This is a genomic window from Alishewanella longhuensis (genome assembly GCF_014653435.1).
GTDB lineage: Bacteria > Pseudomonadota > Gammaproteobacteria > Enterobacterales > Alteromonadaceae > Alishewanella > Alishewanella longhuensis.
The window spans coordinates 289,643-331,783 of the sequence record NZ_BNAO01000003.1 but is presented as its reverse complement, the minus strand read 5'-3'; the positions used below and the strand labels follow the sequence as shown (position 1 = coordinate 331,783).

Annotated in this window: 36 protein-coding genes and 1 pseudogene; 29 read left to right on the top strand and 8 right to left on the bottom strand. The window is 46.5% G+C overall.

The window, feature by feature from the left end; translation table 11 throughout:
* The coding region (locus IE163_RS08570; RefSeq protein ID WP_444541872.1) for a VPS10 domain-containing protein at positions 1 to 2,976 on the top strand (2,976 nt) is incomplete at its 5' end.
* Positions 2,977 to 3,355: 379 nt separating this feature from the next.
* Here the strand turns inward: IE163_RS08570 and hepT are convergent.
* Positions 3,356 to 3,565, bottom strand: a pseudogene (gene hepT / locus IE163_RS17795) (type VII toxin-antitoxin system HepT family RNase toxin); the annotation flags it as partial.
* Between the two features lie 586 nt (positions 3,566 to 4,151).
* On the opposite strand from hepT, the gene IE163_RS08560 reads away from it, so the two are divergent.
* Positions 4,152 to 5,543 (top strand): MBL fold metallo-hydrolase RNA specificity domain-containing protein, encoded by a 1,392-nt coding sequence (locus IE163_RS08560; protein ID WP_189432240.1) that lies wholly within the window; start codon positions 4,152 to 4,154, stop codon positions 5,541 to 5,543.
* A gap of 78 nt (positions 5,544 to 5,621) precedes the next feature.
* Here the strand turns inward: IE163_RS08560 and IE163_RS08555 are convergent, their stop codons facing one another.
* Positions 5,622 to 7,505 (bottom strand): propionyl-CoA synthetase, encoded by a 1,884-nt coding sequence (locus IE163_RS08555; protein ID WP_189432238.1) that lies wholly within the window; start codon positions 7,503 to 7,505, stop codon positions 5,622 to 5,624.
* A gap of 243 nt (positions 7,506 to 7,748) precedes the next feature.
* Between IE163_RS08555 and IE163_RS08550 the strand changes: the two genes are divergently transcribed.
* The 25 genes from IE163_RS08550 to IE163_RS08430 all read left to right on the top strand — a co-directional run bounded on the left by IE163_RS08550 (position 7,749) and on the right by IE163_RS08430 (position 32,303).
* Entirely contained in the window at positions 7,749 to 8,699 is a 951-nt protein-coding gene (locus tag IE163_RS08550) for a hypothetical protein (protein ID WP_189432236.1), read from the top strand.
* Complete coding sequence (locus tag IE163_RS08545; protein WP_189432234.1) at positions 8,683 to 9,276, top strand: hypothetical protein; 594 nt, start codon at positions 8,683 to 8,685, stop codon at positions 9,274 to 9,276. Before IE163_RS08550 ends, IE163_RS08545 begins: the two co-directional genes overlap by 17 nt.
* A complete protein-coding gene (locus IE163_RS08540) occupies positions 9,273 to 9,923 on the top strand; it encodes a hypothetical protein (protein ID WP_189432231.1) in 651 nt (216 codons plus the stop codon). The genes IE163_RS08545 and IE163_RS08540 overlap by 4 nt, the downstream gene beginning before the upstream one ends.
* The gene (locus IE163_RS08535; RefSeq protein WP_189432229.1) at positions 9,901 to 10,239 is read left to right on the top strand and encodes a hypothetical protein; all 339 of its coding nucleotides are present in this window, start codon (positions 9,901 to 9,903) and stop codon (positions 10,237 to 10,239) included. The genes IE163_RS08540 and IE163_RS08535 overlap by 23 nt, the downstream gene beginning before the upstream one ends.
* A gap of 22 nt (positions 10,240 to 10,261) precedes the next feature.
* Positions 10,262 to 11,890, top strand: coding sequence for a pilus (MSHA type) biogenesis protein MshL (mshL, locus tag IE163_RS08530; RefSeq protein ID WP_229833491.1), 1,629 nt, complete (start codon positions 10,262 to 10,264; stop codon positions 11,888 to 11,890).
* Positions 11,891 to 11,893: 3 nt separating this feature from the next.
* Entirely contained in the window at positions 11,894 to 12,772 is an 879-nt protein-coding gene (locus IE163_RS08525) for an ExeA family protein (RefSeq protein ID WP_189432226.1), read from the top strand.
* Entirely contained in the window at positions 12,769 to 13,779 is a 1,011-nt protein-coding gene (locus IE163_RS08520) for a hypothetical protein (RefSeq protein ID WP_189432224.1), read from the top strand. The genes IE163_RS08525 and IE163_RS08520 overlap by 4 nt, the downstream gene beginning before the upstream one ends.
* 2 nt (positions 13,780 to 13,781) lie before the next feature.
* Positions 13,782 to 15,524, top strand: coding sequence for a GspE/PulE family protein (locus IE163_RS08515; RefSeq protein ID WP_189432222.1), 1,743 nt, complete (start codon positions 13,782 to 13,784; stop codon positions 15,522 to 15,524).
* A 3-nt stretch (positions 15,525 to 15,527) separates the two neighbouring features.
* Entirely contained in the window at positions 15,528 to 16,745 is a 1,218-nt protein-coding gene (locus IE163_RS08510; protein WP_189432220.1) for a type II secretion system F family protein, read from the top strand.
* Between the two features lie 73 nt (positions 16,746 to 16,818).
* Positions 16,819 to 17,361, top strand: a complete 543-nt coding sequence (locus IE163_RS17940; RefSeq protein ID WP_189432219.1) for a prepilin-type N-terminal cleavage/methylation domain-containing protein — start codon at positions 16,819 to 16,821, stop codon at positions 17,359 to 17,361.
* Positions 17,362 to 17,370: 9 nt separating this feature from the next.
* Positions 17,371 to 17,850: a prepilin-type N-terminal cleavage/methylation domain-containing protein gene (locus IE163_RS17935; RefSeq protein WP_189432217.1), complete on the top strand. Its 480-nt coding sequence runs from the start codon at positions 17,371 to 17,373 to the stop codon at positions 17,848 to 17,850.
* A 12-nt stretch (positions 17,851 to 17,862) separates the two neighbouring features.
* A complete protein-coding gene (locus tag IE163_RS08495; RefSeq protein WP_189432215.1) occupies positions 17,863 to 18,318 on the top strand; it encodes a type II secretion system protein in 456 nt (151 codons plus the stop codon).
* Positions 18,312 to 18,911 (top strand): type IV pilus modification PilV family protein, encoded by a 600-nt coding sequence (locus tag IE163_RS08490; protein ID WP_189432213.1) that lies wholly within the window; start codon positions 18,312 to 18,314, stop codon positions 18,909 to 18,911. The genes IE163_RS08495 and IE163_RS08490 overlap by 7 nt, the downstream gene beginning before the upstream one ends.
* A complete protein-coding gene (locus IE163_RS08485) occupies positions 18,908 to 19,699 on the top strand; it encodes a PilW family protein (RefSeq protein WP_229833490.1) in 792 nt (263 codons plus the stop codon). Before IE163_RS08490 ends, IE163_RS08485 begins: the two co-directional genes overlap by 4 nt.
* Entirely contained in the window at positions 19,689 to 20,102 is a 414-nt protein-coding gene (locus IE163_RS08480; RefSeq protein ID WP_189432211.1) for a type II secretory pathway component, read from the top strand. Before IE163_RS08485 ends, IE163_RS08480 begins: the two co-directional genes overlap by 11 nt.
* The gene (locus tag IE163_RS08475; RefSeq protein WP_189432209.1) at positions 20,099 to 23,500 is read left to right on the top strand and encodes a DUF6701 domain-containing protein; all 3,402 of its coding nucleotides are present in this window, start codon (positions 20,099 to 20,101) and stop codon (positions 23,498 to 23,500) included. Before IE163_RS08480 ends, IE163_RS08475 begins: the two co-directional genes overlap by 4 nt.
* Before the next feature lie 113 nt (positions 23,501 to 23,613).
* A complete protein-coding gene (locus IE163_RS08470; protein ID WP_229833489.1) occupies positions 23,614 to 25,479 on the top strand; it encodes a sensor domain-containing phosphodiesterase in 1,866 nt (621 codons plus the stop codon).
* Positions 25,480 to 25,586: 107 nt separating this feature from the next.
* Positions 25,587 to 26,117 carry a Na+/H+ antiporter subunit E gene (locus tag IE163_RS08465; protein ID WP_189432206.1) on the top strand — a complete coding sequence of 177 codons (531 nt, stop codon included), beginning with the start codon at positions 25,587 to 25,589 and terminating at the stop codon, positions 26,115 to 26,117.
* Positions 26,114 to 26,359 (top strand): MrpF/PhaF family protein, encoded by a 246-nt coding sequence (locus IE163_RS08460; protein ID WP_189432204.1) that lies wholly within the window; start codon positions 26,114 to 26,116, stop codon positions 26,357 to 26,359. The genes IE163_RS08465 and IE163_RS08460 overlap by 4 nt, the downstream gene beginning before the upstream one ends.
* Entirely contained in the window at positions 26,356 to 26,724 is a 369-nt protein-coding gene (locus tag IE163_RS08455) for a monovalent cation/H(+) antiporter subunit G (RefSeq protein ID WP_189432202.1), read from the top strand. Before IE163_RS08460 ends, IE163_RS08455 begins: the two co-directional genes overlap by 4 nt.
* A complete protein-coding gene (locus tag IE163_RS08450) occupies positions 26,724 to 27,635 on the top strand; it encodes an MnhB domain-containing protein (RefSeq protein WP_189432201.1) in 912 nt (303 codons plus the stop codon). The genes IE163_RS08455 and IE163_RS08450 overlap by 1 nt, the downstream gene beginning before the upstream one ends.
* On the top strand, positions 27,628 to 27,915 hold the full coding sequence (locus tag IE163_RS08445) for an NADH-quinone oxidoreductase subunit K (protein ID WP_189432199.1): 288 nt from the start codon (positions 27,628 to 27,630) through the stop codon (positions 27,913 to 27,915). Before IE163_RS08450 ends, IE163_RS08445 begins: the two co-directional genes overlap by 8 nt.
* Positions 27,912 to 29,333 carry a complex I subunit 5 family protein gene (locus tag IE163_RS08440; protein ID WP_189432197.1) on the top strand — a complete coding sequence of 474 codons (1,422 nt, stop codon included), beginning with the start codon at positions 27,912 to 27,914 and terminating at the stop codon, positions 29,331 to 29,333. Before IE163_RS08445 ends, IE163_RS08440 begins: the two co-directional genes overlap by 4 nt.
* The gene (locus IE163_RS08435) at positions 29,333 to 30,838 is read left to right on the top strand and encodes a complex I subunit 5 family protein (protein ID WP_189432196.1); all 1,506 of its coding nucleotides are present in this window, start codon (positions 29,333 to 29,335) and stop codon (positions 30,836 to 30,838) included. The genes IE163_RS08440 and IE163_RS08435 overlap by 1 nt, the downstream gene beginning before the upstream one ends.
* A complete protein-coding gene (locus tag IE163_RS08430) occupies positions 30,831 to 32,303 on the top strand; it encodes a complex I subunit 5 family protein (RefSeq protein WP_189432194.1) in 1,473 nt (490 codons plus the stop codon). The genes IE163_RS08435 and IE163_RS08430 overlap by 8 nt, the downstream gene beginning before the upstream one ends.
* A gap of 10 nt (positions 32,304 to 32,313) precedes the next feature.
* Here IE163_RS08430 and IE163_RS08425 read toward each other — a convergent pair whose 3' ends face one another.
* Positions 32,314 to 34,377, bottom strand: coding sequence for a tetratricopeptide repeat-containing diguanylate cyclase (locus tag IE163_RS08425; RefSeq protein WP_189432192.1), 2,064 nt, complete (start codon positions 34,375 to 34,377; stop codon positions 32,314 to 32,316).
* Between the two features lie 152 nt (positions 34,378 to 34,529).
* Between IE163_RS08425 and paeA the strand changes: the two genes are divergently transcribed.
* The gene (gene paeA, locus IE163_RS08420; protein ID WP_189432191.1) at positions 34,530 to 35,837 is read left to right on the top strand and encodes a polyamine export protein PaeA; all 1,308 of its coding nucleotides are present in this window, start codon (positions 34,530 to 34,532) and stop codon (positions 35,835 to 35,837) included.
* Positions 35,838 to 35,963: 126 nt separating this feature from the next.
* Here the strand turns inward: paeA and IE163_RS08415 are convergent, their stop codons facing one another.
* The 3 genes from IE163_RS08415 to IE163_RS08405 form a co-directional block, all read right to left on the bottom strand.
* On the bottom strand, positions 35,964 to 36,524 hold the full coding sequence (locus IE163_RS08415) for a DUF5610 domain-containing protein (protein ID WP_189432189.1): 561 nt from the start codon (positions 36,522 to 36,524) through the stop codon (positions 35,964 to 35,966).
* 152 nt (positions 36,525 to 36,676) lie between these two features.
* Complete coding sequence (locus IE163_RS08410; RefSeq protein ID WP_189432187.1) at positions 36,677 to 38,035, bottom strand: MFS transporter; 1,359 nt, start codon at positions 38,033 to 38,035, stop codon at positions 36,677 to 36,679.
* Positions 38,036 to 38,227: 192 nt separating this feature from the next.
* On the bottom strand, positions 38,228 to 39,319 hold the full coding sequence (locus IE163_RS08405; protein WP_189432185.1) for an alkene reductase: 1,092 nt from the start codon (positions 39,317 to 39,319) through the stop codon (positions 38,228 to 38,230).
* Positions 39,320 to 39,504: 185 nt separating this feature from the next.
* Here IE163_RS08405 and IE163_RS08400 point away from each other — a divergent pair, with 185 nt between their 5' ends.
* Positions 39,505 to 40,692 (top strand): MFS transporter, encoded by a 1,188-nt coding sequence (locus IE163_RS08400; protein ID WP_189432183.1) that lies wholly within the window; start codon positions 39,505 to 39,507, stop codon positions 40,690 to 40,692.
* On the opposite strand, the gene IE163_RS08395 is transcribed toward IE163_RS08400, so the two are convergent.
* Positions 40,648 to 41,394 carry a pseudouridine synthase gene (locus IE163_RS08395; protein ID WP_189432181.1) on the bottom strand — a complete coding sequence of 249 codons (747 nt, stop codon included), beginning with the start codon at positions 41,392 to 41,394 and terminating at the stop codon, positions 40,648 to 40,650. The genes IE163_RS08400 and IE163_RS08395 overlap by 45 nt on opposite strands.
* Before the next feature lie 147 nt (positions 41,395 to 41,541).
* The coding region (locus IE163_RS08390) for a DUF4136 domain-containing protein (protein ID WP_373297879.1) at positions 41,542 to 42,141 on the bottom strand (600 nt) is incomplete at its 5' end.

The following is a 42,141-nucleotide window of genomic DNA, read 5'->3' as shown; positions in this document are numbered from 1 at the left end:
GATAACACCTATACCACAGGGGCTATTACCAGTGCTTGTGGTGTGCAGGCCAGCTTTAGCCAAAATAGCTACAGCGTTACTGCCAGTGCTGGTATGGGAGGCAGTATAAGCCCTGGCAGTGTAACAGTGAACCATGGCAGCAGTGCCAGTTTTACTATAAGTGCCGATCATGGATACAGTATTGAAAGTGTGACTGGCTGTGATGGTAGTTTGGAAGGAACTATATACACTACCGGTGAGATTAAGTTTGATTGCGAGGTTAGAGCCTCTTTTACTAGGGAACTTGTAACTGTTACGGCAGAATGGCACGGCAATGGTACTGTTGAACCTGCTCAGCAGCAAGTGCCGGTAGGTAGTACTGCCACTTTTAAGGTTATTCCAATTCCAGGCAACAATGTCACCTTTTACGATACGTGTAGAGATAATGGTGACATTGTTGGCCAGATAAATGGTAATTCCTATACTACTGGTATTTTGACACAAAATTGCTTAATCGTTTTTCAATTTAGTGCCGCCAATTATGAAGTTCGAGCTTCAACGAGCATAGGTGGCACAACAATTCCATTCTTTGCGACTGCTGGCTATTTAGACCAGGTAGAATTTGAAATTAAGGCAGATGAATCTCATGAGGTTGAAAGCATTGAAGGATGCAAAGGTGAGCTGAAAGGGACCATTTTCAAAACTGAGCCCCTTACCGCTTCATGCGATATTTTTGTTAAATTTAGGGCGTTGCAATATGGTTTTGCGGATAAGTTAGTGTTAAATGAACCTAGAGGTCCGAGTATTTTACGTCATATATCAATTACAGACGAGAATACTTGGTATGCTGGTGCTGTCTCTATTAATGGTGCTCCCTTTAGTTTGGCGCGTTCTGATAATAAGGGGAAAAGTTGGCAGTATTTACCCGCTCATGGCGCTAAAGTTATTCCAGTGCCAAATTACCCCGGACGTTTAATTGCTACTATGGGGCCCGTGCCTCAGCAGTTAATGCAAATTAGCAAGGACTTCGGCGCGAGCTGGCAAGATCTTTATGCCAATTACCCAGATGGAGTGAGAGGAGATAAGTATTTTACTGACTACAGAGGTGAACGTGTAGTTTTTTCCAGATTCCCCAGTCAGCGACATACCTTGGTTACTAAACATGGGGTGATTTTTTCAAGTGTTAATATGGGGCGGGATTATTTATTACGTTCTGATGATGGTGGTGAAAACTTTTATGAAATCTCTAGCCCATTAGCTGGACAAGGCATCTTCATATTTGATTTTGCTGTAGTGCCAGAAGCGGATGATTATGTTATTTATGCAGCTGCAAGGCTTAACCAATCTCCTAAGCTTTTTGTAACGAGTGATAATGGTGAGTCATGGCAAGTGACAGGGGTTGAAAATTACCAGCCTATGCCGCATGAACTTCCATACGTTATTTTGACTCAGAGAGCTTATTCAGCAATAACGGGGTTTGGTGTTTTCGATCATCTCAACAGTAGTTTTACAGATTATTCAGCTGACTTGCCAAGAACTGAAATGTTTAGAATTTCTGTGAATCCATATAATACTGATGAAGTGTTTTTTTATTCTGGGCAAACTTTTATTTCCAATGAAGGTTCTCCAGGCCTTTATCAATCGTTCAATCGTGGGGCCACTTGGCAAATGGTTGCTGGCACGACTGAGAAGTATATTGGATCCGTTGCTGTTGAGCCTTCTGGTAAGTTGTTATATATAGCACTCAATGGTCGCTCTGGGTTGTATCGACAAGGTTCTGTCGCTGGAGAGTGGCAGTTGCAAAGTGCTGAGCTGAGTCTTATTGATGCAAGTCCATACAGGGAGGAGCAATTCTTCAATCCAAGATGGCCTGACATTATGTTTGTTGCCAACCAGGATACAATGCAGCGTTCCTTAGATAGCGGGCTTAACTGGGAGAGTGCTTCACAGGGCTTTGACTTTGGTAATTATGGCCCTGAAGCTGTTTTAATAAGTAGCTATCAATCTGGGCTTTTTCTTGCAGGCAGCACTGCCGGGTTGTTTATCAGTCGTGATGCAGGTACCACTTGGCAGCAAAAATCTGATCAACGTATTTATCAAATCATTGAAAGCCCAGCAGATCCAAAGGTGATCTATGCAAGAACATTTGAAGATAAAATGTTAAAAACAACCGATGGTGGCTCTAGTTGGGAATTTTATAATACGGTCTATTTTCCTCTTTTTCCGCCATCTTCGCCACTAGCGTTTCAGTTAGACGTTAAAAATCCAGATAAATTGTATTTCAGTAGTGGTTCTCAATTGTATATGTCTTTAGACGGAGGTAAGACTGCTGAACCGATAGGGCCATTATTTCCTCAAGGTGTTGAGCTTCGTGGTTATGATATGTCTAATGATAAGGTGCTCTTTGTTTTTGCAGGACGCAATATTGAAGCTATCGGCGGTATGATGATGTCTGAAGATGGTGGTTTCACTTGGCGAAAAATTAGCGGTAATTTGGCTACCAATTTTTGGCCGTCGATGTATCGAAGTCTTGTTGTGCAAGTTCATCCAGATAACCCACAAATACTTTTTGGACGTTCCCGAAATGAAGGTACTTTTTATGTGTCTGAAAATCGTGGAGAAAGCTGGTATAGACCGTTTCGTTGGGATACTTCCGCACCCCCAATACTGGGTGTACATTTTGATGTGAAAAGCGATAATTGGTATTTTATAACTAACAGTGGTTTGCATTCAGCTGAAAAGTATGAAAACACCTCTGAGCTATCTATTAAACTTGAAAAGGCCGACACTGACGTTGTTAGTTCAGTTCTAGCTGATAATTATGGCTTAAGTTGTGGTGAAAACTGCAAGTATCGCTTTAAAAATGGCAGTGCAGTAACACTGAGGATATTATCTGAAGCTCCTGCAGTTCTGCCGTCAATTTGTGAAGAGAAAACTGGTGGCATGTGTAGTTTCACCCTAGATAGAGATATTGAAGTTATTTTTGACTTCAAATAATCCTGTTGATGAATGTTATGTTAATAAAACTTCACTTTTAATAGAAAAGCTTAGCCAAAAATGTTATTCACACAATATCGGTGTAGTTACGAGCTAGAAACTGCACCGGTGTTGTGTATTACCTGTTAGGATAAGTCATGTTCTTTATTAAATTCTGCCAGTTCTGTTATCTTTGTCAGTTAATCGGAGCTAGCGAAGATTGAAAATGTTGTATTTCATCAATCCTCTCGGATAACTCGATTGATTTAAATGTAATAAAAAAACGTTAAATGCACTGGTCCATTTTGCCTTTGCTGACATTTAAATGCCGGTTTGTGGGAATTTACCATAAAAACCTAATAGCTTTTTCACAGAATTCAGCGAGCATGCTATAAAGGCCTTATGAGACGATTAAGCGTCCAATATTCAGGTAATCGTGGACTAGCCCGTTGCGCATACCAAGAATCTGACGCCACTCTGTAAGTTCATCTGCTGTTATCATGCGGTGCTGGTGTAGCTTTGAAAAAGTTTGATAGGCATCTACAGATGTTTGTTGCTGGTATTTTTTTAAACAATGTTTAGCTAAGCCAATGCTCAATTCCGTTAGAAGTTGTAATAAACGCTATATTGCCAAATAATCTCGTCGGCGTAGTTCTCCTTGCACTAGATCTGTACGAAGCTCATCAAGTTGCTGACAGTATTCTTGTACATGGTTTGCCGCTTCAGTTAAGTAGAGTAGCAAGTCATTTTCATTATTATTCATTGCTTTGATTCTCGCTGTTGGTATTCAAATAGGCTATTGATCCGAGTTATCTCCTTTCCGTGCCCGAGCGCTGCCATCACTATAAATTAGCTAACCGCTCTCAATTATTTGATACGCTAAATAAATGGGTGCTTGATTAATATCTACAATAGATAGCATTTCCTCTGGAAGACTTAATTCTGCTGCCCAATCAAGCGCTATGCATTGCGGCTGGGTATATACTTTATCAGAAAAGGCTTGGCTAATTGCCTAATTAGCTAAACCTCTACAACCTTACATGCTCAAAGCCATCGGGCATTGTTTCTAATAGGGCAATATGTTGATTCCTGAAGCTTTGGTGTAGCCATTTATAGTATTTCTTTATTTGCTATGTGTTGCAAATTCGTTTCTATTGCTAAAGTAGTGTTGTATCACCTATTGCTGGAGCAATCTGATGGTTAAACAACCTACATTTATTCACCATGGTGCAGTTGATGGCGTTACCGGCTCTTGCCATGAGTATCAGCTAGCGCCTGATTATGCGGTACTTATCGATTGTGGCTTATTTCAGGGCGATGAGCAGGGGAGTGGCCATAAAGAAGCCCTAGCGGTTAATTTTCCGATTGCGCATATTCGTGCTTTAATTGTTACCCATGTGCATATTGATCATGTTGGGCGCATTCCTTATTTATTGGCTGCAGGTTTTCGTGGGCCTATTTATTGCTCGGTGGCGTCCGCACATTTATTACCCTTGGTATTAGAAGATGCTTTAAAAATTGGGGTAACGCGTGATGAGCAGCTGATAGCCGGCTTTTTGCGCACTATTCAACAGCAAATTATCCCGTGTGAATTTAATCGCTGGTTACCCTTGCCAGATAACAAAGGGACTTTTCGACTGCAAAAAGCCGGACATATTTTAGGTTCGGCTTATGTTGAAATTAAACATCAGCAGGCAAATGGTAAACCCTTTATCACGGTATTTTCTGGTGATCTCGGCGCGCCATACTCGCCGTTGCTGCCTGCACCCAAGCCACCTTACCAAGCCGATATCGTGGTATTAGAAAGTACTTATGGTGATAAACAGCATGCTGAGCGGCGCTTACGAATTAAGCGCTTAGAGCAGGCTTTGCTTCATTCATTACAAGATAATGGAACTGTGCTATTTCCGGCTTTTAGTATTGGTCGTACTCAGGAGTTACTTTACGAATTAGAAACGCTGATTTATCGGTTACGCGGCAAAGCGATACACAGTAATTTGTGTTGGGATGAACTCACAATTATTGTCGATTCGCCCCTGGCGGCTAAGTTTAATGTGGCTTATAGCCAACTTACAGCTTGTTGGGATAACGAAGCACGCAAAAAGTTGCTTACTGGCCGGCACCCGCTTAATTTTAGTCAACTTCATACTATCGATAGCCATGCCGAGCATTTAGCGGCAGTAAACTTGCTTACAAGTACCCACAAACCTGCCATTGTGATTGCCGCCAGCGGCATGTGTGAAGGCGGCAGAATAGTAAACTATTTAAAAGCCATGTTGCCTGATCCGGTACATCAAGTCATTTTTATTGGTTATCAGGCGCTGGGTACCTTGGGTGCGGCCATTCAAAAATATGGCCCGCGAGGCGGCTATGTGCAAATTGCCGGAGAACGGTTAGATATTAAGGCAGAGGTACTTACTTTAAGTGGTTATTCGGCGCATGCTGATCAGCAAGGGTTATTGCGTTTTGTTACTGGTATGCGAAAAAAGCCAGCAGAAGTAAGGTTGGTGCACGGTGATGAAATTGCAAAACAACATTTAAAACAGGCATTTTTAGACTTAGCTATACAGGCAGTTATTGCAAACTAAACGTCAAACTTATCCACACAACTCCGGTACCGGTAAGAGCTCTGAGCTCAGACCGGTACCGGAGTTGGGTCGGACCAGTTAGGTGAGGCCGTGTTGTTTCATGAGTTGCGCCAGCTCAGGTAAGCTGGCGGGATCGTCGATAGTTGAGGGGATTTGGTAGTCTTGTCCTTCGCCTATTTGCCGTAACAATTTGCGTAGAATTTTTCCCGAGCGGGTTTTAGGTAAGCGTGGCACCACCAGCGCACGTTTAAAGCTGGCAACGGCGCCGATTTCTTGTCTTACCAAGGCAACAAGTTCTGCTTCAATGTCTTGTGTATTGGCAACGATGCCATTTTTTAGCAACACAAAACCAACGGGTTGTTGTCCTTTTAAGGCGTCGGGTAAGCCGATTACGCAGCATTCAGCCACGGCGGGATGTGAGGCAATGATTTCTTCCATTTCACCGGTGGATAAACGATGTCCCGCCACATTGATTACGTCGTCAGTTCTGCCCATCACGAATAGATAACCCTCTTCGTCCAAATATCCGCCATCACCTGTTGCATAGTATCCAGGGAACTGGTTTAGGTAACCTGAGGTAAAACGCTCTGGATTACCCCAGACCGTGGTTAAACAGCCAGGAGGCAGCGGCAGCTTGATAGCAATATTACCTTGTTGATTGGCAGCGACGGGTTTACCTTCATCATCTAGGATCTGTAGATTGTAGCCAGGCACAGCACAGGTTGCAGAGCCCGCTTTGGCCGGAAGTAATTCAATTCCGGCTAAGTTTGCGCAGATAGACCAGCCTGTTTCTGTTTGCCACCAATGGTCAATAACGGGTTTACCCGACACCTGACAAGCCCAGTGGTAAGTGGGGGGATCTAAACGCTCGCCCGCCATAAAAATACTTTCTAGTTTTCTAAGATCGTATTGCTGCATAAGAACGGCTTCAGGATCTTCTTTACGAATGGCTCTGAATGCCGTGGGGGCAGCAAATATTGCTTTTACACCATACTCAGCGCAAACCCGCCAAAATGCGCCAGCATCGGGGGTGAAAACCGGTTTGCCTTCATACAGTATGGTGGTGCAGCCAGCAAGCAATGGGCCATAAACGATGTAAGAATGCCCAACAACCCAGCCAACATCAGAGGCAGCCCAAAAAACGTCACCAAGATCCATGTTGTAGATGGCTTTCATGCTATAGCTCAGCGCTACGGCATGGCCACCATTATCTCGGACCACCCCTTTAGGTTTTCCGGTGGTACCAGAGGTGTAGAGAATGTACAGCGGATCTGTGCTATTAACCGCAACCGGTGCTGCAGGTTCAGCCGTTACCATTGCCTGCTGCCAGTCGAGATCGCGCTCGGCCAGTAAGGTTGCGGTATATTGCGGCCGCTGCAAAATAATACAGCGCTCGGGTTGATGGCTAGCTTTCTCCAGGGCACTATCAAGCAAGGGTTTGTAGGCAATTACCCGATTAATTTCGATGCCACAAGAAGCACTAATCACCACCTTTGGCGTGGCGTCATCGATTCGCACCGCGAGTTCGTGCGGCGCAAAACCACCAAAAACGACCGAGTGTACAGCACCAAGTCGTGCAGTGGCTAACATAGCAATAGCTGCCTCTGGGATCATTGGCATATAAATGACCACCCGATCACCTTTAGTGACACCATTTGCTTTTAATACGCCAGCAAAGCGGGCCACCGCATCTCGCAAAGCTAAATAGCTGTAGCGCTGTTTGGTACCGGTAACCGGTGAATCATAAATAAGGGCGCATTGTTCTCCGCGGCCTTGTTCAATATGATAATCCAACGCGAGATAGCTGGTATTTAGTTCGCCGTCGACAAACCATTGATACTGGCCATTTTGTTCATTGAGTATTTGAGAGGGTTTTTTAAACCAGGCAAGCTTTTCTGCTTTGGCTGCCCAAAAGGCGGCAGGATCAGTAACAGAAGCTTGATATTCTTGTAGGTAAGACATCACTTGTTGTCCTTATTAGTTTTATGGTTATTTGCTTACTGTACAAAATTTTTCACTGAATAAAACTTAGACCAATGGCTATTTCTTACGCTGTTAGTGAATGCCGGGGTTTAGCTACCACAGTATTTGTATGCAAGCGGGCGTTAGGCATGAATAGCCGATTAGCCGGTAAAAATTTATTGCTCAGTCAGATGCTTATCGCTATGCTTAAGTTATAAATTATAAGAAGAGAAAACGTAAAGTATGTTGCAGCAGTTTTTGCGAAAATGGTCGCGAGGCTCCACTGAAGGGCAATCTTTACTAGTGTTGCATGTATTTAATCAGCAAATAAAGTTGCTGCATGCCGAGCGAGCAAAGCAGGGCTGGCAGTTACGTACCGAGCAGCTGGTCGGCGAGACTAAAGTGTTTCCGGAAAATATGCTGCAAATTCTCTCATCTTTACCGCCAAGTGGCGAAGTGGCGGTGGTTTTATCCCCTGAGCTTTATCAAATTATTCCTTTAGATAAACCCAATTTACCAACTGAAACTGAGTTGCTGCAGGCGTTACCCTGGCTTTTAAAAGATTTATGTCCGTTAGCCCCTGAAGAAATGCAGCTAGATTATCTGGACTTAACGGCAACCGCCGGTGCGCCGGCAAAAATAAATGTGGTTGTTGCGGCAAAGAGTTCGCTTCAGCAGTTATGTGAGTATCTACAGCAAGCCAAGCTTGGAGTAACCCACATTTTTGCAGAGGAGCTGTTAAGTCGTGATTTAGTTCCCGTGCAGGGGCCCACCCGATTGGTATTACAGCAGCAACCTAATAATGACCTTATTTTACAAGTAATGCGTGATGGTCAGTTGTGTTTTAGTCGGCATCTACGTGGTTTTCAGCAGTTTTTAGCCACACCCGTTACCCAATTACAATTTGGATTATTTGACAATTTATTGCTGGAAGTACAACGGTCAATGGATTTTGTTGAAGGCCAGTTAAAATTGCCACCGGTACGAGAAGTTCTACTGTTAATGGCACATCCTGAGTTAGAGGCTTTACCGGCGCTGTTTCACCAAGCAGGTTTTAATCAGGTAAGGCTGATGCCACTGCCTGAGCCGTGGTCGTGGGCATCGCAAGTTGATTTGCAACTTTGGTGGCCAGCAATAGTGGCAATGGCGACATTGATGCAAACAGGAGAGCCTAGCCTTGAAGCAGCAGGTTAATTTATTTTCAGTAAGTTTATTACCGCTAAAACCAGTATTGCCACTGGCTGCATTGCTCAAGTTGGTATTGGTTATTTTCGTATTTGCCGCAGCGTTACTGGCAGCCTTGCATTTTTATACTAAACAACAGCAACAACAGCTGTTTACTTTGCAACAACAGCAGCAACAGCTGCAAACACAGGCCGAATTGTTACAGCAAGCGTTAATTCAGCGCGCTCCCGAGCAGGCGTTGTTGCAACAACAAGAGGCTTTACAGCGAGAGCTGCAGCAACAGCAGGTTTTATTACAGTTCTTGGGCCTGAGGCAACAAAGCGCGGCAAAGTTTAGCAAGGTGTTTAGTCATTTAGTCGTTATTGATCAGCCTCAACTTTGGTTAAGCCGCTTTGTGTTAGAACCTCATCAAAGCTTCTGGCAAGGGTTTACTTCATTACCCGGCAGTGTAGCGTTATGGTTGGAGCAGTTGGCTCAGCTTGAGCAACTACAGGGCCAGCAATTTCAGCAAATACAGTTACAACAATTGCAGAATAGTAGCACGGTGCAATTTAGTTTGCAGGCGCAGCAAGGAGCAGCACCATGAGTGCATGGCAGCAAGTTACCGAACGCTATACCAAGCTGCAATTGCGGGAAAAGCGCCTGGTGTTTTTTGGCTCATTAGCTCTGATGATATGGGTAAGTTTGATATTTTTGCTGGAGCCAGCTTATCTCAGGTGGCAAGCAGTTAAGCAGCAAACACTTTCGCTAGAGCGGGTTAATCAGGCGCTTTCACAGCAATTGACGCTTTTACAACAACAGTTAAGCCAAGATATTAATCAGCCAATTCAGCTTGATATTGTCAGTAAACAACAGCAACAGGCTGTATTGCTGAAAGAGCTTGGTGCTTATCGACAGCAGTTTATTACCGGTAGTCAAACGGTAAAAATGTTGCAAGATATACTGGGGCCGCTATCGGCACTGCAGTTAGTGTCTTTACGCAGCGAGCCGGCAGTGCCCATTCGTTTACCCGGTGAATCACCAGAGGCGCCGGTACAGCTATTTCAGCATGTCACAGTATTAAGCGTAACGGGAAATTATATGCAGCTTAAGTCGTTACTAGAACAGGTTGAAGTATTACCCTGGTTGTTCACTTGGCAGAAATTGGAATACCAGGTGTTAGAGTACCCTAAGGCACAAATGACGTTGTTTATTTCTACGGTAAGTGCAGATGAAAGCTATATTCAGTTTTAAATTACTGCTACTGTCGGGGTGTTTTGCTCTGTGCTCACCGGCCCAGGCAGATCCTACACGTCCGCCCAAAATGTCGTTGGACAATTTGGACACTGCGCCCGGTAATCAAGAGTATCCAGTAAAGTTACAACTTATTTTAAAAAACGCAGACGGCTACAAGGCCATGCTAAATGGGCAAATGCTGAAAGTAGGGGATATGCTGGCAGCATATAAAGTGCTTAGCATTACTGCTGATAAAGTCGTTTTGGTATCAGAGAACGGTCAAATGCAACTTACTATTAATAATAATTCGATAAAGACTTATGAACCTGAATAACCTTAGCATTACTGCACTTTGCATGAGCACCTTACTTTTACAGGGTTGTAAAATCACGGCCTCGGATCAGCAAACACAATTGGCCCGGGGGGCGTTACAACAAGCGGCCAGTACAGCACCAGCAGCTTCTGATCTAACTCCAAGCGCAGTCCCTCTGGCAGTGCAGCAAGAGTTGCTTGCTGAGAGCTTGCGACCAATACCGCCAGCAGAACCACGCTTTAATGTAAATGCGCAAGCGGTGCCGCTCGCTGACTTTTTGCGTTCTTTAGTGGTCGATACGCCCTATAGCTTGGTTGTGCATCCTGCCATTGACGGTACCGTTAGTTTGCAATTAAAGCAGGTAACCTTGCCAGAGACACTGGCACTAATTCAACAAATGTTTGCTGTGGAGGTGCGCCGTAACGGCACTATTTATCAGGTATTGCCACCCGAGCTGCGTACCGAAACCATTGCAGTAAATTACTTAATGTTACAGCGGCATGGCCTATCCTCTATTACGGTAAATTCTGGCGGCGTATCGCAAAATAGCAATAATCAAAATAATTTATCAAATCGTGGCGGTTTGAATAGTAATGGCTCACAAAACAACAATATAGGCAACCAGGGGCAACTGGGGAATCAGCAGCAATTTAGCGGCAGCAGTATCCAAACAGAAAACCGCACTGATTTTTGGAAAGATTTGGAGCAAACCTTAAAAGCCTTTTTACCTGATGGGCCGGAGCGGATGGTGGTGGTTAGTCCGCAAGCGGGGTTGGTGACAGTGCGGGCTATGCCGCAAGAGCTGGCCGCGATCCGCACGTTTTTAGGACAAACCGAAGCCCATTTGCAGCGACAGGTAGTACTCGAAGCCCGTATTATTGAAGTGACGTTAAGCGATGATTATCAGCAAGGTATTAACTGGCAAAATGCGTTAGCATCATTACGTAGTACAGAGTTTAATTTGTCTACCTCGGCCGGGTTGGCGTCTAATGTTATTAGTTCGCAACTTGGTGGCGTTACGTCTCTTACCTTCAGTAATGCTGACTTTAATGGTGTTATTACCTTATTGCAAACTCAGGGTAATGCGCAGGTCCTCTCCAGCCCACGAGTTACCGCGATGAACAATCAAAAGGCTGTGATTAAAGTAGGGCAAGACGAGTATTTCGTGACAGATGTTACCAACAATATTGCTGTGCCCAGTACCGGTAGCCCAATAAGCTCACCTAATATTAGTTTACAACCGTTTTTTTCTGGTATTGCGCTAGATGTTACGCCGCAAATTGATGAAAATGGGACTGTGATCTTACATATTAACCCCTCTGTTACCGAAACATCGGAGCAAAATAAGACCATTCGTTTTAGCGATGAAGTAATAGTATTACCGCTGGCGCAAAGTAATATTCGGCAATCGGATACATTAATTAGAGCACGCAGTGGCGAAATAGTGGTTATTGGCGGCTTAATGCAAACAGTAAAATCAGACTCGGTATCACGCACACCTTTATTGGGAGCCATTCCGGGACTGGGGCAGTTATTTACGAGTAAAAAGCAGGTTGAGCAAAAGAAAGAGTTGGTGATTTTACTGCGGCCAACGGTGATTGCCCCTGGGGTGTGGCAGCAGCAAATAGGTCAATCGGCTGAGCAGATCCAAAGCTGGACGCAAGGGCAGTAAAGCATGTATGCCGGCTTCTTTCAGCTAACGCAAACGCCTTTTAGCTTAACGCCGGACACCTCGTTTTACCTGAGTTTGCCGCAGCATGAGGCAGCGTTGGCGGTATTAAGGACGGCTTTAAACAGTGGTGAGGGCTTTATTAAAGTGACCGGTGAGGTTGGTACTGGCAAAACGCTATTGTGTCGCCTATTACTGACGCAAGCCCCAGCTGACTGGCAGTTAGCTTATATTCCCGATCCAACTTTAACGCCGCTTGAACTGCGCTGGGCGCTAGCGCAGGAGCTGGGCCTAAAGTTTTCAGCGAACATCGACGCACCACAATTATTGCAACTCTTGCAGCGGCAGCTCATTTTGCTGGCCGGTCAACAAAAACGCGTGGTGTTGGTGATTGATGAAGCGCAAGCTCTACCTGACGCTACCCTGGAAACTCTGCGTTTATTAACTAATTTGGAAACTGAACAGCAAAAATTGCTGCAGGTTGTTTTATTTGGTCAGCCTGAGTTAGATCAACGTTTAGCGGCCAACAGTTTGCGACAATTACGGCAACGTATTACTTTTTCGCATCAGTTAGAGGGTATGACGAGTTGGCAGGTAAAACACTATATTGCTCATCGTTTAAAAGTAGCAGGTTGTGAGCGGCCTGTGTTTTCTGAGGCGGCTTTAAGCTTACTGCACTTTTACAGTAAGGGTATCCCCAGATTGATAAACATTCTGGCACATAAATGCTTAATGTTAGCCTATGGTGAGGGGCAGCACAGCGTGACCTGGCGCCATATGCGTTATGCTGCCGCAGATACTGAGTCTGTTGCGCATTTTTGGCATCGCGTGCCGCTGCTCGGTAGCGTTATCCTGTGGCTGGGTGCGGTACGGAGCCGTTTATGAGTGTTATTAATAAGATGCTGCAGGATTTGCAACAACGCGAAGCGAGCCCGCCACTCAGCAACACTGTTGTGCAAAGTACTGCTACGATGTCTGAGAGCATACCTTGGCAACAGCCAAAGCGCCGGCGTAAGTTTTTAGCGTTAATGATGTTAGCAGTGGTTGTTGCTGCAGCTTTTTGGTATTGGCCAATATTGCCACCAACAGCCCAGCAGTTAACAGCACAACCGCTAACAGCAGAACAAACAGCAGCAGAACAAACAGCAGCAGAACAAACAGCAACACAACAGTCAACGGCTCTGCAACCAACAGCGCAGCAAGTACAGAATGCTCTGGTGAAGGTAACAGAAATCGCGACCAACGATAACGCCATAATTAAGCCTAATGCAGCGTCAGTACCGGACCTTTCTTACCAGGGCCAGCCTGTTGCACCTGAGCGCCCTGCGATCTTGCAAAGTACTAACTTAGCATATGGTGCCAATGGCGAGGCACAAGCAAAATTAAATGATAAGGCGGCTACTGTCATCAACGTGCCGTTATCCGAGGCGCGGCCCGAAGCGCCATCCGCGCAGACAGTTTCTGAGGTAGTATCACAGCAAGAATCTGCAATGCCTGAATCGAGATTAACGATAGAGCAAGCACCGGTGTCTGTGTTACAGCAACAATATGAATTAGCCGTAAGCGCGGCTTCAGCACAACAATGGCAGCAAGCGCTGGCGTATTTATCGGCCGCTGAACCTATCGCGACCTTTCCAGCGTATTTTGCGTTAAAAGCAGCGGTATTGCAGCAACAAGCCGAGTGGTCGGCAGCGCTAGAGCTTTATCAGCAATTGTTGCAGCTTGAACCGACACATGCTGGCTGGAATCTGGCTGCAGGTATTTCAGCACAGCAGCTTAGTGCCAATGAGTTAGCACAGCGTTTTTATGTGATAGCCTGGCAACATCGAACCCAGCTGCCAGCAGCAAGCCAGGCCTACTTACAACAGCAACTTAGCCAAATGAAGTTATGACTATGCAAAAACCTAAATTAAAAATGCGCCTGGGCGACTTGCTGGTTCATGAACATATTATTAGCGAGTTACAACTGGGGCAGGCACTAAAACGTCAACAAGAAACGGGGCGAAAGCTTGGGGCGACGCTAATTGAGTTAGCCTTTTTAAGCGAAACCCAATTGCTGCAGTTTTTAGCACAACAGTTACAACTACCTTTTTTAGATATCGCGCAGCAGCGCATAGAGCCCAAAGTGGCGCAGTTATTAAGCGAAGTGCAGGCACGTCGTTTTCGCGCTTTAGTGCTAGAGGCCGATGAACACTCCTTGCTGCTTGGTATGAGTGATCCAGCAGATCTAACGGCTTTAGATCAGTTAGCACAAATTTTAGCCCCCAGAGAAATCAGGTTGGCGGTGGTACGCGAAGGCCAATTAATGCAGGCTTTTGATACCTTATATCGCCGTACCAAGGATATTGAGAGCTTTGCCACTCAGTTAAAAGAAGAATATGGGGCTGCGCCAGAAGATGAGTTTAGCTTAGGGCAGGGACAGTCAGAAGCTGACAATACGATTTCTCGATTGTTGCAGTCTATTTTTGAAGATGCACTGCAAGTGCGCGCTTCGGATATTCATATAGAACCAGATGAAAAAGTGCTACGGATCCGGCAGCGGGTGGATGGTGTTTTACAGGAAAATATTTTGAACGAGGTGAGTATCGCCTCGGCGCTGGTACTGCGTTTAAAGTTAATGGCCAGTCTAGATATTTCCGAAAAACGCTTGCCGCAAGACGGTCGTTTTCAAATCACCGTTAAACACCATAAAATTGATATTCGGATGTCGACCATGCCGGTGCAATATGGTGAATCGGTCGTAATGCGCCTATTAGATCAATCTGCCGGGATGCTGACATTGAATGACACCGGTATGCCAGCGGCGATGTTAAGTCGGATCCGCCGTATTATCAAAAGTCCACATGGTATGGTGTTAGTAACGGGCCCAACAGGCTCAGGTAAAACAACTACGCTATACGGTATGCTGAGCGAGCTCAATCAGCCTGGCAGTAAAATTATTACGGTAGAAGATCCGGTGGAGTACCGGTTGCCGCGGATTAATCAGGTGCAAATTAATCCAAAAATTGATTTGAATTTTAGTAAGGTGCTGCGAACCACGTTACGCCAGGATCCTGATATTATTATGGTGGGCGAGATGCGTGATCAAGAAACCGCCGAAATGGGATTGCGCGGTGCTTTAACGGGACACTTGGTGCTATCGACCCTACACACCAACGATGCGGTTACCAGTACCTTACGCTTAGTGGATATGGGGGCTGCACCTTATTTAGTCGCCAGTGCACTAAGAGCCATAGTAGCACAACGTTTGATTCGCAAGCTGTGCGAATATTGTAAAACGCCTTATCAACCCGATGAGCTGGAACAAAATTGGTTGAAATACCACCATATTCCTGAAGGTACCGTTTTTTGGCATGGTCCTGGTTGTCAATCCTGTAATAACACCGGTTACAAAGGGCGCTTGGGGGTTTTTGAATTGTTGGTAATGAGTAAGCCTCTGGCTGATGCGCTGCGCCGAAATGACGCAGAAAACTTTGCAGCACAGGCTTATCAGAGTGAAGGGTTTACTAGCCTTGGGCTGATGGCTCTGGATTATGCGCAGCAGGGTATCACCAGTTTAGAGGAAGTCATTAAAGTCTCAGAATATCTGGAGTCGGAACGACCAGAGGCAGTGACTTTGCAGCAGGAGAACAGCTAAACCATGCCCGCTTTTCAGTACCAGGCCAGAGACGGCAGTGGCAGAGCGGTCAATGGTCAGCTAGAGGCCTTAAGCGCACCAGCTGCTGCTGCTTTACTGCGAGAGCGTGGTTTGATTGTGCTGCAATTACAGCAGGCTGTTGAGCTTGGCAAAAGCAACAAAACTGGTTTTTTTAGTAAGAAAGTGGGATTAGAAGAGCTGATTATCTTTTCTCGCCAAATGTATTCGCTGATTAAAGCGGGTATTCCGATCATTCGGGCTATTGGCAGTTTACAAGAAAGCACTCGTTCTGATGCATTAGGTGCGGTATTAATTGATTTATTAGAGCAACTACAAAATGGTCGTAATTTGTCGACGGCCATGGCAAGCCATCCGCAGATTTTTAACCGATTGATTATTAGCATGGTACATGTTGGGGAAAATACCGGGCGACTTGATGAAGCTTTTTTACAACTCAGTTTTTATTTTGAGCAAGAACAAGAAACCCGCAAGCAAATAAAACAAGCTGGCCGTTATCCAACCATGGTTTTAGTGGCATTACTGATCGCTCTGGTGATTATGAACCTTTTTGTGATCCCGCAGTTTGCTGCCATGTTTAGCCGCTTTAATGCCGAATTGCCCTGGTCTACCAAGGCATTATTGGCCAGTTCTAACTTTTTTATTCATTATTGGCCCTACTTGTTATTTTTTAGTGTCGTAGCGGTAGTTTGGTGGCGCTATTATTTAAAAACGCTGCCTGGTCGACTGTTTTGGGGTAAATGGAAACTGCGGTTACCCTTAATTGGCGATATTATCAATCGCGCTACTTTGGGCCGTTTTGCCCGTAGCTTTGGCATGATGTTAAGGGCGGGTGTGCCTATTACCACGGCACTTAATTTGGTGGCCGACGCGGTAGATAATGATCATTTGGCGGAATTGATTCGGGAAATGCGTCGCAGTATTGAGCGCGGAGAAAGCTTATTTAGAGTTGCGCAGCAAAGTGCGATTTTTACACCGCTGGTGTTACAAATGCTGTCTGTAGGTGAAGAAACCGGACAGATGGACGAAATGCTAACAGAGGTTGCCGGCTTTTACGAACGCGAAGTGGCTTATGATTTAAAAAGCCTGACCAGCAAGATTGAACCTATCTTAATCGCTATAGTGGCGGCTATGGTGTTGATACTGGCATTGGGTATATTTACGCCGATGTGGGATATGTTAGATGCTTATAAAGGACGTTAATAGCCATCGTTTATTGTTGGCAATAAAGTAATTTCTAACGCATAATCAAGGTACTTATATAAGGTTAGCTCAGATGTATCAAAACAAACAAGGCTTTACGCTAATAGAACTGGTGATTGTTATTATCATCTTAGGCTTGTTAGCCGCGGTGGCGTTACCGCGCTTTATTAGTGCCACGAAAGATGCAGAAGAAGTCTCCGTTGAAGCCACAGCCAGCGCCTTTGCCTCTGCCGTGATGCTAACCCGCAGCCAGTGGGAGTTAGCAGGGCGGCCTTCTGGCCAGGTTCAGCTCGATGGCACCTTAATTGCTTTAGGGGCCAATGGTTATCCTACCGGCGGTGGTTTGCCGCAGGCAATGACCGCCGCGCAGTGTTTAGTGGTGTTGGACTCAATTATGCAAAGCCCGCCCCGAGCCACTATTTCCGCCAATATTGAAGATATTCGGCGCGCCAGATTATATATTAGGGTAGATACGCAGTTGTTTGCCCCTGATCATGCCTGTTTATATTTTCAAGCCGCTGGGTTGGCCAGTGTGCCAGCCAGCCTGGTCAATTTAAATGGTTTTGTCTATGTACCGGCAACCGGCCGGGTAAGTACTTTTATTAATAAAAACTGAGGTGTATCTATGAAACGTCAACAGGGTGGTTTTACGTTAATTGAGTTAATTATTGTTATTGTGATCTTGGGCATTTTAGCGGTTACCGCAGCACCAAGGTTTTTTAACTTTGCCACTGATGCCAGAAAATCCACCTTAAATGGCGTAAAAGGTGCGCTGGAATCGGCATCATCCTTGGTTTACGGTAAAGCCATTATTGCTGGGCGTCAAACTGGCACTGCTTGTTTAAACTTGGCAGGTGACGTTTTGGCGACAACAGACAGCGCTTGTGCTGACGGTCAGTTTACGCTGACTAACGGCTATCCGGGAGCAGACGCTGCTACCCTTAGAAATATCGCTGAGCTTGCAACAGAAGAGTGGAGCATTACTGGTACAGGCCCGTTAATTATTAAGCCACTTAATGCTCCTGATGAGTGCCATGTGAGCTACGCAGCTTCTGGCGGCGCTGGCCAAAAACCGGTGATTACTATTGTTAATACCGGGTGTTAAGTCGAGTTACTTATGCACAGGCAACCACAAGGCTTTAGCTTAGTTGAGCTTATCGTGGTGATTATTATTCTCGGGGTACTGGCGATAAGCCTGGTACCCCGTTTTTTTTCGCTCTCCGGTAGCAGTGAATATCTGGTTAGAGAGCAGGCTATTGCTTTACTGCGCCGGGCGCAGCAGCAGGCGATGCATTGTACTGCTAGCACTGGTATTTGCCCGGAAAATGCCCTTACTATTGCTATGGATCGGATAGGCGTAACTAATGGCTGTATCAACGATGCCCGCCATCTTTGTATTAGCGATGGTACGGTCAGCCTACGCTTAATACCGGCAGGCCTTAGCAGTCTGAGTTTTGATAGTTGGGGTAGGCCTTTGCAATGTACTGGCCAAAACGGTTGTCAGTTGCAGGTACAAGGACAAAGCAGCCTGCCAATTTGTATTGAGCAGCAAGGGTATATTCACGCATGTTAGCGCGCGCTGCGAAGAGCAATACCAAAGACAGCGCAAATCACTTTGTGGTCAGCAGCGCCCCGCAGCGCGGTGTCACCCTGGTGGAACTGGTGGTTGGGATCACGGTACTCGCTATAGCACTTAGTTTAATTACTGCTATTTTAGGGCCGCTTTACCAGCGCAGCACTGATCCCTGGCATCAGGTACGCGCTACTGAGCTTGGGCAAAGCCTGATGAATGAAATTTTAGCGCGAGCATTTGATGAAAACAGTGCCCGTAGCGGCGGGCTGTTGCGTTGTGGTGAGCCTTTAGCCCCGCTATGTACCGCACCAGAAAATTTAGGGCCTGATGGCATGGAAACACGCCTAATCTTTAATGATGTAGACGATTTTGACGGCTTTGTCGGTAATGCCGCTGAGCTTAGTAACTTATTGGGTGCCTCATTAGCGGCGGACTATGTCAATTATCAGGTTGCGGTTCGGGTAACCTATGCCGCGCCAGCGCAGGTGGCCGGTATTTTGCTGACAGCGGATCAGGCGAAACACATTCAGGTAACTGTGACCACGCCTGCTGGCAATAATTTAGTGTTTAGCGCCTATCGGGGGAACTGGTGACGGCGCGTGGTTTTACGCTAACTGAGTTGATCATCGTGATGGTGATCCTGGCGATACTTGCCATTGGCGCCAGTAGCTATCTGGGTATTGGTGCCAGAATGTATAGCGAGGCCAGCGAGCGCGAGCAATTATTAAGCTCGGGCCGTTTTGCCGCAGAGCGTTTGGTGCGCGAGCTAAGAGGTGCGGCCCCTAATAGTGTGCGCATTGCGCAAAGCGCCGGCATTAGCTGCGTAGAGTTTGCGCCTATTGTCAGCAGTGGTTTGTATCAGCAGCTCCCTGTTACCCCAGAAAGTGATAAGACACTTGGCTTATTGCACATGAGTTGGCAGGCTGACTTTTTGGGTTTACCTTTTACCGTTTATCCGCTAACGCCAGCGGACATATACTCTACGTCAGGGGCAACAATATCACTAGACGGAACCCTGCAAGCCGACGCGGATGCAAATGCTGCAACTGTACAGATAGCGCTCGCTACTGCGCACAGTTTTCCGAAAAGCTCACCTGAGCAGCGTTTCTATCTTTTGGCTGCAAGCCCAACCAGTTTTTGTTATAACGCCCTAACGCAGGAGTTACGCCGTTACCAAAGCTATGCTTATTTAGCCGCGCAGCCCTTGCCGCCAGCTGCTGCCGGGATATTAATGGCAAAAAACGTGCGGGCAGTAAGCTTTACTGCGGTACCGGCGTCGTTAAGCCGCAATAACGTGGTAAACGTGATGCTGCGCTTTGGCGCAAGCAATGTGGATGATCTTTATTTTAATTATGAGGTACATATTCCCAATGTGCCCTAATAGCTTAGCAAAGCGACAAACAGGCAGTGCCTTGGTAGTTGCCATCTTTATTATTGTGGTGATGCTGGCGCTCATTTTAAGCTTATCCAGATTGTCACTCAGCTCCTCCGAGTCACTGGTTTATGAGGTGCAGGGAACCAGAGCATTTTTAGCGGCACAAAGTGGCTTGGAGCTTGGTTTAACGGCGGTTTTGCCGCGAACAGCTGCGGGCGGCTGCTTTAATAGTACCCTTTCTTTTACTGACTCGGGTTTAATAGGTTGTCGGGCACAAATCACCTGCTCGCAGCAAGCTCTGCCGGCAGATAGCCTTACCACGGTGCTTTATCAGGTAACCAGTATTGGGGTGTGTAGCGCAGATGATTTTGTGACTAGCAGAACTCTGGTGATTGAGGTGCGGCAATGAGCAGAGCCAGTCTTTTTCGCTATTTGATGTTGTCAGCCTTGCTGGTTTATTCTGAGTGGGTTACTGCAACAAATTGCAGCCAAATCTGGACGCAAGCGATTAGACCTAACAGCACTGTGCCAGGTACTATTGATTACCCGGCGGCTAACCCTGACTTTCCGGAGCCTTTAGCGAATACGGACTACTATTTTGCTGAGAATGGCTCTTATGAAATTGCTAATAATACGGTGCGAACCACTGTTGGCACAACAACCCGGCTTTTCGTCAATGGAAACCTAACCATTGGTAATAACTCAGAGTTAAACAGCTCTGGCCCGGCTGAGAATTTAATTATTGTGGTCAGTGGTAGTTTAGCTATCCGAAACAATGTCAGGATTAACGGATTCATTTTAGCGGGAGGGGCAGTTTCAATCAGTAACAATGCTGTTATTGATGGCGCTGTTACCGCAAAAGGAGCTATTGCAGTTGGCAACAATGCTTCAGTACAATTTAATGCAGATGCGTTAAGCCGACTGAATGGCGGCACTTTTTGTGATCAGCCATTGGGCTGTGAACTAGATCCTTTTAATACAGCTAACCTGTCTGATAATTGGGTAACTGCACGCAGCAGCGGTAATTTTACACCTCAAGTGGTTAATGGTCGTTTGCGGCTAACGCAGGCAGTTACCAATCAAGCAACCTCTGTTACCTATCAACGTTTGTATCCGGCAACCAATAATCTGGTGGTGGTTGAATTTGATTATCTCGCTTATGGAGGCTCTGGCGCAGATGGTGTTGCGGTGGTGTTGTCTGATTCGGCAATAACTCCGCAACCCGGGGCTTTTGGTGGTCCCTTAGGTTATGGCTTTAAACCAGGTATTGCCGGTTTTGCAGGAGGATGGCTGGGGTTTGGTTTGGATGAATTTGGGAATTACTCTAATGAAGGTGGTGTAACCAATGTTGGGCGCAGACGGCAATCTGTTGTTATTCGCGGCTCGGGATCTAACACCAGTGGTTATCGTTATTTACGGGGGACCTGTAACAACGGTACCAGCAACACTAATGGGAATTGTTTGTCACCCACAGTAGACGGCAATCAGGCTAACCCGCATCGTTATCGTTTTGTGGTCGACTCCAGACAAGCCGGCGCTACGCTGGTTTCAGTAGAGCGGAATACCGGCTCAGGTTTTGTGACGTTAATAGCGCCCTTTAACGCACAAGCTCAAACTGGCCAAGCGCCATTACCAGAGAATTTTTATCTTTCGTTAACGGGTTCTACCGGGGGTTCTACCAATATTCATGAACTGGATAATGTTAGTATTTGTGCGCTACGCTCGCTACCTATTGGCCAACAAATTGATCACTTTGAATTTGATTACAGCAGTACGCCGTTAACCTGTAAAGCAGAGTCTTTTACGGTGCGAGCTTGTGCTAACCCAGCCTGTACTGAGTTGGTTACATCGCCAGTAACAGCAACACTATCGCCTGCCAGTTTGAGCAATGGTGGCTGGGTAGGTGGCAATGTGCTTAATTTTAGTGGTGGTTCAACAACAGTGCTTTTACAAAATCGTACTGCATCTAATACGGTTGTTGGCGTATCCAGCTCTGTACCTAATACCCGCCCGCTTAGCCAAACACTCTGTCGACGAGGTAACAGTGCACTTAACACGCAGAATTGCACGGTACCTTTTGCCGCTAGTGGTTTAGTGTTTGATATACCAGATGGGATTGCTGACCGACCGGATAGTGCCATTACTATCGCAGCGGTAAAGCAAGACGATGTTTCGCAACAATGCATACCAGAGTTTAGCAATGTGACACGGAGTGTAAGTTTTTGGAGTAGCTATATTACGCCCGGAGCAGCCGCACGCCCAGTTAGCTGGCCGATACGGGTCAATAATACCGATATCGGTAGCTCTTTTGCGGGGGCAACACCTTTACCGCTTAACTTTGATGCCCAGGGTAGAGCGAGTATTAATGTTAATTATGCCGATGCAGGCCAGGTTGAGTTGAATGCCAGGTACAGCGGGACAGCGATTAATAATGACAGCGGTTTGGTTATGAATGGCGCAGATCGTTTTATTCGCCGTCCGGCAGGTTTGTGTGTGCAGGCAACGAGTAGTTGCTTGTCGGCTAACGCCAGTTGCCCCGTTTTTGCGGTGGCAGGTGATACTTTTCCGTTAACTATAACTGCACATAGTTGGGGCGGTGGTAATACCAATTATTGTGATAATGCTGTTACACCCAATTTCGAACATAGCAATATTACTTTACAACATCAATTGTTGGCCCCGGTGGGGGCGTTAGGGAATATGGGTATAGCACAATACAATCACACTCGTAATCAGCAAGCGCAAACGCAAGTTAATCAAAGTGTAACGGAAAGTGGCGTATTTCGCTTTGGTACTAGTGCATTTAGTTATCTTGGTATGCCTGAGCAGGTACCTGTAGCCTGGAGCGAGCCTATTGGCCGCTTTGTACCCGCTAATTTCCGTATTTCGGAGGTAAGTTTGACTACTTTTTCAGGCGCTGCCACTTGTTCACCAGCGATAACTCCGGTTTATCTGCGACAACCGCTTGATTTGCGTTATCGGCTTACTGCATTAAATCGACAAGGTAATATTACGACTAATTATTTAGGGGCTTTTGCCAAAGCGACGGGCGTTTTATTGGCGACAAGTACCCAACCATGGTTAAATTTAACCGATCGGCTAGATTACTCAGCAACGACAAGCAGTGCCTGGCAACTGGGCAGTGCGGATTTCGCCACCCTAAAAATAGCGAATGAACCACAATTGTGGATTAGGCGCTCGGAAGAACGGGATGGCCCTTTTAATAACACTGTTTTGGCATTGCAAGTTGTCGATGGCGAAATGCCGCAAGTGGCGGGTATTGCGGAGGCTGATTTTAGTTTGTCGCAGCCTGCATGTGCAGGCAGTCAATGTAATAGTAAAAATGTTGGCGAGTTTACGTTACGCTATGGCCGTTTGGTGTTAGAAAATGCTTTTGGATCAGAGTTTGATAACCTGCCTTTGACACTTCGCGCTGAGTATTGGGATGGAGAGCGTTTTGTTGTCAACGGCGATGATAATTGCACTCTAAGTGAGTTTACTGAACTGAATCAGTTAGGTAGCGGTGTTTCCGCAGTTGCTGCTGGTACAGTTACGGCACTGCGTGCCGGTGTGAGCCGACCATTAAGTTTGTTGTTAAATGCGCCTGGCGTAGCAGGTAGTACTACTTTTGAATATTTAGCGCCACCTTGGTTAAGTTATAATTGGGACCGGCCAGAAGTATGGCGTGATGATTGCGCCATTACAGATAGTGCTAATCCGTCCAGTAAAACTCCAAACCCTTGGGCCTGTATGATTTTCGGGCGTTATCGTGGTAATCCAAGATTGATTTTCTGGCGCGAGCAGTAAAGGCACCGCAATGCGGCATAGCCGTTTAATCAGCCTTGTTGCCGGGCGAAGCTTTGCATCTATGCTAATAAGCAGATAGACTGATTTTATGAACAGTTCATCCTGAGGTGGCTTTGCCGCGTTCATTTCCTGACGAATTAGCTTTTTTTAATATGGTAGCCAGCCTATCAGGCGAGTTTGCTCAGGCGTCAGGCGTTGAGATTGATTTGGTTATCAATCAGGCGTTGGCGACTATTGGCCGGTTTTATTCTGCTGATCGCAGTTATCTTTTCCTCTTCTCTGACGATTTAAACACCGCCAGCAACACTCATGAATGGTGTGCCTCTGGCATAGAGCCACAAATTAGCGTGCTACAACAGCTCAATACCGTCGAATTTGGTGATTGGTTTATGCTGTGGAAGCAGGGGTTGCCCAGCATTATTAGCGACGTGGCGGCTTACCCGGCGGATTCAGCAGAGTTTCAGCTATTAATGTCGCAGGGTATTCAATCGTTGCTAATGTTGCCTATCCGTAATAAATCCCGCTTGATTGGTATGTTTGGTGTGGATGTTACCCGCACCAAACAAACATGGTCGGCTGAGCAGGTTGCTGGTTTGCAATTGGTGGCTGGTAATATTTGTGGCGTAATATTGCGACAGCAAATGGAGCGTCAGACAGAGAAACTGACCTTTTTTGATGCGCTTACTGGGTTAGCAAACCGACAATTAATGCTTGACCGCATTAAACAGGCGCAACTACAGAGTATTCGCAGCCAACATTATGCGGCTTTACTGTTTGTTGATATTGATGATTTTAAAACACTAAATGATAGCTTAGGGTACAGTACGGGTGACAAGGTGCTAACCCTAGTGGCTCAACTTCTCTCTGAAGTGTTACCGCAAGGAGACACGGTAGGGCGCTTAAATGCAGATGAGTTTTTGATTTTAACCGAAATGTTGGACACCGATCGTGCTAATGCAGTAAAAGCGGTGACCGATTTAGTGGAACAGCTACAAGCCGTTATTGCCAGTCAACCCGAATTAAAGTTAATTCGACCATTAAACACCTTAAGTATCGGTGCTACCCTATTTTTGGGGGACAGTGAAGAAGTTGATATGCTGATCACTCAAGCGGATATGGCGATGTACCAAGTAAAACAAGCTACGGGCAACGGCTTGGCCTTTTTTGATGCCGAGCTGCAGGTGCAAGCGAACCGGCGTATGGTATTGGCGCATGAGCTAAGAGATGCTATTGCTGGTTTTCAGTTTGAGCTATTTTATCAACCGCAACTGGTGCATCCGGGAATGGTAATTGGTGCCGAGGCATTATTGCGTTGGCGCCATCCCACCCGGGGGCTGCTCGGGCCTTATGAGTTTTTAGATTTTGCGGAAGAGAGTGGTCTGATTATCCCCATCGGGGAAATTGTGCTGCAATTAGCTTGTCAGCAATTGGCTATCTGGCAAGCGCAACCGGGAACAGCTCGCTTGGAGCTATCGGTAAATATCAGTGCTCAGCAATTTCGTCAACGTGATTTCGTTCCCATGATACAGAGGCTTTTAACAAAGTATGCGGTAGATCCTACCGCCTTAAAATTAGAATTAACCGAAAGTATGCTAGTTGATGATTTTGCTAATGTTGTGGATAAAATGCAAAAACTGCAACAGCTTGGTATTCGTTTTTCATTAGATGATTTTGGCACAGGCTACTCTTCGCTGGTCTATTTAAAACGGTTACCTCTCTATCAGCTTAAGATTGACAGGGGCTTTGTTGATGACTTACTGACAGATGAGAACGAACAGGCTATTGTCCGGACTATTATCTTATTAGGGCAAACCTTAGGCTTAGAAGTGCTTGCCGAGGGTGTGGAATCGGCAGAGCAGCTAAAAGCGTTATTACATTTAGGTTGTTATCATTATCAGGGCTACTATTTTGCCAAACCCTTACCGTTAGGTGAGTTTGAACGCTTTTTGCAACAACATAATAGTAGGCTGTTTAGTTAATTATTTTGATACTAAGCACTCCGCGACTGTTCAATAGATACGCGCTATATACCCTAGGCGGCTTTTTTGTAATAATCCCATATAAATTATTCCTTTAGGTGTAGCACATGATGTTCAAATCAGGCTTATTGCTCCTTAAAGTGTGCGGATTGATTAGTTTGTCTGCCCTGTGCTGGGCCGTGCTAACGGCAAATGAAGGCTGGGTTTTTTTTGTTGTTTTGCTTGCGTTATTGCTGCTGTGGCAAGGGTATTATCCGCTAGCGTTGCCGAAAGTGCGTTGGCGCTACTTTCCTGCCTTGTTGTTTACTTTCGCCGGGCAGTTATGGCGCGGTGCTTTTGACGTGGCACGCCGCGCTTTTTTTGCGCGTCAATTTGCCCATACTGGTTTTGCAACTTATGCTTGTCGCCTGACAGCACCCGCCCAACAACAGTTACTCGCTACCCTGGTCAGCCTCTTACCTGGCACCTGTACCGTGGCTATTTTGCCAAAAAATTCGGCAAAACCAAGCACTGGCGAGGTGGTGTTAATGCTGCATATTTTAGATACCACCGCAAATTGGCAAGCAGAGGTTGCAGCAATTGAATGGCAGTTAGCCCGTTTTATGGCCAGCCCTTTACCGAGAGAGGCCACATTATGATGTATTTAGCCGTAGCAATTTTGCTGTCGATGTTATTGGGTATGTGGCGGGTTATAAAAGGCCCGACCTTGCTAGACCGTTTATTAACCATTCAATTATTTGGCTCTGCTGGTGTCGCTATCTGTTTAATTTTAGCTAAAGCCCTTAGCATGCCGGCCCTGCTCGATGTCGCCTTATTATTGGCGGTATTAGCGGCAGCGATCCCCGCAGCACTGGTGCAGCGCTTAAGGCGGCAGATATGAGTTGGCTTGATGGGCTAAGCTGGTTTTTGCTGTTGCTCGGTCTGGTATTTTTTATTGCTGGTAGCCTTGGCCTTTTACGTTTTCCTGATCAATTTAGCCGTTTGCATGCGGTGACCAAAGCGGACACTCTTGGCTTAGGTTTGGTGGTGCTGGGATTAAGCATACAAAGCAGCTGGCGGGAAACATTATTAATGCTACTTATTTGGCTGCTGGTGATGTGCTCGGGAGCCGTATCTTGTCAACTGTTGGCGCGTTTTAGCCGTGATGCGGCGGACGCTGAGCCGCTGATAAGCCATCAGGAGCCTGGCCAAACCGCTAACAGCACTTCGCCTGCCTCAGCACCTGTAACGAAGAGGGCCGAATAATGGGCTTGCTGCTGTTTGATCTGGTGCTAGCCACGGTTGTACTACTGTTAGCGGGCACGGCAATCTTTAGCCGTAATCTGACCCATGCAGTGATGTTATTTATGGCCTTTGGCGTAATGATGGCACTGGCCTGGGCTCGTTTAGCCGCCCCCGATTTGGCTTTGGCGGAAGCTGCAATAGGCGCAGGTTTAACCGGCGCCTTGTGTTTCACTGCCTTGGTAAGACAACCGGCAGCTTTAGACTCAAAAGTCGCAACTTCTCTTCTGCCAATTTGCTTTGTGGCGCTGATCACTGCCGCCTTACTTTTTAGTGTTTGGCAGATCCCTGTTAGTCCAAATCCGGCGTTAAGCCATGAGGTTAGTGTTGCCTTACCCCAAAGCGGCGTAGCGCATCCAGTAACGGCGGTGCTATTAAATTTTCGTTCCTGGGATACCTTGTTAGAGTTACTGGTGTTGCTATTGGCATTACTTGGTGCGCAACAAGCGCAAAGTAGCCTTACGTTGTACGCTGGCTGGTCATTAAGTTTGAGTTGGAGCCGACTACTGAGCCCATTGATCATTTTGCTAACAGGTTATTTGCTATGGCGTGGCGCGGCGGCGCCAGGTGGCGCTTTTCAGGCCGGAGCGTTATTAGCTTCAGGGTTGGTCGTGTTAAGGCTTAATCAGCAATTAACCTGGCTAAGTTGGCAAAACCCATGGGTGCGTTTGGCGGCTTTATCGGGTTTACTGGTATTTGTGCTAACCGGTCTGTTCAGTTTACTGTGGTCATCATCCCGCCTGTGGTTAGAGTGGCCAACAGCCTATGCTGGGGCAGTTATTTTAGGTATTGAAAGCTTTGCCACTTTGGCGATTGCCGTCACCCTAACATTGTTGGTTGTTGGTGAGCCGACAGAGGAGCGAGCGGATGCTTAGTCTTTATGTTTATTTTACCTTGGCAACCTTGCTAATAGGCTTTGGCGCTTATGGTGTGTGGCGCGGCCCCGAATTACTACGCCGCATTTTGGCGTTAAATATTATGGGTGCCGGCATTTTCTTGCTAATGGTTACTTTGGCATATCGACCTGTGTTGCAGGGCGAACCAGCGGATAGCGTGTTGCATGCTCTGGTGTTAACGGGGTTAGTGGTGGCGGTGAGCGCCACCGCTTTTGCTCTGGCGTTGCTGGGCCGTATTTTACAAAAGGGTAAAGCATGAGTCTGGCGCTTGGCTTAGTGATTATCCCTTTATTGGCGGCGTTATTGATGTTGCTCTGGCCGCGTTTAGCCAGGGGGTTGCAGCTGGCGGCGGCGCTGCTCTGTACCATCTTAGCTACTATGCTGTTACAGCTCGTGCAGCAAGAGGGAAGCCAGCAACTTTTTATCGGTGGCTGGAATCCGCTGTTGGCCATACGTTGGCAAGCGGATAGCGTTACAGCATTGCTGCTGTTGCTCAGTGCGGTATTGCACTTGTTGGTCTCTGGCTATGCGTTGGCGGTGCAACAACGCGATAAGCTTGCGGCGGCTTTTTGGCCTTTAAGCAGTTTGTTGTTAGCGAGTTTGCAAGCCTTATGGTTATCTCGCGATTTGTTTAACTTATATGTCTGTCTGGAACTATTGGGCATGGTTGCTGTGGCGTTAGTCACCCTTAGCGGTGATAAAGCGATGCGACCGGCTTTACATTACCTGCTATTTTCGTTGTTCGCCTCCTTATGTTACTTGTTGGGTGTGGCGCTATTGTATGGTGCTTATGGTGCGCTGGACCTGCCGCTGTTGCAAGGGCAGTTACAAGCCAACAGTTTGACTGCGGCAGCGTTGGTACTTATTACGCTGGGATTGATGTTAAAAGCTGCTTGGTGGCCGTTGCATCTCTGGTTGCCGGCCGCTCACGCGGCAGCGCCAGCACCGGTGAGTGCGCTGCTATCTGCCTTGGTGGTAAAAGGGCCCTTATTTATATTAGTGCTGGTTTGGACCACCTTAGCCCCTGCCGCCTTTTTAAACGTTGCCGCTTATGCATTTTTAGTCTGTGCCCTGGGAGCGCTCTTGTTGGCCGGCGTTGCAGCGCTGCGCACGCCCTACAGTAAAACCTTGGTTGCTTATTCAACTGTTGCCCAGTTGGGTTATGCCATGCTGGCGCTTGCTTTAATGTTGTCTTTTAATCTGCCTGTATTTACTGCTGCCTTATGGTTATTTGTTATGGCGCATGCCTTGGCAAAAGCGGCCTGTTTTTTAAGTATTGGTGAAATGCAGCAAACCCTGGGGGTTAAAAAAGTGGCGCAGTTAAAGGGCGCGAGTCAAACCATGCCATTAGCCATGTTTGCCTTTGCTGTAGCCGGTGGCAGTTTAATTGGCTTACCGCCAAGTGGCGGCTTTTTAGCAAAATGGGTAATGTTGTTGGGGCTTTGGCAAGCGCAGCAGTATTTTTTACTGCTAGTGTTGCTGGTCGCAACGCTAGTGTCTGCCGCCTATATTTTTCGGGTTGTGGTGTTGGCTTTTGATCGGGCGGAACCCACTGCACCGGATTTCTCGCCGCAACTTTTACCGCAATGGTTGGCATTGTTACCTGCTTTGGCCGTTTGGGCGATGGCGTTTTTTAGCATGCCGTTGCTGGCAATATTGCAGCAGGAGTTAAGTTAATGACAGCCTTGCTTCCCTATTTGCCAATTTTGATCATTTTAAGCTCCCTGCTGCCAGGCTTAATTATTTTTAGCTTAAAAGAAACACAAATAAAGCTAAGAACCTGGCTTAATATGCTGGGCGTAACAGTGAAGCTGATTTTTGTCTGGTTAATGTGGCGGGCGGTAAAAGCGGGTCAGGAAGTAACATTTAGTTTGCCATTTTTACCCGGTGCCGATCTGGTACTGCATGGGGATGCCTTATCTTTGCTTTTTGTGATCTTGTCATCCATATTATGGTTAGCAACGACTATCTACGCCATTGGTTATTTAGAAGGCTCGCCGCTGCGCTCACGTTTCTTTGGTTATTTTAGCTTATGTGTCAGTGCGACAGTTGGCCTGGCTTTGTCGGGCAATTTAGTGACCTTTTTATTATTTTATGAATTGCTGACCTTAGCCACCTTTCCGTTAGTGGTGCATCGTGGCACCGCTCAATCTTTAGCTGCCGCCAAGCGCTATCTGGGTTATACCCTGGGAGGCGGAGTGCTGCTGATGTTTGGTGTAGCGCTGTTACATATGTTGACCCAAAGCCCGGATTTTACTCCAGGAGGCTATTTACTGCCGCTAGTGGCCAGTGATAGAGCCTTGTTGCAATTGGCTTTTGTGTTGTTAATTGCCGGGTTAGGTGTAAAAGCTGCCTTGTTACCGCTACATGGCTGGTTGCCTCAAGCCATGGTAGCACCAGCACCGGTCAGTGCGTTGCTGCACGCGGTAGCTGTGGTTAAAGCCGGTGCTTTTGGCATTATCAGAGTAGTGTATGATGTATTTGGCGTACAAAGTATTCAGCAGCTTAATGTGGCTACGCCCTTAATGCTGCTGGCTGCACTGACCATCCTTTATGGCTCCTGGCGGGCTTTGGCACAACAAGACATTAAGAAGCGTTTAGCGTATTCCACTATCAGCCAGGTGTCTTATGTCACTTTAGGCGTTGCGATGTTGGGTCCGTTGGCGGCTGTCGGCGCTTTGGTGCATCTGGTACATCAGGGTGTGATGAAAATCACCTTATTTTTTTGTGCCGGTAACTACGCTGAAACCTTGGGTATTCATGATATTCGCGAACTAAACGGCGTAGGAAAACGGATGCCGCTTACTTCTTTAGCCTTCACGGTTGGTGCTTTAGGAATGATTGGTATACCGCCTACAGCAGGTTTTATTAGTAAATGGTATTTAGGGCTGGGCGCCGCCGAGGTAGATCAGGGCTGGTTAATCGGTGTCTTTGTCCTGTCGGGCTTACTCAATGCGGCCTATTTTTTACCGGTAGTTTATCGTATTTGGTTTACTCAGCAGCGTTTACCCTGGCCTCATCCGCAACAGCTGTCCAAAAAACTGGAAACCCATTGGATGCTGTTAAGTCCACCGCTGTTTACTATGCTATTGGTGCTGCTAATGGGACTTTTTGCCAGCACAGATATTAGCCCGCTTAGTTGGAGTGAATTAATTGTGGAGCGGGAGTTTAGCTATGATTGATTTAAGCCAGTTGCTCTGGCCTGGCGCTGGCCTGGGTTTAACCAGTACCTTGCAGCAAGGTTGGTTTGCGTTTACTTTATTGCTTTGGCTGGCCGCAGCTTTGTATAGTCTGAGTTCACAGCGTGCCGATCGGCAGCAAGCCCGTTACTGGCTGTTTATGGGGCTTTGTTTTAGTGGTAATCTTTTGCTGATCGCGGCGCAAGATGCCCTGAGTTTTTATCTGGGGTTTAGTTTGATGAGCCTGGCAGCGACGGCCTTGGTGCTGCATACCGGCAGTAAAGCTGCGAAACGGGCAGGGCGACTTTATTTACAACTGGCGGTGCTGGGCGAGTTGTTGTTGTTTAGTGCCCTGGTGCTGCGCGCTGCCGCCGCGGGCGGGCAATATGATTGGCAGAGCTGGCAAGCTGTTGAGCTGGATCATCTCACTATTAGCTTGTTTTTGCTTGGTCTTGGTTTAAAAGCTGGTTTTTTCCCGCTACATCTATGGTTACCTCAGGCGCATCCGGTTGCACCAGCGCCGGCAAGTGCAGTGTTATCGGGTGCGATGATTAAGGCTGGGATCTTTGGGCTTTGGTTTTTTTTACCGGCAGGGGATGCGACTTTGCAGCTCTGGTTGCCGTACTTAGCCTTACTAGGGCTGGTATCAGCTTATTTTGGCGCTATCGCCGCGCTCTGTCATACTGCGCCAAAAACAATTTTGGCGTATTCTTCAGTCAGTCAAATGGGCTATCTGCTACTGCTGTTAACAGCGAGCTGGCAACTAGCTAGCAGCACGCCTTATACTGTGACGTTATTGTTGTTAGTGGCTTATGCGGCACATCATGCTTTTGCCAAAGGCGCTTTGTTTTTGCTGGCTGGCAGCGCGGCTAAATATCGATTTGCTATTTTTGATAAAGCCTGTGCCCTAATTGCCGCGTTAAGTATGATGGCCTTACCCTTTAGCAGTGGCGCTGCAGTAAAAACGGCCTTAAAAACGTTAACCGCTGAGCTGCGTTTGCCTTATCTGCAGAGTATTAGTTGGTTATTGAGCTTGGGGGCCCTGTTAAGCGCTTTAGCGTTGTGGCATTTTTTAAGCCAGCTGTGGCAGCAACAGCAACTAGCACATCACCGGGTACCCGTGTTACAGCAAGTGGCTGTTGCACTGCTGGCCATATTGCTGATATTACTGCCGTGGGCCTGGCCGTTATTACAATATTATAGCCTGCATGCACTAACGTCTTACGCCTGGCTTGGGTTAATTACGCCGGTGTTATTGGCGTTACTGGGCTATCGCTATCTATTTGCTATTGTGGCCTTGCCGCTGCAGCGTATTGGGCAGGGCAGTCGCTGGGTATTTCGGTTGTCGCTGTGGCTAAAACGTCGCTATCAGCCTATTCGCCAACTAACTTTACCCGCTTTTAGTGTTAATTGGCGCGCCTTACGCCAGCAAGGCTGGTATAAAGCGCTACGCAGGTTTAAGGGGTAACCAGTAATAGTTAACCCGAGATAATATGGTAACTCACCTGATTTTCGCGGATAGCACCATTGAGGTCGGATTGTAAATGCGGCTCTGCCACCGCAAAAGGTACCTTAAGTCCGTCGATAAGCGTGATTTGATTGCGGCCATTCACTTTACTTAAATACAGCGCCATATCAGCGATTTGCAGGACTTTTTCCCAGTTTAGCTGGTGCTCAGGGACCTGAGCGAAGGGTAAGTTAATAAAACCACCGCTGATGGTTACGGCGATTTCCTTACCTTCGTAATTGATGGTTAATTCGCTAATTACTTTTAAAAGTTGTTGGCTCAATAAATCTATTTGTGTGGCGGTCGTGCTGTTAAGCACCATTAGAAATTCTTCACCGCCCCAACGTATTAACATTTCTGAATCCTTGACCAATTGGCTGAGCCGGCGACTGATTTCAATGAGTACCGCGTCGCCTGCTGCATGCCCATAGTTGTCATTTATTTGTTTAAAATAATCGATGTCGAGGATTAATAAAGCACAAGGTGCAGCGTCACCCGAAATATGCCTTTTCGCCATTTTTTCTTGCATAGCGCGCCGGTTTAATAAGCCGGTAAGCGGATCGCGCAGTGATTGAAACTCTAGTTGTTTATTGACCTCTTTTAACCGTTTATTGGTTCTGCGTACTTTGCGATAAAGATTAATCAGTAGGATGGCGGCAAATAACATAATAACAACAAACATTAGAGTGATAGTTTGTTGTAGCTTTTTGTTTTTAATAAGTTCTTCCTGCAACGAGTTTTCCTGTTGCAAAATGGTAATTTGCTGAGACTGTGACTTTAAGTCGTATCGAGCTTGCAGATCCCGGGTATTTTGTTCGCGTTCAGCAGTCACCATTTCTTCGCGTAACTGCATTTGCTGCTCAAGGGTTGCTGCCAGCATTTTGTAATCGCCCATTAACTTATATGCTTTAGCAAACCAACTTAATAAGTCTTCAATTTCTGCTTTATAGTTTCTTTGCTGATAATAAGCAAAAGCTTGTTGCATTTGTTGCAGGCCGACTTGATGATTTCCCGCCATGATCTGGGTATAGCCAAGATTAAATTTGATGACTTGGACATTCTCCTCATCATTTAACTGTTCTGCTTCAGCCAGCGCTTGTTCAAGAATAGCATTGGCAGCAGTGCTATTTTCTTGTTGGATATACACCGAACCCAAATTGTTCATAAAAGTAATGGCCAGGCTCTGTTGATTTAGCTCTTTGGCAAGAGCTAAGCCACGTTGATTAATCTCTTCTGCTGCTGCAAAGTCTTTTTGACCGACCAAGACAAAGCCTAATGTTAAATAGACATCGGGCAGTAATTCGTCTCGTTTGTGATGTTTAATTTCAGCGTAAGCATCTTCCAATACCTGTCTGGCAGCTTGCCAGTTTTTTTGCTCTGCATGAACTAAGGCGCTTTGTTGACTTAGATAAATACGACGCACCAATGTTCTGGAGTCTGCTGTATCAAACAAGGCATCAAGTGCTAAATCATAGTGTTTTAACGCTTTATCATATTGGGTATCTAATAAAAATAACCTAGCTAACAGGGTGTTTACCCAATAACGAATACGAGGATTGCTGATATCTGTCATTAAGTTTTGGATTTGCTCAGCTTTTAAATAGGCCTCGTTTAACCGGTTTTGGAAAATATCAACTTCAAGTGCTGCTGCTTGTATCTCCACTAATGCGCTTAACGATAACTCAGATTGTTTAAATTGTTGTAGTAGCGCCAAGCTCTCTTCTGTCGCCGCGGTATCGCTGGCATAAAGTGCATTAAACAGCTGGTAGGTGAGTGCTCTTACTTTGGTGTCTAGAGGCGTTCGTTCGTTCATGGCGGCTATTATTGCCGTCAGTTGATTGTTAGCCTCCACCGGATCGGTAAGCTGTAAGGCCAACATAGCATCCAATTGCTGCTCTAAGGCAGAGTCTACCTGTTGTGTAGTTGTTATTGCTGTGTTGTTAATTGGCAGTTGCTCGTTCGCTTTTAGCTGACCTACCTGGAAGTAAAGTAGGCTAATACAGCAAAATAACAAGCGGATAGCAGATGTCTGCATGTGTTTTGATCACAGTTTTTAATTCTAATATAGTAGTTTTAACTAAGTTTTTGACAAAAGTCTACTTTGTAAAAAAATTTACTTACAGATCAGGTATAATAATAAAGGATTAAGTCTAATGCTTAGTCAGGATAGATCTTTTTGGATACACTATGAGTGCCTTAGAATATTTAATTATTATGTTTTTGCTGGTTGCGGCCAGTTCCTTTTTTTCTGTTTCGGAGATTTCTTTAGCGGCCTCCCGCAAAATGCGTTTACGTTTATTGGCCACGGAAGGTGATGCACGGGCTGAGAAAGTGTTATTGCTACAAGAGCACCCTGGGAATTTCTTTACCGTGGTGCAAATAGGCTTAAATGCCGTGGCGATTCTAGGAGGCATTTTAGGTGAGTCAGCTTTCACGCCTTATTTTGCTGCACTTTTGGCGCTAGTTACCGATGCGCCTTGGGTGGATGCTGCTGCTTTTACTTTGTCGGTTTTTTTTGTTACCTCCTTATTTATTTTATTTGCAGACTTAATGCCAAAACGACTAGCGATGATTTCACCAGAGAAAATCGCCATTCGTATTGTGGCACCTATGTTATTTTTAATTGTATTGCTCAAGCCTTTCGTTTGGCTTTTTAATGGTTTGGCAAATATCTTTTTTAGTTTATTTAATGTGCCCACTATGCGCAAAGATGATATTACTCCGGATGATATTATGGCGATGATGGATGCCGGTGCTCAGGCAGGGGTGTTGCAGGAGCATGAGCATCAGCTGCTGGAAAACGTCTTTGATATGGAGTCGCGTACCGTCACTTCGGCGATGACAGCGCGCGAAAGCCTGATCTTTTTTACTAAAGATGAATCGCAAGACAATATTAAATTAAAGATTGCTGCTCATCCCCATGCTAAGTTTTTGGTGTGTGATAAGGTATTGGATAATGTGGTGGGTTACGTTGATACGCGGGATATTTTAATGCAGGTGCTGCATGATCAACCTATCTCGTTAAGTAAAGACGGTATAGTACGTTCTCCGCTAATTATCCCTGATACGTTGTCGTTGTACGAAGTGCTGGAGCACTTTAAATCAGCGGGTATCGACTTTGCTATCATTCTTAATGAGTATGCGCTGGTAGTGGGTATTATTACCCTAAAAGATGTAATGAGTATTGTGATGGGGGAATTGGTCAGTTCTGAAGAAGAGCAAATCGTAGCCCGTGATGCAAACTCCTGGTTAGCTGAGGGCTTAACGCCGCTAGCCGATGTCATGCGGGTGCTGGATATTGACAGTTTTCCGGATGCAGAGAACTACGAAACTATCGCAGGTTTTATGATGTATAGCCTGCGCAAGATCCCCAAGCGTACCGACTTTGTGTTACATGCAGGCTATAAGTTCGAAGTCGTCGACATTGATAGCTATAAAATAGATCAGCTGTTAGTTACCCGAATCGAGCCGATGGGGTTAGAGACTAAACACTAGTTGATACACTAAGGTTTACATCTTTGCCCAGGCTCCGTCCGCAACAGCGTTAAGACGCGGCTATTGATAACCCCAGGCTGGCAAAACAATACTGAGCTATTTGTTTGCCAGTTCCTTGTCAGTATCTTAGCTATTATTTGCGTCCTCTGATTTTTGCATACTCTCTAGCATTTTCTCTTTAAAGTTTTGCAGCCCTTGCATCACTAGTTCGTATGTTTTACCGACACCGGATTCAACTTCGCCTTCGAATACGCGTAGCCCTTTTAAAATCGTTTTCGCATCCTCAAAGCCTTGATTAATGCCTTTGCCAATCACTTCCATAAAATCGTTAAGCTGTTGCTCTTGATCTTTTGACGGCCTTTGCTGCTGATACAGTGAAAACAAGCTGCTAGCAAAGCCAACAATACGCTCCGCGGTGGCTTCTGGTGAGGTATCGATACCAGAGTCATAGATTTTTTGCGCTGCATTTTTACCAAATATCGGCTCTAGCTCTTTGTTAATACCCTCTAACGCTGTTTTGTACAGCAAACTCAAAGAGTTATTACCGCTCTTTAACGCAATTTGTTCACTGGCTTGTAATATAGCGATATTTTGCTGTTGCTTACTTTGCTTAAGTGCCGACATATCCAGCTTTTCTGGATTGTTGCGGCCCACGTTTACCGGCATATCGGGTTTGATACTGGTCATTACGGCGCTCCTGTTACATTTGGCCTCAACGGGGTATCGGCAGACCTTTGTATAAACTTTAGTCTTTTTTGTGAAAATAGCTGTAAATACTGTGGGATTCGCTCTTTCGAGCCGCCCCACAGTATTTAGTTGTGTCTAGCGAGGATTAACGATTAGTTATGTTGGGCCAAAGCCGCCGATTTAGTAGTAATAGTATCAAGGCCATGGCTATTAGGCCCTTGTTCCGTGCGCCAGAGTTTGTAAGAGAAGTATAAACCCAAAGACGCCAGCACTGTATAAAGCCACATCCCCGGCGTATAGCCGTCAATATTGTCTGGGCCAGCTAGGAACTTATCGTTCATATAGCCAATGGTAAGCGGCACAATTAACCAACCGATTTGTTGGCAGAACGTCATTAATGCGTAGGCTGAGCCCAAACGACTGCCATTAACAATATAAGCTACTGAGGGCCACATCACCGCGGGGATTAGCGAGAACACTATACCTAACACGGTGATCACTAACAGCAGTGTTAACGGCACTACGGCGCTACCAATAAATGGGATGGTTAGTGCGATGGCGGGGCCAGCGGGGGCGTAAGTGACAATTAGAAAAAGAGGTAATAATACGAATGAGCCTGCGGCCATAAACAAAGCGCGTTTGCCTACTCTATCGACCCATAAGCCAAATAGCGGTGTCGCGATAATGGCGGCAAAGGGTAAGATACTGCTTAAAATGCCGGCTGCTGCCCGATCCAGACCATGGGCTTGTTGGAAATAGTCGATAGCAAAGCTGCGAAACGGAAATACGGTGGCATAAAACACGACACAAAGCGCCACCACATACCAGTAAGACGCACTAAAACTGTACAGGCTTTTAAATTCAAGTTTCTCGGTTTGTTCTGCTACGCCCAGGCTAAAACGACCTTCAGCCCGACGCTCTAAAATCCAGTATAAAATGGCGGCAGTAACGGAAATTCCGGCTACCGCTGTTGCTAACCAAAGCGGATCCTGCCAGTTAGCGTAAAGGGGGCTGGCAAAACCGGTAGACCAGTCGGCGGAGGTGGAACCCAGCCGGGCGATAGAGAGGTTAATACCAAAAGCAAAGCTGAGCTCTTTACCTTTAAACCACTTGGCTAAGACGGTCGTGGCCGCCACGATAAGGGGCTCTGCACCTAGACCAAGCATAAAGCGCCCGGCTAGCATCACTTCGAATGACGGACTCCAGGCAGTAACCACGGCAGCAAACAGGCAGATAATAGCAAAGAGCGTAATAGCTCTTTTCGTACCCCAACGGTCGATAAGATAGCCGCCAGCTAACAACACAAATAAAGCAGCGGCGTTGTAAGCACTAGATAACCAACCAATTTGCTGATAACTAAAACCGCGCTGCTCCCGTAACAGATCAACAATCGGCCAGAGCGAATCGTAAATGTAGTAATTGCCAAACATCGCTAAGCTGACAAACAGCAGAATCATCCAGCGATAAAAGGGCGTTGGAGGGGGCAGGGCCCGTAAAGAAGCTTCTGACATAATAGTATTATTCTCGTTATAAAGTGCCGGACGGCAAGGTTGTTCCCACGCAACTCTAACTGAGCTAATAAATTACTGCAAGAAGCCAAAGTTGTAGCAGGTACAAGCGCGCTAGCACCTTCTAACCTGCTATTGATATTGGTGTGGATAACCGGCTTGGGTTATCCACAGGTACCGGAGTCGGTCAAGTAGTTATCCAACTGTACCGGAGTGCGGTGGATAAGAGTGCGGTGGATAATCGGTATAGCCTTTGGCGCCGTGGGTGTAAAAGGTTGCAACGTCAGCTTGTGCCAGTGGTAAACCTTGCCCCAGGCGTGTCACGAGATCCGGATTAGCAATAAAGGCGCTGCCAAAGGCCACGGCGTCGGCGTGCTGCATAGCGATTGCTTGATTGGCTTCCTGCGCATCATACCCCATATTAACAATAAGATTACCCTGATAGTGCTTACGTGCGGCGCTGACAACATCGCCATACTGCAAACCTGCAAAATCTGCGCGCATTAAATGCAGATAGGCTAGTTTAAGCGGGCTTAAGGTTTTCGCTAAATAACTGATAAGAGCCATAGGATCACTGTCTTTAGCACTATTAAAACTATTTAACGGCGATAAACGTAAACCAACCCGATCGCTACCCCAGATGCCGGTCACTGCGTCCAGTACTTCCATTAAAAAGCGGGCACGGTTCTCCAAGCTACCGCCATAGCGATCGTTTCGTTGATTAATACCGTCACGTAAGAACTGATCAATTAGATAGCCATTAGCGCCATGGACTTCAACGCCGTCAAAACCGGCTTGTTTAGCATAAATCGCGGCTTGGCGGAATTCCGCCACAATATCGGCGACTTCGGCGGTAGGCAGTACCCGTGGCGCGGTGTAGTCTTGTTTACCCTCTGGGGTATGGGTGTAATCATTAATCGCAGCGCCGCTGGATGATACCGGCACCTTACCGTTATTTAATGTGGGGTGACAAGCTCGGCCACCATGCCAGATTTGCAGGAAAATTTTACCGTCTTTTTCATGTACGGCTTGGGTCACCTGACGCCAGGCGTTGGCGTGAGCGGCTGAATAGATCCCTGGTTCACGATAAAATGCTGAGTTACCTTCACTTATCATCGTTGCTTCAGCAATTAATAAGCCGGCACTGGCGCGCTGCGCATAATGTTCGGCCATTAGCGGTGTAGCGTAGTGCTCTAACGTGGCACGACAGCGGGTGAGCGGTGCCATAATAATGCGGTTTTTTAGGGTGATGGCGCCGAGTTTTAGTGGGCTGAATAGGTTGTGCATAGAATTCCTGCTTGCTTATGGGTTAGTGTCTTGTATATGGGGGTATGGCGTGATGTTAACTAGTGGTTTTTTTGCAGCAAACCTTTCGATTTAGTTGAAGAATCAATCTTTGCCAAGCTATGGCGCTGTTATCCTAACAGGCTTTTCAGGTACAATAAGTTGTTGAGTCTGGTTGAGAATTAAGCGTGATAGAATATAAAACGCCTGCATTTTACCGCAGTGCCTTTGCCTTGTGTTTAGCCGCCGTAGTGGTGTTTGCAAATTTGCACTTAATGCAGCCGTTATTGCCAGAATTAAGCCGCCAGTTTGCGCTATCGCCCTTAGCCGTGAGTACTAGTTATACCATTGGTACTCTCTGTTTAGGCTTATCACTCTTAGTTTATGCCTCACTTTCTGACGCCTGGGGCCGGAAAAAACTGCTGTTAGTGACCTTATTGGGCATGACCGCCAGTACCTTTATGCTGTCGCAGGTTGAAAGTTTTAGCAGCTTGGTGTTTTGGCGAGCGGTGCAAGGTTGCTGTTTAGGGGGCTTGCCAGCTATTGCCATTGCCTGGATGGGCGAGGAGTACAGCAAACCTGCTTTAGTCACCGCGGTGGGCTATTATATTAGTGCCAACTCCGTGGGCGGCATTTCCGGGCGTTTGTTAGCGGGTGGTCTAGCCGATTTAGGCCATTGGCAATGGGTGTTTTTTCCAATGACGGTATTGGGCCTGTTAAGCTGCTTCTGTATCTGGCGTTTTTTACCCGCGTCTCATCAGTTTCAAGCCAAACCCTTTCGGTTAGCGCAGGCTTTGGCCGATAATTGGTACCATTTACGGCAACCGCTGCTACTTATCACCTATCTTATTGGTGGCTTAAATTTTCTGATTTTTTTAAATCAATACACCTACATCAGCTTCGTGTTGGCTGCCACGCCGTTTAATTTAAGCAGTAGCTTAATTGGTTTGCTGTTTATTACCTACTTAACTGGTACGGTAGGCTCGGCATACTCGTCGCACATTGCCAGTCGCCTGAGCACGCCAGGCGCCATGGCTTTGGGGGTAGTGGTAATGTTAGTTGGTTCTTTATTAACTTTGCTCCCAGGTCTTATCAGCATTATCGCGGGCTTTTTTATCAGCGCTTTTGGCTTTTTTCTTTGCCACTCGCTAGCCAGTAGTTGGGTTAGCCAGCATGCCAGCCGGGCCAAAGCCAGTGCCAGCGCGCTTTATCTGGTATTTTATTATTTGGGCGCCAGTAGCGGTGGCCTTTATTTACAACCGTTTTGGCAATGGGCGGCGTGGTCTGGGGTTATTGTTGGTTCAGTGCTGATGTATAGCGTGACCTTAGGGTTATGCTTTTGGCTTTGGCGCTTGCAGCATCTGCAGCTGCGTTAACTCTTCAGCGTTTAGTTGTCGACAGTCTCCGGCGGCGAGTGTCCCCAAACTCAGGGCGCCAATAGCAGTGCGGCAAAGATCGACCACTTTAAACCCTAGTGCCCGACACATATAACGGATTTGCCGGTGCTGACCTTCGGTAAGAATGATCTCGAGTTGTCGCTCATTAAGCCACTGTACTTGACAGGGTTTTGCCTGATAACTGTGCGGGCCAACCTGCCAGCGAATACCCTGGCTAAAAGCGTTGACGATGGACGGTGGGGCAGCTCTATCTACGGTGACCAAATAGCTTTTTTGGTGCGCATAATTGGGGTGCAGTAAACGCTGGGCAAAAGCGCCATCATTGGTCAGAAGCAGCATGCCGCGCGAATCTTTGTCTAACCGGCCCACGGCAAAAAGGCGCACCGGTAAGGTACGCAGCAGCTGTGCTATGCTTGCGGGATCTTCTGCTCGGTTATTACAGTCAATCCCTACAGGCTTATGATAGAGCCAATACTGCAAAGGCGCTGGCGCTGCCAGGGGAACACCCGCGACTTCGATCTGATCTGTATCCGTAATGGCGTGCAGATGCCCGGCAATGTCACCATTCACCCTCACTTGCCCTTTGGATATTAACCGGCTGGCTTCTTTACGTGAGCATAAGCCACTTTGGGCGATAAGCTTAGCCAGACGCAGTGGTTCGTTGTTGATGATGTCGGTCATTTAACGGTTTTAGGTTGGTGATAAACAGAGAAAATAAAGGATGATTGTCATAAAAATGCCACGGTAAAGCGGCAAAATAACACCCGTTATACCTTCCTGGATATTTCACTCTCGTTTAGTGATGGGGGCCTTAAGCCCCCGGTTTTTTTAGTCAACCTTATTGCTTAAACGGGTCGGGTAGCTCTGATAAATCACTGCAACAGCGTCGTTTATGGCCTGCTCCGGCTGTTGCAGCGCCTTGCTGGTTAACTTACCTTCTACCATGCCTTGCCAGATCAGCCGGTTGGCGGATGCATCAATCACATCAATTAACACTGAACCGACTTTATAGCGGGTAGTTTCTACGCCGCCAAAGATAGGAAAGCCTAAGCTAAGTGCACTGTTACGCCCAAACAGACCATAACCTGCATTAACGCGAAAAGGCGAGCTGCGCACGTCTTCACGGTTTTCAACATTGGTACTGTAGTTCACCAGTAATTGCGGAGCTTGTTCATCGAAACGATAACCCAGCGCGGTCATTTCGCGGGTAATGGCGGCTTTAAAATGCTGATCTGTTAAGGGATCATAACTTGGCGTGGCCGCTTCAGCAGCGTTTTGTTCTGGCTCCGCCGCTACTGGAGCCTGATAAAACGCAAAGGTTTGGTACTGGCTAAAATTAACGTTTTTATCGTAATCAATATTGGCTTTTTTAGGGCTGGCGCAAGCTGCCAGTAACAGCATTGCCGTGGCTAGCAGAGTAAGGGGTTT

Bases quoted from the DNA above. Each gene is read 5' to 3' on its own strand.
- IE163_RS08560 (WP_189432240.1), top strand. From the start codon at position 4,152: ATGGTTAAACAACCTACATTTATTCACCATGGTGCAGTTGATGGCGTT.
- IE163_RS08555 (WP_189432238.1), bottom strand. From the start codon at position 7,505: ATGTCTTACCTACAAGAATATCAAGCTTCTGTTACTGATCCTGCCGCC.
- IE163_RS08550 (WP_189432236.1), top strand. From the start codon at position 7,749: ATGTTGCAGCAGTTTTTGCGAAAATGGTCGCGAGGCTCCACTGAAGGG.
- IE163_RS08540 (WP_189432231.1), top strand. From the start codon at position 9,273: ATGAGTGCATGGCAGCAAGTTACCGAACGCTATACCAAGCTGCAATTG.
- IE163_RS08535 (WP_189432229.1), top strand. From the start codon at position 9,901: ATGAAAGCTATATTCAGTTTTAAATTACTGCTACTGTCGGGGTGTTTT.
- mshL (WP_229833491.1), top strand. From the start codon at position 10,262: ATGAGCACCTTACTTTTACAGGGTTGTAAAATCACGGCCTCGGATCAG.
- IE163_RS08525 (WP_189432226.1), top strand. From the start codon at position 11,894: ATGTATGCCGGCTTCTTTCAGCTAACGCAAACGCCTTTTAGCTTAACG.
- IE163_RS08520 (WP_189432224.1), top strand. From the start codon at position 12,769: ATGAGTGTTATTAATAAGATGCTGCAGGATTTGCAACAACGCGAAGCG.
- IE163_RS08515 (WP_189432222.1), top strand. From the start codon at position 13,782: ATGCAAAAACCTAAATTAAAAATGCGCCTGGGCGACTTGCTGGTTCAT.
- IE163_RS08510 (WP_189432220.1), top strand. From the start codon at position 15,528: ATGCCCGCTTTTCAGTACCAGGCCAGAGACGGCAGTGGCAGAGCGGTC.
- IE163_RS17940 (WP_189432219.1), top strand. From the start codon at position 16,819: ATGTATCAAAACAAACAAGGCTTTACGCTAATAGAACTGGTGATTGTT.
- IE163_RS17935 (WP_189432217.1), top strand. From the start codon at position 17,371: ATGAAACGTCAACAGGGTGGTTTTACGTTAATTGAGTTAATTATTGTT.
- IE163_RS08495 (WP_189432215.1), top strand. From the start codon at position 17,863: ATGCACAGGCAACCACAAGGCTTTAGCTTAGTTGAGCTTATCGTGGTG.
- IE163_RS08490 (WP_189432213.1), top strand. From the start codon at position 18,312: ATGTTAGCGCGCGCTGCGAAGAGCAATACCAAAGACAGCGCAAATCAC.
- IE163_RS08480 (WP_189432211.1), top strand. From the start codon at position 19,689: ATGTGCCCTAATAGCTTAGCAAAGCGACAAACAGGCAGTGCCTTGGTA.
- IE163_RS08475 (WP_189432209.1), top strand. From the start codon at position 20,099: ATGAGCAGAGCCAGTCTTTTTCGCTATTTGATGTTGTCAGCCTTGCTG.
- IE163_RS08465 (WP_189432206.1), top strand. From the start codon at position 25,587: ATGATGTTCAAATCAGGCTTATTGCTCCTTAAAGTGTGCGGATTGATT.
- IE163_RS08460 (WP_189432204.1), top strand. From the start codon at position 26,114: ATGATGTATTTAGCCGTAGCAATTTTGCTGTCGATGTTATTGGGTATG.
- IE163_RS08455 (WP_189432202.1), top strand. From the start codon at position 26,356: ATGAGTTGGCTTGATGGGCTAAGCTGGTTTTTGCTGTTGCTCGGTCTG.
- IE163_RS08450 (WP_189432201.1), top strand. From the start codon at position 26,724: ATGGGCTTGCTGCTGTTTGATCTGGTGCTAGCCACGGTTGTACTACTG.
- IE163_RS08445 (WP_189432199.1), top strand. From the start codon at position 27,628: ATGCTTAGTCTTTATGTTTATTTTACCTTGGCAACCTTGCTAATAGGC.
- IE163_RS08440 (WP_189432197.1), top strand. From the start codon at position 27,912: ATGAGTCTGGCGCTTGGCTTAGTGATTATCCCTTTATTGGCGGCGTTA.
- IE163_RS08435 (WP_189432196.1), top strand. From the start codon at position 29,333: ATGACAGCCTTGCTTCCCTATTTGCCAATTTTGATCATTTTAAGCTCC.
- IE163_RS08430 (WP_189432194.1), top strand. From the start codon at position 30,831: ATGATTGATTTAAGCCAGTTGCTCTGGCCTGGCGCTGGCCTGGGTTTA.
- IE163_RS08425 (WP_189432192.1), bottom strand. From the start codon at position 34,377: ATGCAGACATCTGCTATCCGCTTGTTATTTTGCTGTATTAGCCTACTT.
- paeA (WP_189432191.1), top strand. From the start codon at position 34,530: ATGAGTGCCTTAGAATATTTAATTATTATGTTTTTGCTGGTTGCGGCC.
- IE163_RS08415 (WP_189432189.1), bottom strand. From the start codon at position 36,524: ATGACCAGTATCAAACCCGATATGCCGGTAAACGTGGGCCGCAACAAT.
- IE163_RS08410 (WP_189432187.1), bottom strand. From the start codon at position 38,035: ATGTCAGAAGCTTCTTTACGGGCCCTGCCCCCTCCAACGCCCTTTTAT.
- IE163_RS08405 (WP_189432185.1), bottom strand. From the start codon at position 39,319: ATGCACAACCTATTCAGCCCACTAAAACTCGGCGCCATCACCCTAAAA.
- IE163_RS08395 (WP_189432181.1), bottom strand. From the start codon at position 41,394: ATGACCGACATCATCAACAACGAACCACTGCGTCTGGCTAAGCTTATC.